The organism is Ruegeria sp. ANG10 (genome assembly GCF_040705255.1).
Classification (GTDB): Bacteria; Pseudomonadota; Alphaproteobacteria; order Rhodobacterales; family Rhodobacteraceae; genus Ruegeria.
In genome coordinates this window covers 281,396-335,612 of the sequence record NZ_JBFCVU010000002.1, presented here as the reverse complement: position 1 = coordinate 335,612, position 54,217 = coordinate 281,396, and the positions used below count along the sequence as shown (strand labels likewise).

The window sequence follows — 54,217 nt, the reverse complement described above, 5'->3', positions numbered from 1 at the left end:
ATGTGGAAACCGCCGCCGGGATGATCATTCTGGCCATGGGTAAAATGGGCGCGCACGAGTTGAACTATAGCTCGGATATCGACCTGATCGTGCTGTTCGATGAAACCCGCTTTGACCCAGATGATTTCTTTGACGCCCGTCAGGGGATGGTGCGGGCCACGCGCAATTTCTGTGCCACGCTCAGCGACAAGACCGCTGATGGGTATGTGTTCCGCACTGACCTGCGATTGCGTCCCGATCCGGCGGTGACCCCGGTCTGTTTGGCGACCGAGGCGGCCGAGCGGTATTATGAAAGCCTGGGTCGCACCTGGGAAAGGGCGGCTTATATCAAGGCGCGTCCCTGTGCCGGTGACATTGCCGTAGGGCAACGCTTTCTGGACGCGCTGCGACCCTTTGTCTGGCGCAGGCATCTGGATTTCGCCGCCATTCAGGACGCGCATGACATGCGTCTGCGCATTCGCGAGAACAAAGGCACTGGCGGTACGCTGACTATTCCCGGCCATGATATGAAGCTGGGGCAGGGCGGCATACGTGAGATCGAGTTCTTCACTCAGACCCGCCAGCTGATCGCCGGCGGACGTGACACTGACCTGCGCGTACGCGGCACAGTGCCTGGTTTGGCGGCGCTGGCCGGAAAGGACTGGATACCGCAAGACGTGGCCGAAAAACTGACTGGCCATTACCGCGCCCACCGCGAGGTCGAGCACCGCATTCAGATGGTCCACGATGCGCAGACCCACAAGGTGCCGCAATCACCGGACGGTGTCGAACGCGTCGCCTGCCTGATAGGGATCGACAGCGCAGAGCTGACGGCTGATCTAACCCGTCGCCTGACCGAAGTGCACGAGCTGACCGAGGGGTTCTTTGCGCCCGGTTCCTCGACCCCTGCACCTGTCAGCGAGGCCGACTTTGACCAGAGTGTTCTGGCCCGGTGGACGACCTATCCAGCGCTGCGCTCGCAACGGGGCGCGCGGATCTTTGAACGTCTCAAGCCCGAGCTGCTCTCGCGCCTGTCGAAAACCGCAAAACCGGACGAAGCGCTGCGGGCGCTGGACGGTTTCCTTGCAGGGTTGCCCGCCGGGGTGCAGCTGTTTTCCCTGTTCGAGGCCAATCCCCACCTGATCGACTTGCTGGTCGATATCGTGGGCACCTCGCACGCATTGGCGGCGCATCTGTCCCATAACGCCGCCGTGTTTGACGCGGTGATTGGGGGCAGTTTCTTCAGCAACTGGCCAGGGCAAACGACGCTTCAGTCAGATCTTGAGCGGGCGCTGCAGCAAGAAACGGACTATGAAACGCAGTTGGATTTCGCGCGTCGCTGGTGCAAGGAATGGCATTTCCGTATCGGTGTGCATCACCTGCGCGGTTTGATCGACGGTGTACAGGCCGGACAGCAATATGCCGAACTGGCCAGCGCTGTTATAGCCGCGATCCTACCTTGCGTGACCGAGCAATTCGCCAAAAAACACGGGCCTGCACCGGGGCGCGGGGCGACAGTGCTGGGTATGGGATCGCTGGGGGCAGGGCGGATCAACTCGCAATCCGATCTGGACATGATCGTGATCTATGACCCGCTGGATCAGGATATGTCGGACGGTCCGCGCCCGCTGGCCACGCGCACTTATTATGCTCGGTTTACCCAAGCGCTGATCACGGCACTGTCCGCACCGATGTCGCAGGGGCGGCTTTATGAGGTCGATATGCGCCTGCGCCCGTCTGGCAATCAGGGGCCGGTGGCGACCAGCTGGGCCAGCTTCACCAATTACCAGCGCAACGAGGCCTGGGTGTGGGAGCATCTGGCCCTGACTCGCGCCCGCGTGGTCGCAGGTGATGCAGGGCTGGCCCAGGATATCGAAACCTTCCGCACTGAATTTCTGTCTCAGCCACAGGACAGTCAGAAAGTGCTACGCGAAGTGGCCGAGATGCGCGTGCGTTTGGCAGCGGCCAAGGCCCCAGCGGGGATATGGGATGCCAAGAACGGTGCCGGGCGGATGATGGATATCGAGTTAATGGCTCAAGCTGGAACACTGTTATCCAGTGTCACACAGCGCGACGTGCATTCCGGGTTGGACGGTACTGTCGCTGCCGGTTTGTTGGACGTCGCTCAGGCGCAAACGCTCAAAGAGTGCTACGATCTATGCTGGTCCGTGCAATGCGCCACCAGGCTGCTGTCGGGCAAGGGGATCGAGGCTGACAAGATCGGCGAGGGCGGCGCGGCTTTCCTGTGTCGGGCCACCGGTTTCGAACAGGTTGAACACCTGCAAGGCGCACTGCAAGACAGCTACACCGCCGCCGCCGGAATTATCGGTCGCGTGCTTGAGGAGGGGCAGGATGCCGCGCAATGACGATCCAAACGATCACAAGGGCCTGATCCGTGAGGCGTACCGCATCGACGGTATCACGCTGCCCGAATGCCGCAGCATTTTTTTGGACTGGGCGTTGAGCCTGCCAGCGGATCGCGATCAGACACAGGCCCTGACCGCACTACACGCTATCTATGCCGAGCAAGAGGCCGATCACCCCATGACACAGGTGCTGGCCGAAGGGCTACAATCGGCTCAGACACCCAAGAGGCGCGGCGGCTGGCGCTCTCGTCCCCGCTAGGGCTTTTCCCCCGGCGTGTTCACCACTATGAGGGCGTCATGACCCAAGCCACCGACCGCCCCCGTATCCGTCTGAAACCCAAAGCCAACGCGCGCGGCCTGCGCCATGGCTTCCCGTGGGTCTATGCCAACGACATTGTCACCGACCGGCGTACACGCAAGATACCGGCTGGCGCCTTGGCCGTGCTTGAGGATGACAAACGCGCGCCTATTGCGTTGGTCGCCGTGAACCCCGAGTCGAAAATCATGTGCCGCGTGTTGGATCGTGACCTTGACGCCGACCTGAATGCTGAATGGTTCGAATCCCGCCTTCGCCGCGCTTTGGACATGCGCGAACGCCTGTTTGACGCCCCCTATTATCGCCTGATCCACGCCGAAGCGGATGGCTTTCCCGGCGTGATCATCGACCGTTTTGGCGATGCCTGCGTGATTCAGCCCAACGCTGCTTGGGCCGAAGCGCATCTGGAAGCACTGACCGACGCGTTGGTTGCTGTGACGGGTGTGACAACCGTGCTGAAAAATGCCTCGGGCCGCACCCGGGGACTGGAAGGGCTGGATGATGAAAACCAGACCTTGCGTGGAACTGCTCCTGACGCTCCGCTGCCGGTGCCGATGAATGACGCGACCTATATGGCTGACCTTGCCGGAGGTCAGAAAACCGGCCTGTTTTACGACCAACGCCCCAACCATGCATTCGCCGCACGGCTGGTGCAGCCGGGTGCGCAAGTGCTGGACGTGTTCAGCCATGTGGGCGGTTTTGGTCTGGCGATGCTGGCTGGCGGCGCGGCGCAGGCCCTGTCCGTCGATGGTTCGGCTGCGGCGCTGGACTTGGCGGCGAAGGGTGCCAAAACTTCGGGATGCGCGGATCGATTTGAAACCCGGCAGGGCGATGCGTTCGAGGTGCTGACCAAATTGGGCGAAGAAGGCGCGCAATTTGACGTGGTCATCTGTGATCCACCGGCTTTTGCGCCGTCGAAACAAGCCCTGGACGCGGGCCTGCGCGCGTATGAGCGTATCGCACGGTTGGCCGCGCCTTTGGTGAAACCGGGCGGCTATCTGGGGCTTTGTTCTTGTTCACACGCGGCCGATCTGGGTCGGTTCCGCGACGCGTCCTCGCGCGGGATTGGCCGGGCAGGGCGGCAGGCACAGCTGATCCACACGGGGTTTGCCGGCCCCGACCACCCGCAACTGCCGCAACTGGCCGAAAGCGGCTACCTCAAAGCCGTGTTCTACCGGCTGTGAAGGCGGTTCTGGATACCTGCGTCATCTACCCCACGGTGATGCGAGAGATGCTTTTGGGCGCTGCTAGATTGGGTCACTTCACCCCGATCTGGTCTCCTCGTATCCTCGAGGAATGGGCGCGTGCCGCCCGCAAACTGGGCCCGGAAGGCGAGGCGCAGGCCCGCGCTGAAATCGCCGTGACACAGGCGCAGTGGCCCAAGGCTGAACGCGCGGCCAATCCGGGGCTTGAGCAACGCCTCTGGCTGCCGGACAGTGCCGATATCCACGTTCTTGCCACCGCCGTTGCGGCCTCGGCCGATGTTATCGTCACCGTGAACGCCAAGGATTTCCCAAGAAATATCCTGTCGGAAGAAGGGCTTGAGCGCCGCGACCCTGATGGCCTGCTATTTGGGTTCTGGCTGGATAATTCCGGCGACATGGCGGAACTCGCCGACCGTGTCTTGGCCGAAGCCAACCGGCTGTCCGGTGATCAATGGACCTTACGCGCGCTGATGAAAAAGGCCCGTTTGCCGAGGTTGGGCAAGGCGCTCAGCCATTAGACCGTATCCAACTTCATCTGGCTAATAATATCCCGGTGGGGCTGGCCCCTCGCTTTCGAACCTAACCGCCCGCGCCCCAACGCTGCTCAAGTGCTTCCAGCGCCGCGATCCGTTCATCTGTTTTGGGATGGCTCATCAGCCAGGCCGGAGTAACACCCGCGCGCTGTTGTGTCAGGTCTTCCAACTTGTGAAACAGCGACTTTTGCGGCCCAATCCCGATCCCGGCCTTGGTCAGCAGGGCGGCGGCATACTCATCCGCCTCATATTCATCGCTGCGCGACAGACGCGAGGCCAGCAGGTGGGTCAGCATATTGGCAATCCACGCGCCGATGAAGGGAATGAACCGGTTCAACAGCATCATCAAAGCCGCCCGTAATGCGTTCTGGCCGGAAAAATCGATCATCCGCCGCCGGGCATGCCCCAGCGCAACATGCCCCAGCTCATGCGCGATAACGCTGGCCATTTCCTCGGCCGAAACCTCTCCGTTACGGAACTTGCGATAAAAGCCGCGAGTAATAAATATCCGCCCGTCAGCAGCCGCCAGACCGTTCACCGGGTCGATCTCGTAGATGTAAACCGGGACCCGGTCGATCTCGAGCGCGGCGGCCAGCCTGTCAGTCATGCGTTTCAGCACCGGATCGGCCAGTTCTGTCGATTTCGCATCCAGCTCTCGGTGTGTTCGCCAGACGGAAATCCGGTACATCACAAAGGCATAAGCAATCGCCAATAGGATCGGGGTCAATCGAAGCATGCACTAGATATGGCTCTGAGTGGTGGAATAGGCAACCAGCCTTGAACTTTTGTGCAGTAAACAGAGCGGACGTCCAATTTTAGTCAAAATTCCCGGATAGCGAGAATGCGACATAAGAAATTCACTAGGATTCAATAGATTATGAAGAAATTCTGTTTTCGAGCGTACAGAGCTTGCCTGCGATCAATGGGATTATACGGGCTACTTTTGTGTTTCATGGCTGTATGGACATTGGCTTTTGGTTGGTCTCAGGGAATGAGCATTGGACCGATGGCTTTGGCCACGCTTATTGCGCTGGGTTGCAGTATGGCGATGACCGTTTCAAAACTGACACCAAATTGGCTGGCTGATCCGGATGGCATTGGGAAGGCACTGATCGTTTTTGTGGGGTCGGGCCCACTTATGCTTGTTTTTGGCGTGGCGGCCATCGCTGTCATTGGACCATTGGGGTTAGAAACACAGTTGGGCAAATCGCTGTCCATTCTGGTCGCGTTTCCCGCATTGGTGTTGGGAACTGTGATGGGTTGGGCGGCCCTGTTCTACGGGATATTGCCAAATAAAGACCAATCCATCCCGCCAGCGCGGCCCAGTTTTCCTCTGCCGGAGTAACTCACCGAAAACGCCGACCTGCGCGGCCTGCGTCAATCGTGCATGAGCAGGTGAACCTGACTTACCGCGTCAATTCCTTCATTCCCTGTTCCAGTCCGGCCAGGGTCATCGGCACCATGCGATCCTCAAATATCTCCTGGATCATGCCGATGGAGTGAGTGTATTCCCAATACTTCTCGGGCAACGGGTTGATCCACAGGTTTGACGGCCATTGTTCGCGGGCGCGTTGCAGCCAGACCTGTCCGGCCTCTTGGTTCCAATGCTCGTTGGCGCCGCCTGGATAAGCGATCTCGTAGGGGCTCATCGAGGCATCGCCGACAAAGATGCAATTGTAGTCCGAGCCATAGGTGCGCAGCACCTCATGCGTGGGGGTTTTCTGATCCCAACGGCGGCGGTTGTCGCGCCAGACGCCTTCGTACAGGCAATTGTGAAAGTAGTAGTACTCCAGATGCTTGAACTCGGTCCGCGCGGCCGAGAACAGTTCTTCGACCACTTTGATATGCGGGTCCATTGAGCCGCCGACGTCCAAAAACAGCAGCACTTTGACGGCGTTGTGGCGCTCGGGGCGGGTTTGCACATCCAGATAACCATGTTCGGCGGTGGCACGGATGGTGCCGTCCAGATCCAGCTCTTCCGCCGCGCCTTCACGCGCCCACCGACGCAGGCGTTTCAAGGCGACCTTGATATTGCGCGTGCCCAGTTCAACCGTGTCGTCCAGGTTCTTGAATTCGCGCTTGTCCCAAACCTTGACCGCACGCTGATGGCGGCTTTCGTCCTGACCGATGCGCACGCCTTCGGGGTTATATCCATAGGCCCCGAACGGAGACGTCCCAGCGGTGCCGATCCACTTGTTACCGCCCTGATGGCGGCCTTTCTGATCCTTGAGGCGCTCGCGCAGCGTCTCCATCAGCTTGTCGAACCCACCCATGGCTTCGATTTCGGCCTTTTCCTCATCCGAGAGATGTTTTTCGGCCATCTTCGCCAGCCAATCGGCGGGAATGTCGACTGCTTCAAGAACCTGTTCAAAGCTTATCTCGTCCAGCCCTTCAAAACTTGCGGCAAAGGCGCGGTCGAATTTGTCGATGTTGCGTTCATCTTTCACCATCGACACACGGGCGAGGTAATAGAACGCCTCGACATCATATGTGGCCAGGCCCTTTTTCATGCCCTCAAGAAAGGTCAGGTATTCGCGTAAGGATACGGGAATGCCCGCTTTTCTGAGATTTTCGAAAAAGGGCAGGAACATGGGTCAGACCACAAAACGTATGAGAATAAGGGACAGAACAAGACCGACCAATGCAAAGGCAATGCCATACCCGGCAGCATATTGCGCCATGTCAGCGCCGGTGCCGTTGCGTTTGCGCGCCGTCATCGCCCCAAGGATTGCCCCCAATATCGCCATTCCCAGAATTACGACCATGCGTTATCCGCCTCTGTTGTTGGGGGATCCTTCCGCAACTTCCTGGTTCAGCGACCGGACCACCGTTTCCGAGCCGAACCCGTAACGTGCCCACCCCAGACTGTCCAGCCTGACGGAACGTGCCTCAGCCGTCCGGCCTGCCTGATTGAGGGCTTCGGATTTCAGCAACAGCAAAGTCGCCAGTTGCGAGGCATTTTCGGCCCGCATCATCACGTCGATGGCTTTATCCAACTCGGGCAGGGCTTCGGGGCCTTTGCCCAGTGCCAGCGCGAATGCGGCAGTCTGGGTGGTGATATGGGCCTGATGGACATCGGTGCCGGGGGTTGTGCGCAGGTATCGCAAGGCGGTCTGATAATTGCGGAGCGCATCCTGCGGTTTGTCGAACTGACCCATCCGCCCCATCAGGTAATAGGGATAGGCCCGGCGATGATCGGTCCAGCCCTGTTCCTGACCGATCCGTGCGGCCTTTTGCGCGGCCCGCAGGCGCCGTTGCGTATTCAGTTGCGGGCGCAGGGATTTTTGAACCGCATTGATCCATTCACGCGGCGTTTCAGACAGCGGCTGCATTGGTATGTTTTCGCCACGTGGGTTCAGGCGTCTGAGAATGCCGGGCAGGGCGGCTTCAACCTGTTCGCTTGTCATTCCGCTGCGCAGTTCGGGCGCGTAGGCCGTGCGCAGGATCAGCATGTCGAACCCGGTCAGGACAGTATGGATATTGTCATCGTTGAAGACTGAATCCGGCAAATGATACAGATCGTTCAATGGCCCCAGCGACTGTGCAATCTCTTCATGCAGACAATCGCGCTTTTCCTGCGGGCTGACGTCGTATGGGATAAAGATGCCCAGACGTTCGCGGCTGCGCAGTCGGCTCCAGCTGCTTATCTGTTTGCGTCGGTTACGGCGGTACTCTTCGAAACTCGAAGAGTTGGGCACCACGAAACAGGCCGCTTGTGGCAGAATTTCGTGGATCTCTGCCTGGCTGACGGCCTCGATTGTGATGTTGGCCGTGCCGTCCGAAATCTGTTGAATGTCGATCCTGGCCTCGCGGCGCAGGCGATTCAGCAATTGGGTCAGGTCGCGCTGCATTGAGGGCGTAGGTGAGCCGGTCATACGCACGGTGATCGGCGTTTCGAACCGCGTGAATACCGGCAGTTTCGCGCCCCCTTCCAACGCGAAATGCAACGATACGAAATCCGCCGCGATATTTGCATTCGACCGGCCCGGTGGCATGGGGAACGCGCGGGTGAATGTCTTGGCCGGCGGCAACGTCTCTTCAATCGCCTGCACGCGGGTTGGTACTTCGGTCGTCTCAACCGCTGCGCAGCCTGCCAGCGCCACACCTGCAACAAGGGCCACCCATCGCATCATGGGCGCTGATACCGGATAAAGGGCGTCTGTTTGCCGATGCGATCATATAGCTTGCGGGCGGTGTGGTTGAAATCCTGCGTCAACCAATAGACTGACGGCGCGCCCTGTCGGTCGGCCTCATCATACACCGCCTGAATCAGAGCGCGGCCGACACCGGTGCCGCGCGCCTGGGGGCGGGCGAACAGGTCTTGCAGGTAACACACGGATTCAACCTTCCACGCGTGGCGGTGGAAAAGGTAATGCGTGAGACCAACAAGCCGCCCGTTTTGTTCCGCAACAAAACATGAGAAATCATTAGGGTCATCGCCCAGCAATCGTGCGAAGGTGCTGTCATAGATCTCATCTGCGACCGTCGTTTCATAAAACGCCAGATAGTCGCGCCACATGTCGGACCATTCAGCGCGGTCTTCGGGCCGCAAGGCGCGGATGGTCAAAGTGTCAGTCAATCACAGGGTCCCGTCTGATCCGGTCATAGGTAGTCCGGATAAACCGGACCGCCACCTGCAATGCTGACAGCCAGACCTGTCCAAGGCAAGCAGCGATCAACAGATGTTCAACAGGTTCAGCGCTTGCTGCGCGCCATAAAGGCCAAACGTTCGAACAGATGCACGTCCTGTTCGTTCTTCAGCAGCGCACCGTGCAGCTTTGGCAAAGCGTTCGCACCGTCGCGTTTGAGGTCCTCGGACGTCAGGTCCTCGGCCAACAGCAGCTTTAACCAATCCAGCACTTCGGAGGTCGAGGGCTTTTTCTTCAGCCCCTGCGTTTCGCGGATTTCATAGAATTGCGTCAGGGCGGTGGTCAGCAGCGCGTCCTTGATGCCGGGGTGGTGGACCTCGACGATCCGGCGCATGATTGCTTCGTCAGGGAAGCGGATATAGTGGAAGAAACAGCGGCGCAGAAACGCGTCGGGCAGCTCCTTTTCATTGTTCGAGGTGATGATGACGATGGGGCGGTGTTTGGCCCGGATGGTCTCACCTGTCTCGTAAACATGGAACTCCATCTTATCGAGTTCTTGCAGCAGATCGTTGGGAAACTCGATATCCGCCTTGTCGATCTCGTCGATCAGCAAAACCACCTTTTCGTCGGCCTCAAACGCCTGCCACAGTTTGCCCTTGCGGATGTAGTTGGACACGTCATGCACGCGTTCCTCGCCCAGCTGACTGTCACGCAGTCGGCTGACGGCATCATATTCGTACAGACCTTGCTGCGCGCGGGTGGTGGATTTCACGTTCCACTCGATCATGCGCAGCCCCAGTGCGCCTGCCACCTGTTTTGCCAGTTCGGTCTTGCCCGTGCCAGGTTCCCCTTTGACCAGCAGGGGGCGTTCCAGCGTCACGGCAGCATTCACCGCAATGGTCAGGTCGTCGGTGGCAACATATTCGGCGGTGCCTTGGAAACGTGCGGTCATGTGCCCCTCATGTGGTTTTGCGCAATCTGTGTTGTTCGGGTTACAGAGAGGCGATGATTTTGACAAGCGGGCCACGGCGTCGCGGGATCAGATTTTCGTAACGACTCCAATCCCTTTTGCGTGATTCGACGTCCGGCGGGTGCCGTATCTGTCGGGGTTTGCCTAATTTTCGCCTGACAATTTCCACAGTATAACAAGGTTTTGTTGTTATTTGTCTCATATTTAGACATGCCAGAGACGTGACGTATCAAGACGACGTTTGTGTAGTGACATTCGTGCGTGCGTCGGATACATGCACCGCAGAAGGGAGCGCCAAATGTCAGGTCAAACAACAGCAACCGACGTTACTGGCCATACCGAGGGAGCAAAAATGAAGCAGGAAGTTTTTCTGCCGGAGGATTATCGCCCGGCCGAAGATGAACCTTTCATGAATGACCGTCAGCTTGAGTATTTTCGCCGCAAGCTGCTGGATTGGAAGAATGAACTATTGGCGGGCAGCCGCGACACGATCGAAGGGCTGCAGGACAACACCCGTAACATCCCGGACGTTGCAGACCGCGCAAGCGAGGAAACAGATCGTGCGCTGGAGCTGCGGACCCGCGACCGTCAGCGCAAGCTGGTCGCCAAGATCGACTCGGCCCTGCGTCGCATCGAAGAGGGCGAGTACGGCTATTGCGAAAAGACGGGCGATCCGATTTCGCTGAAACGTCTGGATGCGCGTCCGATCGCGACCATGACGCTTGAGGCGCAGGAACGTCACGAGCGCCGCGAAAAGGTCCACCGCGACGATTGATCGCTGGAACTTTGGTAACAATTCAAACGCCGGGGCCTGTTGCTCCGGCGTTTTTGCGTTAAGCCGGTGTCATGAATATCGACGGTCTGAAATTCAGTGTCATAGGCGGCGGAATAGGGGGGCTGGCAGCCTCTCTGGCGCTACGGCAACGCGGAGCGCAGGTCACGGTTCTTGAACAGGCTCCGGCCCTGACCGAGGTTGGCGCAGGGCTGCAGATCAGCGCCAACGGCATGGCGGTGTTGCGGGCGCTGAATGTGTTAGGGGATAAGCCCGAGGGCGGGCAGTTGTCGCACGGCACAATTCTGCGAGATTATCGCAAAGGTCGAGTAATAAGCCGTATTCCCGCACCGGCGGCCGGACCGACCTACTATTACCATCGCGCGGATTTGCTGGACCTGTTGCGCCGGGCGGCTTTAGAGGCGGGCGTTACTATCCAGCTGGGCGCGCAGGTGGCGCAGGTTCTCCAACATCCGGCAGAGGCGGAAATCGTTCTCAATGACGGCGAACGCTTGCGGTGCGACTGTGTTATCGCGGCGGACGGGGGCCGCAGCACCATACGTCCGACCCTGAACGGGCCAGAGGCCCCTCAGTTCACGCACCAGATTGCCTGGCGTGCGACTATCCCCTTGTCAGAACGAGAGGAGATGCCTTGCGCCTCACTGACAATGGGGCCTGGACGCCATGTCGTCACCTATCCGTTGCGCGATCAGCAACTGATGAATGTGGTGGCAATTGAGGAGCGCTCGGATTGGCAAGAGGAAGGCTGGCGACTGCAAGGCGATCCGAATGATCTGCGCGCGCGTTTTGCTGATTTTGGGGGGCCAGTGGGTGATATTCTGTCTGACGTGACCGAGACCCATCTTTGGGCCCTGTTCCTGCGGCCTGTGGCGCAAAGCTGGCAGGTGGGGCAGTTGGCGTTGCTGGGTGACGCGGCGCATCCCACCTTGCCGTTCATGGCGCAAGGCGCCTGTCTGGCGCTAGAGGATGCGTGGATCATGGCCCGCTGTTTCGAAGAGCAATCCGATGTGACACAAGCTCTTGCTGCCTATGAAACCCGTCGTCACCCAAGGGCTAAACGGGTTGTGGCCGCCGCCGGAGCCAACGCGCGCAATTTTCACCTGCGCGGTCCCATGCGGCTGGCAGCACAGTGGGCGCTGATGGCCGTAGGCCCGCGGCTTTCGCGAAAATACGATTGGATATACGACTACGACGCGACCACGTGAACTTTTAAAGGTCGAGCTGAATCCAGACTGGCACGTGGTCCGACGGTTTCTCGTGCCCACGCACGGCAGCATCAATCTGGCAATCTTGCATCAGATCGGCGGCCTGTGGTGTCAGTAGGAAATGGTCGATGCGAATGCCATCGTTTTTGTTCCACGCACCTGCCTGATAGTCCCAGAATGAGTAGTGACCAGGCCCTTGGGTGCGGGCCCGAAACGCTTCGGTAAAGCCCAAATTGAGGATTTTGCGAAACGCCGCGCGGCTTTCGGGCCGGAACAAAGCATCCTCGCGCCAGGCATCCGGTCGGGCGGCGTCTTCGGCCTGTGGGATGATGTTGTAGTCTCCCGCCATAAGTGCCGGTTCTTCGCTGGCCATCAGGTCGCGCGCCCGATCATACAACCGCTCCATCCAGGCCAGTTTATAATCATATTTCGGCCCGGGTACCGGGTTGCCGTTGGGCAGGTACAGCCCGCAAATCCGCAGCGCTTGCTTACCGATCACCGTTGCTTCGATCCAGCGCGCCTGTTCGTCCTCATCATCTCCGGGCAGGCCACGGGACACATCCTCAAGTGGAAGTTTTGATAAGATGGCGACGCCGTTAAAACTTTTCTGGCCGTGGGTTTCGACGTTATAGCCACGTTCCTCGAATATCTCGCGTGGGAAGTTTTCATCGACTGATTTGATTTCCTGCAATAGGACGACGTCAGGCTGTGCTTCGTCAAGCCACCGGGGCAGGGCTTCGGCCCGCGCTTTGATGCCGTTGATGTTAAACGTGGCGATTTTCATGCGCGATCCTCCAGTGGCTTGGGAGAACCTATCGCCCAGAACAGGCCCAACGGCAAGGAGGATGGCAGGTTTGCGAGGCTCTGCCTCGCGCTCCGAGGTATTTGGGGCCAGATGAAGAAACGGATTCTTAACGAAACTGATAAAAAAGAGTTTTGCGGTACAGGCGGAGGAGCCGATGACTGCGCCAGGTGAAGCTCTCTGATGGTTGTGTCAGAGAGCGGATCCCTGCTTCATCTGGCTAAAAATACCTTGGGGTGTGGGGGCAAAGCCCCCACCGCGATTACATGGAAAACGACGTGCCGCAGCCGCAGGACGAAGTCGCGTTGGGGTTTTCGATTACAAACCGCGCGCCGATCAGTTCCTGCGTAAAGTCGATCACCGCGTTTTCCAGAAACGGAAGGGAAATCGAGTCAACAATGACCTTTTGGCCCTTGCCTTCCAGCACAAGATCGTCGTCTTTCGGCTTGTCCAGCGCGATTTCGTATTGAAAACCGGAACATCCGCCGCCTTCCACTGCGACACGCAGGGCCTGACCCTGATCTGCCGCGCCGATCTCGGCGAGACGTTCAAAGGCGCGTTCTGTGACTGTGGGGGGCAGATTCATGCCAGTCTCCAAAGGTTTATTTCCTTTACGCCTTACAATATAGAAATTGCAAGGACAGGCGACAAGGATAAGGCCTTTGGACAGAGCAGGTTTTGCCTCGGACCCAGGCCGCGCAAAGGGGCGGCTTGTACCTGAGGAGGAAAGCAGTTTCCGGTCATGCTTCCAGCGCGACCGGGATCGGATCATTCATGCCAGCGCGTTTCGGCGGCTCAAACACAAGACACAGGTGTTTGTCGAGCATGAGGGCGACAGTTATCGCACGCGCCTGACGCATTCGATCGAAGTGGCGCAGGTGGCGCGAACGATTGCCGGGGCTTTGGGGTTGAACCCCGAACTGACCGAAGCTGTGGCACTGGCGCATGATCTAGGGCACACTCCCTTTGGTCATACCGGAGAGGACGCCTTGCACGCTTTGATGGAGCCATACGGCGGCTTCGATCATAACGCGCAGGCCATTCGGATCGTCACCAAGTTGGAACGCCACTATGCCGAATTCGACGGCTGCAACCTGACATGGGAATGTCTCGAGGGCATTGCCAAGCATAATGGCCCTGTGACAGGCGAATTGCCGTGGGCATTGGCCGAGTGCAATGGCGGTTTTGACCTGGAACTGCACACCCATGCCAGCGCTGAGGCACAGGTGGCGGCGCTGTCTGACGATATAGCCTATAACAATCACGATCTGTTGGATGGGCTCAGGGCCGATCTGTTCACGGACGAGGAAATTCAGCAATTGCCCATCGTCGGTGATTGCTATGCGGAGGTGGACCGCATATACCCCGGTCTGGACCCGTATCGGCGTAGGCACGAAGCGTTGCGTCGCGTGTTCGGGGTGATGGTTTCGGATGTGATCGACACCTCACGCGATCTGATCGCTGAGTCTGGCGCGCAAACGGTCGAAGATATTCGGCATCTGGGCTATCCGGTGATCCAATTCTCGGCGGGGCTTTGGGCGCAGCTCAAAGAAATCCGCGCCTTCCTGTTTTCAAGGATGTATCGCGCGCCCAGCGTGATGAAGGTCAGGGCCGAAGTGTCTGCGGTCGTTGAAGAATTATTCCCGATCTACTTGAACGATCCCAAACAAATGCCAGCCCGTTGGCACAGCGAAATCGAGGCCGCCCGAGGTGAAACGGCGCTGGCGCGGATTGTGTCGGACTACATTGCCGGGATGACCGATCGCTTTGCGTTGCAGGATCACAAAAGGCTGACGGGCCGCTCGTCACTCGATCCCGATATAGGCTAGCGCCCAGACCTGCTGCCCGGATTGCTCGGCGGCTAGATCGGCGTCGTCCGTTGCCGGAAAAACGATCATCGTCGGACCATAGCCGCCGATACCCATTGGGCTGCCATCCGCGTGGGTCGCCATGATGGGTTGGTGCGCCTGAATGCTGTCCCACGGGATTTCTGCTTGATAGCCATCCATCGCCATCGGCTTGGCTGTCTTCCCTTCGGCCCCGGCCATGACCATCACATCCGACAAGCGCGGCCCCGAAAAGGCAATGTCGCGCTGATTGCCTTCTGGACCGTAGGCAATCGTGATCTCCACCTGCTCCAGACTGTCCAGTATCGCGGCATCAAACCCGGCAGCACCGTCGTGCTGTACTTCGAGATACCCCAGCAGGCCGCCATCATTCTCGCCCCGCGGCGGCAGATTGGTTTCGGTGATCGCTCCGCCCAGTGAGACAATGACATGGCCTTGCGGCGCAGGCATCTCGGCCCTTACGGCAGTCGAGGTGGTAAGGGCGATTGCAAGGGACAGGGCTAGGCGCATGAAACGGTCTCCGGGTTGAGATTTTCCTGTGACCTTAGCCCGGTTTACCGCTAATCCAAGCGGAAACTGATCGCTTCCATTGACCTTGCCGCTTTGCGTGGTAAACCGCCGGACAAGCAAAAGGACATCCGAAATGAACCTGTTTTCCGAGATCCGCAGCCTTGTACTGGACGCGCTGGCACAGATGCAGTCCGAAGGTGCTCTGCCCGACGGGCTGAGCTTTGACAATGTGGCGGTCGAACCACCGCGCGATGCCGCGCATGGCGACATGGCGACCAACGCCGCGATGGTCTTGGCCAAGCCGGCCAAGATGAAGCCGCGCGACATTGCCGATGTGCTTGCCGGAAAACTGGCGGCGGATGACCGGATCACCAGCGCCGAAGTGGCCGGGCCGGGCTTTTTGAACCTGCGGTTGGTGCCTGCGGTTTGGCAGGGTGTTCTGGCAGCTGTGCTGGAGAAAGGGACCGACTATGGCCGCTCGACCATGGGGCAGGGGCAGAAGGTCAACGTGGAATACGTCTCGGCAAACCCAACCGGTCCGCTGCATGTGGGTCATACACGAGGTGCGGTGTTCGGCGATGCGCTGGCGAGCCTGCTGGCCTATTCCGGCCATGATGTCACCCGCGAGTACTATATCAACGACGGCGGCGCGCAGGTCGATGTGTTGGCACGCTCAGCCTACGAGCGCTATCGCGAAGCCAACGGGTTGAGCCCCGAGATTGCCGAAGGCCTGTATCCCGGTGATTATCTGATCCCAATCGGCGAAGCGCTGAAAGAAAAATACGGTGACAGCCTGATCGACAAGCCGGAAAGCGAGTGGCTGGAAGAGCTGCGTGAGTTTTCGACCGACGCGATGATGGATCTGATCCGCGCTGACCTGAAGGCGCTGGGCGTAGAGATGGATGTATTCTTCTCGGAGAAATCGCTCTATGGCACAGGCCGGATCGAGGCTGCGCTGAAGTCGCTGACCGAAAAGGGACTGATCTATGAGGGTGTGCTAGAGCCGCCAAAAGGCAAGAAGCCCGAGGATTGGGAGCCGCGCGAGCAGACCCTGTTCAAGTCGACCGAACATGGCGATGACGTCGACCGCCCGGTCAAGAAATCGGACGGTAGCTGGACCTATTTCGCCCCGGATATCGCCTATCACTATGACAAGGTGAGCCGTGGCTTTGACGCACTGATCGACGTGTTTGGCGCGGACCACGGTGGCTATGTCAAACGGATGAAGGCAGCAGTATCGGCGCTGTCCGACGGCAAGGTGCCGCTGGATATCAAGCTGACACAGCTGGTGAAGCTGTGGAAGAATGGCGAGCCGTTCAAGATGTCGAAACGGGCAGGGAACTTTGTAACCCTGCGCGATGTGGTCGATCAGGTTGGCCCCGACGTGACCCGCTTCGTGATGCTGACCCGTAAGAACGACGCGCCGCTGGATTTCGATTTTGACAAGGTGCTTGAGCAGAGCCGCGAGAACCCCGTGTTCTACGTGCAATACGCCCATGCACGTGTCATGAGCGTGTTGCGCCGCGCCGCCGAGGCAGGGATTGCCGCTGATGACGAGACCCTTGCGGGTGCGGACCTCAGCAAGACCGATCACTTCTCGGAACTGACCGTGGCCAAGAAGCTGGCCGAATGGCCTCGTTTGGTTGAGATCGCCGCGCGGACGAATGAACCGCACCGGGTTGCCTTCTACTTGTATGAGCTTGCTGGCGATTTCCACGCGCTGTGGAACAAGGGCAACGATGAGACGCAACTGCGTTTTATCCAGGATGGCGATGTTGCCACAAGCCAGTCAAAAATCGCATTGGCCCGCGCCGTTTCTGTTGTGATTTCAGCGGGCTTGGGTATTCTTGGCGTTACCCCGGCGCAGGAGATGCGGTAACAAACACCGCCCGAAGCACCGGTACGAGGTAGGCAAGAAATGACCCGCGCGCCTTGTTTTATGGCGTGAATCGGGCGGTGAGGCGGACATGGCACGTTACGATTACTCGGGGCAGATGCGCCCCGAGCAGATGCATTACACGAATCAACCGCATCCTCAGGATGGGTATGACTATTCCGACGACATACACGGGTATGAAGAAGCACCACGCGCAGCGGGCCTGGGCCGTATGGTAAACGCGCTGGGCGCGGTTGCGTCCCTGGCTTTGGTCGCAGGGATCGGTGTTTGGGGTTACAAGCTGGTGATGCGCGATGTCAGCGGCGTTCCGGTGGTGCGTGCCATCGAAGGGCCCATGCGCATTCAGCCGGAAAGCCCCGGTGGAACACCTGCCGATCACCAGGGATTGGCCGTTAACACAGTGGCCGCGGTGGGAACAGCCGCACCGCCGGCGGATCGTCTGATCCTTGCACCGCGCCCGGTGTCCCTGTCGGATGAGGACACGCCGGTTGAGCCTTTGAAACCCACCCCGGCCGTGCATGTGGTGCAGGAAGAGATTTCTGATCAGGAGGCTGCGCAACTGCGTCAGGGTTCGGTTGACGCGTTGGTCGCTGAACTGGCTGGTGACGCGGCACAAATCGACGAACCGACCGAGCAGGGCGTGCAACTGGCCTCTTTGGTTGTGCCCGAAGAAGAGCCTGCGATAGACCCCGCTGATCTGGCCGCACAATTGCCTGATCCGGAACTGGCCGCACTGCCGGGTGTTCGCCGGTCTTTGCGCCCCAACACGCGCCCGGCCCGTTCTACACCCACAAGGATCACCACCAGCAGCAGTACCGAGGACGCGATCAACGCTGCGGTCAAAGCTGCTGTGGGGTTGGATATTGACCCGGATACATTGTCCAAAGGCACGCGCATGGCCCAGCTTGGGGCCTATGAAAGCACGGATGTGGCGCGGGCTGAATGGGATCGCCTGAATGGACGTTTCGGTGAGTATATGGATGGAAAACAACGCGTTATCCAGAAAACCTCACGTGGTGGACGGACCTTTTATCGCTTGCGGGTTCTGGGATTTGACGACCTAAGCGACTCGCGTCAGTTTTGCGCCGCGCTCGAGGCGCAAGGCGCTGATTGTATCCCGGTGGCCGCTCGGTGAGTTTCGGCGCGGCTATCACTGACGCAGAAGGCTTGCGCCTGACGCCCGAAGAAAAAAGTCTGTTCCAAGAAATGAACCCGTTTGGGTTCATTTTGTTTGCCCGCAACATCGATACCGCCGATCAGGTCCGTGCCCTGTGTGATGATTTCCGCGAGGCGGTGGGACGCAATTGCCCGATCACCATTGATCAGGAAGGCGGCCGGGTGCAACGCCTGCGCACGCCTTTAGCACGGGAATGGATGCCACCCCTGGATCACGCTGCGCGCGCCGGGGATCAGGCCGAACGCGCCATGTACCTACGCTATCGCTTAATCGCGAATGAACTGTTTGAACTGGGGATAGACAGCAATTGTGCCCCGATGGTGGATCTGGCGCGTGAGGATACCCATGCTTTTCTGAAGAACCGCTGCTATGGCTCTGATTCAAAAACAGTTTCCGGGATCGGAAAGGCGGTTGCCAAGGGGCATCTGGATGGTGGTGTTCTGCCAGTGATCAAGCACATGCCGGGCCATGGCCTGTCCACGCTGGACAGCCACCACGACCTGCCGCATGTCGATCTGACGCAAGACGCATTGGAACAGGCCGATTTCGCGCCGTTCCGTGCCTTGAACGACCTGCCGATGGGGATGACGGCGCATTTAGTTTATGACCGGATCGATCCGCAACCGGCGACGATTTCACCCACCATGATCGGTCTGATACGCGACAAGATTGGGTTTGATGGCCTGATCATGACCGATGATATCTCGATGAAGGCCCTCAGCGGCGCGCCCGAGGAGATTGCCCGTCAGGCGCTGACCGCCGGGTGCGACGTGGTTTTACATTGTAACGGGTCGTTTGAAGCCCGCTCCAATGTGCTGAAAGCGGCCGGAGAAATGACCGAGCAGGCCGAGATACGCGCAGAAAAGGCGCTGGCGATGCGGCAAAAGCCTGCGGAACTTGACATCCCCGCGACTGAGGCGGAACTATCTGCCCTAATGGGCGGGCAGGTATATGAACGATAACCTTTTCAGCGAAGACCCGGTCTCGGTCGCGGATCGCCTTGCGGCCGAAGCCCTGATCGTTGACGTCGACGGGTTCGAAGGCCCGTTGGACGTGTTGTTGACCCTGTCGCGGACGCAAAAGGTCGACTTGCGGAAAATCTCGGTTCTGGCGCTGGCGCAGCAATACCTGACTTTTGTTGAAAAAGCTCGCGCGCTGCGGATTGAATTGGCGGCTGACTATCTGGTTATGGCGGCGTGGCTGGCCTTCCTGAAATCTCGCTTGCTGCTGCCCCCTGATCCGGATGATGAGGGGCCGTCGGGCGAGGAGCTGGCCGCGCATCTGGCGTTTCAGCTGGAACGTCTGCAGGCCATGCGTGATGCTGCGGCCCGCCTGATGGCGCGGGACCAGCTAGGCCGCGATTTCTTCAAACGCGGGCAGGGCGAGGATGTCACTCGCATCCGCACCGTGACCTATTCGGCAACCTTGCTGGATTTGATGCAGGGGTATGCCCGTATCCGCACACGCGACGAATTCCGCCCCTTCGTGATGGACCGTGACGCCGTGTTCACGATGGAACAAGCGCTGGAACGAATGCGCCCCCTGATCGGCTTCGCGGGCACCTGGACGGATATGGAGACCTATTTGCCTGAAGGTTGGGACGCGGACCCAGTCCGCAAGCGCTCGGCCACGGCGGCGACCTTTGCGGCCTCGCTGGAATTGGTGAAAGAAGGACATATGGAGATCAAGCAGAGCGAGACCTTTGCCCCGATCCATCTGCGCAAGAGGACTGACACACGTGACTGACGCCCCTGAAGACGAAGGCACCGGCACTCTGTTCGAAGCGCCGCCGCTGGCGGAGCAAGAACGCATGGTCGAGGCCGTGCTGTTCGCCAGCGCCGAACCGGTGACTACCTCCGATCTTGAGGCCCGGATGCCCCATGGCAGCGACGCGGCGCAAGCTGTTGAAATGCTTCAGAAACGATATGAAGGGCGCGGTGTTCGTGTGGTCAAGATTGGCGAGGCCTGGGCCATTCGAACCGCCCCCGATCTGGGCTTTTTGATGCAGAAAGAAACGGTGGAAACCCGGAAACTGAGCCGCGCGGCCATCGAGACGTTGGCCATCGTGGCCTATCATCAGCCCTGCACGCGAGCTGAGATTGAAGAGATACGTGGTGTCTCGGTCTCACGCGGGACGATCGACCAGTTGCTGGAAATGGAGTGGATCAGGCTTGGTCGACGCCGAATGACACCGGGCCGTCCGGTGACTTTCGTAGTGACGCCGCATTTCCTGGACCATTTCGGGCTTGAGAACGCTCGCGACCTGCCGGGGCTCAAGGAGCTACGCGCCGCTGGATTGCTGGAAAACAGGCCACCGCCGGGCACTATCCCACTGGGCGAGGGGCGCGAAGACGAGCAGGATGAAGATCAGACCGAACTGTTCGAGGAAGAGTGATCAAACGACCCTTTTGTTGTCACACAATTCGCCTATGTTGGGGGTCAGAAAACGGAGTTGAGCAATGAATGCCAATCGGATCATCGACATGATCGTACGTCAGGTCATGCGCCGTCTTGTCAGCAAAGGCGTGGACAAGGGCTTTGATATGGCAAACCGTATGGGTGGTAAAAACGAACTGCCTGGCGATGCCAACCGTGCCAACAACAAAGGCCCACGCCCGTCGCAGAACCTCAAACAAGCGCAACGAATAACCCGTCAGGCGCGTCGGTTCATGAAGTTCTGATCAGCTAACTGCCTTGAAATGCTTGGATAATTTCAGGCCTTGCCCCTGATAGTTTGAGGCGATGCCAGCACCGTACAGCTGTGTGGGCATTTCGGCCATTCTCTCATAGACCAACCGACCGACGACTTGACCGTGTTCCAGCACAAAAGGTGCCTCGTGACAGCGCACTTCAAGCACTCCACGTGATCCAGCACCTCCGGCGGCGGCGTGTCCGAATCCGGGGTCGAAGAAACCGGCGTAATGCACCCGGAATTCACCCACCATGGCCAGATACGGCGCCATCTCGGCGGCATAGAGGGGCGGGATGTGGACGGCCTCGCGGCTGACCAGAATGTAGAAGGCGCCCGGGTCCAAGATGATGCGGCCATCGGTGGTGCGGACCTCTTCCCAGTATTCCTGAGGGTCGTATTCTCCGATCCGGTCCAGATCGATCACTCCGGTATGCGGCTTGGCGCGATAACCCACCAGATCGGTGTCAGGCAATTGCAGATCGACCGAAAAACCCAACCCGTCCTGAATCACTGCAGGGCCGTCAACCAAGGGCGAGTCACTGTGCAGCGCGGTCAGTTCCGCGTCACTAAGCACGGCCTGACCCTGACGAAAGCGAATCTGATTGAGCCGCATCCCGGGACGTACCAGCACCGAGAAGGAACGCGGGCAGATCTCGGCATAAAGTGGACCGGTGTAGCCCGCGGGCACGCGGTCGAACTCGGTGCCGCCATCGGTGATGGTGCGGGTCAGCAAATCCAGCCGCCCGGTCGAGCTTTTGGCATTAGCCACAGCCGTCACGTTTTCGGGCAGGGCCAGCGATTCCATCAGCGGCACCAGATAGACGCAACCTTTTTCCAGGACCGCCCCGTCCGAGATATCGATGCGGTGCATCTCGAACTCAGACAACCGATCCGCGACGGATCGGGTTTCGCCGGCCAGAAACGAGGCGCGAACACGGTAAGCCACTGTTCCTAAGCGTAAATCAAGGCTGGCAGGTTGAACCTGCGCAGGGATAACCTCGGGGGTGGCGGTGATTTCGCCGCGCGCGATCATCGCTTCGATCTGCTGATTTGGGCATACACCTGTCATTCCAATCCCCCCTGATGCCAGAGCGGGATCTGGCCTGTCTGCCATAAACGTCGGTGTGATTTGGTCGGGCTAGCAGGACTCGAACCTGCGACCTTCCGTCCCCCAGACGGACGCGCTACCAGGCTGCGCCATAGCCCGACGTTGAGGTGTTCATAAAGACTTTCCCGGCAGGGGCAAGAGGAAATCATCGCCTTTTTTTCTTATCCCGCCGTTCGGTTTTCAATGCGGTTAAGAACGGCGCGCAAGTCCTTTGCCACCGGAGCAATCTGTTTCAGCAGATCGTCATCGAAATCGGTGCGGTTCCATGCCTGCGTTGCGATTCCACCCAGCAGGGGGGCCTCATCCAGAAACTCCGGCGTAGGTTTCGCAGCGACCGGTTGCGGTTTGGGCGCAGCAGGCTCCACCTTAGGGGCCTCGACAACGGGTGCAGCACCGTCCAGATTCAGTTTGATCTGTTCGCTTGTCTCGACTGGCTTAGAAGAGAAGGGCACAACCACACTGTCGTTAGCGGTGGCGTCCGGTTTGGCCATCTCGTCTAACCCTTGCGAAAGCGCGGAAACATGCGCCACGCCCTGTTCGCGCAGGATACGCTGAACGCCTTTGATGGTTATCCCGTCCTCATGCAGCAGTTTTTTGATGCCACCCAGCAAACGCATGTCGTTGGGCCGGTAATAACGCCGCCCACCAGCGCGCTTTACTGGTTTAACCTGATTGAAACGGCTTTCCCAGAATCGCAGGACATGAGCCTGAACGCCCAGCCAGTCCGCGACTTCACTGATCGTGCGAAAGGCGTCGGGGGACTTGCTCATGACCGTGTCGTCCTGATCTTACTTGCGGTTCCCTGCGGCGACGCGATCCTTCATCAGGTGCGACGGGCGGAACGTCAGAACCCGGCGGGGCTGAATCGGGACCTCTTCGCCGGTTTTAGGGTTGCGGCCGATGCGGGCAGTTTTATCCCGAACGCTGAACGTGCCGAATGACGAAATCTTCACCTGCTCGCCGCGCACCAAAGCGTCGGACATGTGGTTCAGAACGCTTTCGACCAGCTGCGCACTTTCGTTGCGTGACAGGCCTACCTCACGAAAGACGGCCTCGCTCAGATCCATTCGGGTCAGTGTTTTATCGCCCATACCATTTCCCCTGTTGATACAGCAGAATATGGCGAGGGGAAATTCGCTGTCAATATCAATGAATTGCAAGTCTGCGTGTAAGCCGATTTGCGCCGGTTACCAGCGTAGCACAACCGCGCCCCAGGCCAGACCGCCTCCGATGGCTTCGGTCACGACCAGATCGCCTTGTTTGATTTGCCCGCGCTGTTTGCCGACGGACAAGGCAAGGGGAATCGACGCGGCTGATGTGTTGCCATGGTCCTGAACTGTGACGACGACGTTTTCCATCGGCAGGCCCATTTTCTTGGCGGTGCCCTGAATAATGCGGATATTTGCCTGATGTGGCACAATCCAATCGACGTCAGTGTTGCTGAGGCCAACGCTTTGCAACGCGGTTTCCGCCGTTTTGGCCAGTTTTTCGACCGCATGGCGGAACACCTGATTACCTTGCATCCGCAGATGCCCGGTCGATTGGGTCGACACACCGCCATCGACGTAAAGCAGGTCCTTGTAGCGCCCGTCTGAATTGAGGTCGGTCGCCAGAATGCCACGATCCTGCGCGCTGCCTTCGCCCTCTTGCAGCTCCAACACCAGCGCACCAGCGCCATCGCCGAACAGCACGCAGGTGGACCGGTCCGTCCAGTCCATGATTCGCGAGAATGTCTCGGCCCCAATGACCAGAACGCGCTTGGCCTGACCGGATACGATCAGGGCGTTGGCATTGGTCAGCGCAAAGACGAACCCGGCGCAGACGGCCTGAACGTCAAAGGCAAAGCCCTTGGTCATGCCCAGCTGTGCCTGCACCATGGTCGCGGCAGATGGGAAAGTCAGATCGGCGGTCGAAGTTGCCACAATGATCGCGTCGATATCGTCAGCCACCAGCCCCGCATCGGCCAGCGCGGCCTCGGCTGCTTTGGTGGCCAGATCGGACGTTGTTTCGTTTTCGGCGGCGAAATGGCGGCGCTCGATACCCGAGCGGGTCTTAATCCACTCATCCGTTGTATCGAGCGTCTTTTCAAACTCGGAATTCGGAACGATGCGCTCTGGCAAATAGTGTCCGACACCAACGACAACTGAACGGCCTGCCATGCTTGGGTACTGCCTTTTTTGTTATTCGCCAGCCTTTGGCGGCGTGTGGGCGGCATCTTGTGCAAGCTCGGCTGTCGATGCAACCCGTGCCGCCAATTTTTCGGCGAAACCAGACTGGGCCAGGGTAAAGGCCAGTTTGACTGCTGCCGAGACTCCGATGGCATCCGCGCCACCATGTGATTTGACCACAGTTCCGTTGAGGCCAAGAAAAACGCCGCCATTCACTTGGCGCGGGTCGATACGCTTTTTCAAACGATTCAGCGACGTGATCGCCAGTACCGAAGCAAGGCGAGACAGCGGTGAATACTTGAACGCTTTGCGCAACAAGTCGCCAATCAGGCTGGCGGTGCCTTCGCCGGTCTTAATGGCAACGTTGCCGGTAAACCCATCAGTGACAATGACATCCGCCTTGTCGCCGGGAATGTCGCTGCCTTCAACGAAACCTGTAAACTCGAAATTCGCCTGCTCTGCGAATTCCGTTATCATAGTGTGTGCTTCTTTTAATTCGGCGCGGCCCTTGTGTTCCTCTGTGCCCACGTTCAGCAGACCGATCCTAGGACGTTCCAGCGCCATACCGTTGCGGGCATAGGATGCACCCATAAGCGCATATTGCAGCAGATCCTTGGCGTCGGCGCGCACATCCGCGCCCACATCCAGCATCACGTTGAACCCCTGCGGGTTGCGCGATGGCCACAGAATCGCAATCGCCGGACGGTTCACACCCGGCAATTTGCGCAGTCGCATCATTGACAGTGCCATCAGCGCACCGGTGTTGCCGCAGGAAACGGCGCCATGCGCCTCTCCTTGCCGCACTGATTCCAGCGTCGACCACATCGAGGTCTGCTTACCACTGCGGACAACCTGACTGGGCTTGTCCTCCATCGTGACTACATCGGGGCAATCACGAAAAACGACGCGCCCCTGAAGGACACGCCGTTTGGCAACAAGTTTGCGCAGCGTAGGCTCAGGCCCGTGCAGAATAAACGCGATATCGGGGTTTTTGATTGCCGATTTGGCAATGCCCGCAACCACAGTCGCGGGCCCCGAGTCTCCGCCCATAGCGTCAACCGAGATGGTAATCCGTCCGGCGTGCGAGGGCTGTTCAGTCATTCCTTGCCTGCGCTTTTAAAGGCTTAGGCCGCGTCTTCGTCCAGGTCGATTTCGTCGGCCTGTGCGACGACTTCGCGGTCATCGTAGTGGCCGCAGGACGCGCAGACGTGGTGCGGGCGCTTCAGCTCGCCGCAGTTGGGGCATTCGTTCGGGTTTGCAGCAACCAGAGCGTCGTGTGCGCGGCGGTTGTTGCGACGCGACTTGGAAACTTTGTTCTGTTGGACGGCCATGGTCTCAACCTTTGTCTAACTAAGGGCCAACAGATTCGCTGTGGGCCGGGTTTCATTCTTCGTTTATCTCGTGGTTTGACGCGCGTTTAGGGGACGATCCCCGCAATGTCCAACCCAAATTCCGATGAGCGCGCGAAAATACTGCGATTCTCGACATGTTCAAGCGATTTTTCTGAGGGCCTGATATGACAGGAAAACAGACCTATGTCACTCGTCTTTTTTCAGCGCGTCGCGCAAACCGGCCAGACCGGCAAAGGGTTTGACGTCTTCGTCTGTCATGGCCTGTTTGCCCGGCTCGGTATAGCCAGCCTGTCCCAGTTCGGCGCCCTCTTTACGTGGGTATTGGGGCAGGGCCAGCGACAGGGCCTCGACCATGACAAGCGCTGGGTCGATCTCGGCACCAAGCTGTTCGGTTTCATCACCTTCGGGAATTTCAAACTCGGGCTCTTCTGGATCAACCCAGTCGGCCAAATAGATTCGCGCAACTGGAATGTCGATGCGGGTGGTCACCGGTTCCAATGTCACCACGCAGGGCTGAATCACCGTGGCCCCTAGTTTTCCGTTCAATACCCAGTCACGTTTGCCCTGTGCCCTTACGTCACCCACAAAGCTGAGCTTGCGCAGGCCAAGCAGGCCCAACTTGTCCCGGATCACCTCCAAAGCCTTGGCGTCTGGGCGCAAGTCAAAGGGGGTAGGTGCGTTTTGGGGCAGATCGGCCACCCGCAGAGATGTCTGGTTGCTCATTCGTGACCCTTTCCTGTGTTGAACCGGGGCTGCGGTTTGATGTAAGCGGATAGGGTCCGTAACGGGCCAAGGCAAGAGGGTGTGAATGTTGAAGGTTGTGAACAGGTTGAAACCGGCGTCGAAAACGCTTGTCTTTGCGGCCTGTCTGGCAGCGCTCGGTGCATGTACGCCGGTCTTCAAGAATCACGGATATATCCCAACGCCCGAGGATCTGGCCGAGGTCAAAGTGGGTGTGGACACCCGCGACAGTGTGATCGAGGCGGTCGGTGCCCCCAGTTCGTCCGGCGTGATCCGCGATTCCGGGTTCTATTACGTCCGGTCACGCATTCGTCATTACGGCCCGAAAAAGCCCGAAGTGGTCTCACGCGAACTGGTAGCCATCAGCTTTGATGACCGGGGTGTGGTGCGCAACATCGAACGTTTCGGGCTTGAGGACGGTATTGTCGTCACGTTGGATCGCCGGATCACCGAGTCCACGATTCAGGGTCAGGGCTTTATCCGTCAGCTGTTGGGTAACATCGGCAACTTCAACCCGGCCAATATTCCCGGGGCGTCACAGTAAGTTACAGCCACATCTTGCGATGGTCATGCGGCAGTCACACATTGTGTGATAGGGGCATGGCAAGCGGAAACAGGTCAGCAACCGCGGAGGATGCGACCATGGCACTATTGCTTGGTAAGGGGCGGTATCGCGCCCAGCTGGCGCAGTCGCCGCAGGACGTGGCGGCGGCACAGCAGCTGCGGATGTTGGCCTTTGGGACAGAAAAAATCGATCAGGACGATTTCGATTCGGTCTGTGCCCATATTCTGGTCGAAGATGCGCGCGCGGGCGGGCAGGTGGTCTGTTGTTTTCGCATGCTGACCATGGCGGATGGCACTGAAATCGGCCGCAGCTATTCGGCGCAGTTCTATGATCTTTCTGCGCTTGCGGGGTTTAGCGGTCGGATGGTTGAGATGGGGCGGTTTTGCGTTCATCCGGACTGGACCGACCCAGACATTCTGCGTGTCGCTTGGGGTGCAATGACGGCCTATGTGGATCAAAATAATGTCGAGATGCTGTTTGGCTGTTCGTCCTTCGCCGGGACCGAAACCGAAGAGTATCTGGATGCTTTCGCGATGTTAAAGCATCGGCATCTGGCCCCAAAACGCTGGTTGCCGCGGGTCAAAGCACCTGATGTATTCCGTTTTGCCGCGCGTCTGCGCCGTAGACCGGATGTGAAAAAGGCGATGTTGCGGATGCCACCTTTGTTACGCACCTATCTGATGATGGGCGGCTGGGTCAGTGATCATGCGGTGGTCGATCGGCACATGAACACGCTGCACGTGTTCACAGGGCTTGAGATCGGCGCGATTCCCCCGGCACGGAAACGATTGTTGCGGGCGGGGGTTCGGTAATCGCCGTTGACCCCTTGGCCTTGCCGGTTTAGCTGGCGGATATGGCGAGAATTCCTTTGTTGCAGATGTCCGGCATTTCCCTGACCTTCGGGGGCGATCCGGTGTTTTCGGGGCTGGACCTGGTGGTGCAGCCAGGTGATCGTGTTGCGCTGGTGGGGCGCAACGGGTCAGGCAAATCAACCTTGATGAAAGTGATGGCCGGTCTGGTCGAGCCCGACCAAGGTGACATCGTGGTGCCTCCGGGGAAATCCGTCGGGTATATGGAGCAGGACCCAGGGATGGAAGGGTTCGCGACGCTGGGCGACTATGCCTCAAGCGGATTGGAACCGGGTGAGCTGTACAAGGTAGAGCGCGCCGGGGAGGGGTTGAAGTTCGATCCTTCGCGCCCGGTCGAGACCGCCTCGGGCGGGGAACGACGTCGCGCGGCCTTGGCAAAGCTGATGGCCGAAGCACCCGACCTGATGCTGCTGGACGAGCCGACCAACCATCTGGATATCGAAGCCATCGCGTGGCTGGAACGTGAATTGGGCGCGACGCGGGCGGCGTTTGTGCTGATCTCGCACGACCGCGCGTTTCTGCGCGCTTTGACCCGCGCAACGCTGTGGATCGACCGCGGCATGGTGCGGCGGCAGGAGCAGGGGTTTGACGCGTTCGAAACCTGGCGTGACAAGATCTGGGAGGAAGAGGACCAGCAGCGGCATAAACTGAACCGCCTGATCAAATCCGAGGCAAAATGGGCTGTTGAAGGCATCAGCGCACGACGCAAGCGTAATCAGGGCCGCGTGCGCGCCCTGCAAGCATTGCGGGCAGAAAAGGCGGCGCAGATCAAACGTCAGGGCTCGGCGGCGATGACGCTTGAGGCGGGGCCGAAATCCGGACGAAAAGTGATCGAGGCCAGAGGCTTGGCCAAGTCCTTTGATGCGCAACAGATCGTTCGAAACTTTGACCTGTTGGTGCAGCGCGGTGATCGGGTGGCTTTTGTCGGACCAAATGGTGTAGGCAAAACGACCCTGCTAAAAATGCTGCTTGGACAAGAGCAACCGGATGAGGGGTCGGTGACCCTGGGTACCAATCTTGAGGTTGCGGTGTTCGATCAGACCCGCGCGCAACTGGACCCGGAAATGAGCCTTTGGGACAGCCTGACCGGCGATCCCGAGATGCGAGTTTCCGGCAAGGCCGATCAGGTGATGGTCGGCGGCCAACCCAAGCATGTGGTCGGCTACCTCAAGGAATTCCTGTTTGACGAACGGCAGGCCAGAGCGGCGGTTAAATCCCTGTCAGGGGGTGAAAAAGCACGGTTGCTGCTGGCCAAACTGATGGCGAAGTCCACGAACCTGCTGGTGCTGGACGAACCGACCAACGATCTGGATGTCGAAACGCTGGATCTGTTGCAGGAACTGCTGGACGATTATGACGGAACTGTTCTGCTGGTCAGTCACGACCGGGATTTCCTAGACCGCGTCGCCACCACGACCATCGCGATGGAGGGCAATGGCCGCGCGACCGTCTATGCAGGCGGGTGGTCGGATTATGTTGCGCAGCGAGGGGAAGTAGCTGAGAAGAAGGTTGAAAAGTCAAAACTCTCCAAGCCGAAGATAAAGCAGGACAGCCAAACGAAATCGGGCCTGTCATTCTCGGAAAAACACCGGCTTGAGAAACTGCCCGCCGAAATCGCCCGGCTTGAGGCCGAGATCGGCAAGCTGGAAGACCTCATGTCCGATCCCGAGTTGTTCACCCGCGAACCGGTCAAATTCCAGAAGGCGACCGAAGCCTTAGTCGAACGGCAGGAAAAACTGGCCGCAGCCGAGGATGAGTGGCTGATGCTTGAAGAAAAGGCCGACGGCGCCTAGGGGCGGCTGAGCGGCCGGGCAGGGTTTCCAACAACCGTTTCTTCGGCCGCGACGTCTTTGGTCACGACGCTGCCCGCACCGATGGTGGCATTGTCGCCGATGGCGATGCCGGGCATCAGGATGGCTCCTCCGCCCACCCAGACATTCCGTCCAATCGTCACCGGCAGGCCAATTTCCAGACCCTGCGCACGTTCAACCGGGTCTTTGGCGTGTTGGGCGCAATAAATCTGAACGTGCGGGCCGAACATCGTGCCGTCTCCGACCTGTACCGGCGCGGTATCCAGAACCACGCAACCCGCGTTGAAATAGACGCGCTGTCCAAGGAGGATGTTCACCCCATAGGCGCAGTGAAAAGGAGCCTCGATAAAGCAATCCGACCCGATGCCGGCAAACAGCACTTGCAATTCCGGTGCTATCGCACCGCGGGTATCAGGGGGGCAGATGTTATGCGCGTGAACCGCGCGCCGGGCTTGTATGCGCAGGGCATCCAGTTCCGGATCCAGGCAGCAATACCACTCTCCGGCCTGCATCTTTTCACGTTCGGTCATGAAACTGACCTAGCGCATTCGCAGGGCACCGTCGATGCGGATAACCTCTCCGTTCAAATATCCCATCTCGACGATGAACCCGGCCAGTCGCCCATATTCGCGTGGATCACCCAGACGGGCTGGGTTGGGTACGTCAGCGGCCAGTTGCTGCTGTACCTCTTCGGGCAGACCGGCCAGCATCGGGGTCATAAAGATGCCGGGCGCGATTGCCATCACCCGAATTCCGGTCGAGGCCAGATCGCGTGCCATCGGCAGGGTCATCCCGACCACTCCGCCTTTTGAGGCCGCATAGGCCGCTTGTCCCTTTTGCCCATCAAAGGCCGCGATTGATGCGGTATTGATGATCACACCGCGTGCGCCGTCGGGCTCAGGGTCATTCTTTGCCATTTCAGCCGCGGCCAGACGCGAGACGTTGAATGTGCCCACCAGATTGATGTCGATGGTGCGTTGAAAGGCGTCCAGAGGGTGGGGGCCGTCCTTGCCCACGGTCTTGATGCCATAAGCGATCCCGGCGCAGTTCACGGCGGCCGTGATCCGGCCCATATTGTTCTTCGCCTGTTCGACCGCTGCCGCGACGGATGCCTCGTTCGTCACGTCCGTTTCCGCGAAATACCCTCCGATCTCCTCCGCGACCAGAGTGCCGCGAACGCCGTCGCGGTCCAGAATTGTGACCTGCGCGCCGCGCTCGGCAAAGTGGCGTGCGGTTGCTTCGCCCAGCCCCGAAGCACCGCCAGTGATGATCGCGGATGTGGTGGAAAATTGCATGGCGGCGGTCTCCTCTCAGGATATGAACGTTTGTTCAGTTAATCTGAGGATTTAGGTGATGTCCACAATTCGGACGAGATTTTTCAAAGTTTTATGCCGTTTCTCAAGCGATTCTCAGAGGACCTTTAACTACGCTTAATGCGCAAGTCTCACATCGGTACCTATCAATTTGACGCGTCGAGGGGGCGCCGAACAAGGAGACAAGTGTTATGCGTAAGAGTTTGAAAGTCGGAATTCCTGTGCTGGTAATAGCACCTTTTCTGACTGTGATGGCGGCAAGCAGCGCCGCAGCTGCGCCAGAGGTGTGCAACTGGAAGACCGCCCGGGATGCTGCAAATCGGGGGGATTATCAGGCGCTGTGTGATTGTCAGCAGGTGACACCCAGCTTTCTGGAACGCCTGCAACAACGGTCGGATTTCGCGACCACATTGCGCAACACAACGGCGCAATGCCCAGGATTGGCATCGTTGTTGACCGACCAACCAACGGGTTCGATTGGTGCATCGGGAAACCCGGGCGAGGCGCGGGGAAATGATCAGTTTGCCGGTCTTGATTCAGATAACGGAGGCGGTTCCGGGTCTAGCGGTGGAGGCGGAGGTGACAACCCCGGCAACGGCGGCGGTGGCCCCGGTGACGGTGGCGGTGATCCCGGTGACGGTGGCGATGACCCAGGCAACGGCGGTGGCGGTGGCAATGGCGGCAACGGCGGTGGCGGCAACGGTGGCAACAACGGCGGCGGCAATGGCGGCAACGGCGGTGGCGGCAACGGTGGCAACAACGGCGGCGGCAATGGCGGCAACAACGGCGGCGGCAATGGCGGCAACGGCGGCGGCGGCAACGGTGGCAACAACGGCGGCCCCGGTAATGGTAACGGAAATAACGGGAATTCCGGCAACGGCGGTGGCAATAACGGCGGCTCTGGCCCCGGCACCGGAAACGGTGGCGGCAATAGCGGCAATGGCAATGGTGGCGGTGGTCACGGCAATGGGGGCAGCAATGGCGGCGGTCACGGCGGAGGCAAAGGCGGCGACGGCGGCGGCAAAGGCGGCCACGGCGACGGTAAAGGCGGCGGCAAAGGAGGCCACGGCGGTGGAAAGGGCGGCCACGGCGACGGCAAGGGCGGCAAGCGTTAACCGCGCCAACATGAACCTACACCTTTGAAAATGAAAACGGCCACCCGATGGGGTGGCCGTTATTTGTAATGGGCAGGTCTGTGATCAGCCTAGCTGCACCAGCGCGTGTCGCTTTTTACCGGCACTCAGCTTGATTGGCGACGACAGCGCGCCTGCGTCGATCATCAACCCCGCATCGGTCAGCGGGGCGTCATCCAGTTTGGCGCCGTTCTCGGCGATCAGGCGTTTGGCCTCTTTGCCCGATTTGGCCAGACCCGATTTCACGATGACTTGCACGATGGACATGCCATCGCCCAACTCATCTGCGCTGAGGGTCAGGGTAGGAAGATCGCCACCCACGCCGCCCTTTTCGAACACTTCGCGTGCGGTTGCTTCGGCCTTGGATGCGGCCTCGGCCCCGTGCAGCAGGGTAGTGATTTCGTTCGCCAAGCGGATTTTGGCTTCGTTGATCTCGGACCCTTGCAGCTCGCCCAGGCGCTCGCACTCATCCACCGGCATTTCGGTGTAGAGCTTCAGGAACCGCCCGACATCCGCATCGGTGGTGTTGCGCCAGAACTGCCAGAACTCGTAGGGCGAGCGCATCTCGGCGTTCAGCCACACGGCGCCGTCCTGAGATTTACCCATCTTCTTGCCGTCGCTGGTGGTCAGCAGCGGCGAGGTCAGGCCGTAGATCTCATGATCCAGCACACGGCGGGTCAGGTCGATCCCGTTGACGATATTGCCCCACTGGTCGCTGCCGCCCATCTGCAGAACGCAGCCATAACGGCGGTTCAGCTCAAGGAAATCATAAGCCTGCAGGATCATGTAGTTGAATTCGAGGAAGCTGAGCGATTGTTCTCGATCCAGCCGTGATTTCACGGACTCAAACGAAAGCATGCGGTTGACCGAGAAGTGCCGCCCGATGTCGCGCAGGAAATCGAGGTAGTTCAGGTCGTCCAGCCATTCGGCATTGTTCAGCATCAGCGCCTTGTTTTCGGCGTCGCTGTCATAGTCGATATAGGCCGAGAACACCTTTTTGATGCCGGCGATGTTCTCGTCGATCTGTTCGGGGCCCAGCAAGGGGCGTTCGTCCGCGCGGAACGACGGGTCGCCCACCTTGGTGGTGCCGCCGCCCATCAGGGTAATTGGCTGGTGACCGGTTTTCTGGAACCACCGAAGCATCATGATCTGGATCAGGCTACCCACATGCAACGACTTGGCCGTCGCATCAAAGCCGATATAGGCCGGTTTGCACCCACTGATCAGCGCTTCGTCAAGGCCCTGATAATCGGTGCAGTCGGCCAGAAAGCCGCGCTCGATCATCGTGGCGATGAAATCCGATTTGGGGTGGTAGGTCATATCGTGCCCTTTGGGTTGATGTTGCGGGGCACTGTATAGGCGTCGCTTTGGGCAAGGAAAAGCCACCATTTCCAAGAAAAACGTGGGCAGTGTCAGCTTTTGGTTGGCGGCAGCCGCAGCGCATAGAGCATTGCGATCAGGTTCAGCACGGCCAGCGCAAAGATCGGCGTGACCGGATCGTGCCAATGCGCCACCGCGCCCAGGATTGCAGCAAAAACCATACCGATCAGACCAGCGCTGACATCGCCCAGGGCGACCAGATAGGGACGCTCCTGTTCTGAGGTCTTTTCGATGATATAGAGATAGCGGCCATAGATAACGCCATTTCCACCCAGCGACAGCAGCAGGATGACCAGCGCATAGGCCCAGACGTATTGCGCGTACCCCAGATAGGTGAAGGCCAGAGCCAGAACTGCGGAAAGTGTCGAAATAAGACATCCCAGCCACATCACCGGCTTTACCGAAATCCGCCCGCTGAGCCAGCCCCACAGGATCGAGCCGAGAACCATGCCCAGACTGGCTGCCATCACGAAATAGCTGAGCGAGTGTTTTGTGCTTGTGTGAAAGGTCGCCGCGTGGATCGTATAAAATGGCATGGCCAATTCCACCGAAACAAAGATCAGGCGTGCAGTCAGAAACTTGCGATACCAGGAATATGTCATACCGGTTTTGAACGCGGTTATCAGCTCGGCCAGCGGTTTGGGTTTGCTTTTTGGCACCGGCGCGCGGGCCTGCTCTGCTTCCAGTAGCCGAACACCGGCAAAACTGACACCAGAAGCGAACATGGCGACGACGCCGCACCACAGGACGACAATATGGCGCTGCATCGGTTGGTCCGAGGCCAGCAGGTCGCGCGTCATCCAGACCACCAGGATCGCCAGAACGCCCGAGATCGTGGCCTGCGCAAACACCATCCGATTGCGCTTCGCCTCGGGCACCGAGATGCCGTAGATTTGGCTAGTGCCCAGGCTGGTGATCCCTTGGCACAGTCCCATAACAACCGAAGTCGTCAGAAACAGAAGAACGATCAGGAGGTTGGGCAGGTTTGTTGCAAACAATGCGACGACGGCCAGAATAGAGGCAGTTAGTATGTTCGGCACATAAACCGCCAGCTTCGCGCGGGTTACCCGGTTGATGAACGGAGACATGAAAATCTCGGCTATCAGGCGCGATCCGGTCACAAATGGCAGCAACAGGCCAGCGAAAAACGTCGGGGCCCCCAAGGCCAGATACAGGAAGGGCAGCACCAGATTGGGATTCACCAACTGCCCACCGATTGTGGCCAGCGACCCTGACCAGAAAATCAGCTGGTAGTTACGCCCTTCAGTGGGTTGGTTGGGGGTCTGTGTGTCTGTCATGGCCGTCCGTTTAGGGTGCAGATGTCCGCAATGGTTACTCAGGCTGCGCGCGCGTGCAACTGTCGCGTTCAGCGGATTGTGGTTGCAGGCGCGCAGGTTGAACCAAAAATACGCGCGCGCCGTGCTATGTGACTTGCCTAGTGGGGTCTCAAACAGGCAGGTTAAGAGCCATAAAACAAGATAAATGAGGTGAGCGTGAACCGGGCCATCAGGAAAGGCGGGCCGATCAAAGCCCTGGGTGCAATGTCTGGCACGTCGCTGGACGGTGTAGATGCTGCGGTGGTGGAAACCGACGGGCATCACATCATCGGTTTTGGACCCAGCGGCTATCGCGCCTATACCAAGGCCGAGCGCAGCGATTTGCGCGCAGCGCTGGGTCAATGGCACGGCTCGGACGTGGACAAGGCGGCTGAGCTGGTCACTATTGCGCATGCCGAGGCGCTCTCGGAATTTGAAGAGATCGACCTGATCGGCTTTCACGGTCAGACTCTGGCGCATGAACCGCATGGTCGGGGTACGCTGCAAGTGGGCGATGGCAAGGGGTTGGCGCAGGCCTTGGGCGTGCCGGTCGTCTGGGATTTCCGTAGTGACGACGTGGCGATGGGGGGTGAGGGCGCGCCCCTGGCGCCATTCTTCCACTTTGCCTGCGCAAAATGGATCGGGGCGACCCAGCCGCTGTGTTTCCTGAACCTCGGCGGTGTGGGGAACCTAACCTATGTGGACCCCGGATTTGACGGCCCGGAAGCGCCCGGAGCTTTGCTGGCTTTTGACACCGGCCCCGCCAATGCGCCCGTTGATGACCTGATGCAGGCGCGCCTGGGCCTGCCGATGGACCGCGACGGAGCGGTCGCGCGTGGCGGCACTGTCGAGATGGGCGCGCTCGAGCTGTTTCTGGCCGAGCCTTACTTTACGCGGATGCCCCCTAAGTCTCTTGACCGGAACGACTTTGCCGAGATGATCCAGTTGGTTCAGGAGCTAAACGATGCCGACGCCGTGGCCACCCTGACCGGCATGTGTGCGGCGGGCGTGCTGCAGGGGATGGAACACTGCCCCAAACCGCCCGCGCGCCTTCTGGTCACTGGTGGCGGACGGCACAACCCGGTGCTGATGGAAATGCTGCGCGTCGCGCTTGATTGCCCGGTCGAACCGGTCGAAGCAGTGGGGCTGGACGGCGACATGCTCGAGGCACAGGCCTTCGCCTATCTCGCAGTACGTGTGGCGCGGGGGTTGCCGACATCCTGCCCCGGAACAACCGGGGTCAAAGCTCTTGTTGGGGGTGGGGTTGTTAGTACGGTTTCGATGGGTGCCGCTGGCTGAAGGGAATTTGGCGGGAACTTTCGAGATTAGGTCTTCGGGTCGCTCGGCAGCAAAATTTGCATTCGATGTCGCATGCAGACAAACCCAAGTCTGAATACTGGCTATCCTCGCTCTTTATGAGCAAGGAAGGCGTTTACCAGAATCTACTGCAACAAGCTCGGGATGCATATGTCAGCCATCCCCAGATGACGTCTTTCGCACCGTTTCCTGATGACATTCAAAGGCAGGAGATTGCGCCATTTCATCTCCCGTGTGGCGACGTGTTACGGCAGAAGGCGGGGCTGGTATCACAAACCTATGCTCACCTGCAGGATGCGATCGTAAACGCAGCACCTTACGCGGTTTGGCGAGAAACCTACAAACACACAGATATCGGCGATCGTTTCCTGAATAATTTTGGATGTTATTCCATCGTCGGAGCAGGAGGGCCGTTCTCATCGAACAAACTCTGGCTTTGGATTGTTCACATGCCGCCTCAGCTTTACTATCCGTGGCATCATCATCCGGCAGAAGAAATGTACATGGTGATTTCGGGAACTGGCGTGTTCAAACGCGAGGGCTGTCCGAGTGAAACCCTCGGCGAAGGCGGCACTGTGTTTCACGAAAGCAATCAGCCGCATGCAATGGAAACGCAGGACGATCCGGTATTGTGCCTTGTGGCCTGGCGCAACCGTTTCGATACGCCTCCTGTCCTGACCCCTTCCGATTGAACGGTTGGATCGGGGTGACGTTGACCAGCTTTTTTGTCGGAGGTCAAAGGGCCACTAGAAGATGGATCTTCACTTCAGAGACTTGATGTAATCCTGTGTAAAATCGGAATACCCGTCTGAAGTTGATTTCAGATATGCTTGGGTCCGATCGTGCAGAGTCGGCAACTGATGAAACGGCACGTTGGGAAAAGCGTGGTGTTCGGCGTGGTAGGGCATGTTCCAGGCCAGAAACCGGACGATGCGATTGGTGAAGGTGGTGCGTGAGTTCTCAAGCATATTGGCGACCTGGGGGCACAGGCCATGCTCGGCCAGAAGATACAGGCGCAGAACGGGTTGTGCGATCAGAACCGGCAGGAGCCACAACCAGAACAGCGCTGATGAATAGAGCAGGCTGAGACCGACAAAGACGTAGAGAACCAGCAATAGCCGCGCCTCAACACGCATGGCGCGGTGTTGGCGGGCAGGCAGGTAGGGGGCGTCGATCCGACCAAAGGCGTTTTGCATCAGAACCTTTGCCATCGCGCTCCAATACGGCCAGCCGCTGAGGTAAATCAGCAGGTCCCGCCAATTTCCGGGTCGTGGTTTGCCACCCAGTTCGGGGTCCTTTTTCGGGTGATTAGTCCATTTGTGATGCGCCAGATGGAAATACCGAAACCACGTAAAGGGCAGGGCGATTGGGATAGACACCAGATGCCCGATGACATCGTTCAGCCAGCCGCTGCGAAACGGTGTCTTGTGTGTACACTCGTGGCTGAGCGTGAACAGGAAAACCAGAAGGATGCCTTGGGGAAGGACAAACAGGGGCCACAGAGGGACCCTCAGAGCGATACAGGCAGAGGTAACTGCCAGTAGAGCGCCATACATCGCCAGATGCCGCAGCCCGGCCGCGTCAGATCGTTGCTGAAGCCTGTCTTTCGCCTCGGGCGGGATCGACGCTATGAGGGCGCGGTGGTCCATGGCTTACTCGCGCGCGATATCGAATCCCGGCGCGGCCAACACAAAGCCGTCGAATTCGAACCCGGGTGAGACAGTGCAGCTGACCAGTGTGTACGCTCCGGTCGATTGCGCCGATTGCCAGTGGTTCTTGGGTACGATCAATTGCGGCGCACCTTTGGTCAGGTCGGGGGTCAGCAGGTGATCGGTGGCGGGGCCGTCGTCGGTGGCGCTGACGGACAGGGTCAGTGGCGCCCCCGCATGATACAGCCAGATCTCGGTCGCATCGACGCGGTGCCAGTGGCTGCGTTCGCCCGCCTGCAGCAGGAAATAGATGCAAGTACCGGTGGCGCGGCCTTCGTTTTCGGCCCGCCATGTTTCACGAAACCAGCCGCCTTCGGGATGGCGCTGCAACTGTAAATGGTCGATGATTTCCTGCGCGGTCATTGGGGCCTCTTGCTTGGTTGTGGTGATTATGCACGCAGGCGTGCAATCCGCTATGGTATTTACGTGTATCGACCATATGTTTGCCGCATGACCCTAAATATCCCGTTTGACAACAGTTACGCCCGCCTTCCCAACACGTTTTTCGCCCGGCAGGCGCCGGTGCCTGTGCGCGCACCGCGTTTGATTGCGTTCAATGAAGGTCTGGCTCGCGTTCTGGGGTTCACTCCGGGAAATGTGCAGGAGATGGCCGAGGTTTTCGCCGGGAATGCCCTGCCTGACGGGGCCGAGCCCATTGCTCAGCTTTATTCCGGCCATCAGTTCGGCACCTACAACCCGCAGCTTGGCGATGGGCGCGCGGTATTGCTGGGTGAGACGATCGGAACCGACGGCGTGCGGCGGGATATACAACTGAAGGGTTCGGGGCAGACGCCGTTCAGCCGCCAGGGTGATGGACGCGCGTGGCTTGGACCGGTTCTGCGCGAATATGTGGTGTCCGAGGCGATGCACGCGCTGGGCATACCGACCACCCGAGCGTTGGCTGCAGTTGAGACCGGAGAGATCGTATTGCGCGAAGGCCCGATGCCGGGCGCGGTGCTGACCCGCGTGGCGCGAAGCCATCTGCGTGTGGGGACGTTTCAGGTGTTTGCCGCACGACGGCAGGTCGACAGCTTGAACCGGCTGACCGAATACGCCATCGCCCGACACTATCCGCAGGCCCAAGGGCCCATGGGCCTGCTGCGGGCGGTAAGGGACGTGCAGGCGCGGCTGATTGCGCAATGGATGAGCGTTGGGTTTATCCATGGGGTGATGAACACCGATAACTTCTCGATCGCCGGAGAAACCATCGACTATGGGCCTTGTGCCTTCATGGACATCTATCACCCGAATACGGTCTACAGTTCAATCGACCGGATGGGACGATATGCCTATTCCAATCAACCGGACATTGCCGTGTGGAACCTGGCGCAATTGGCGACCTCTTTGATCCAGCAGGTCGAGGACCCCGAGGCCGCCGTTCACGAGGCCACCGAGATCGTGCATGCAATGCCGGGACTGATCCAACAGGAATGGCTGACCCGCTTCCGGGCCAAGATTGGTTTGACGACCGAGGATAAGGGCGACGAGGCACTGATCACCGATCTGCTGACCCGGATGGCCCATAACAGTGCCGATTTCACCAATACGTTCCGGGCGCTGGGCAGTGACACAGCCCGCGATCAGTTCCTGAACCCCGAAGCCTATGATGAATGGGCTGATGGCTGGCAGGCGCGACTGGCCCGTGAAAAAGACCCGCAAGCGGTGATGAATGCCGCCAACCCGGCCTTTATCCCACGCAACCACCGGGTCGAGCAGATGATACAGGCTGCTGTCCAAGGCGATTTTGCCCCGTTCCATCGGTTGAACGCGGTGCTTGCCCGCGCGTACGAGGATCAACCCGACGCAACCGACCTGACGCGCCCACCGACCGAAAGCGAAGTGGTCCACGCGACGTTCTGTGGGACATAGCGAATATCAAAACTTGAACGTCGATTTTTTAAGCATTCGATTGGGCGTTCTTCAGAACATAATGCCAAGCGACTTACCATCGGTACATAATGCTGCATAATGGACGCAACCGGGGGAACTGCAGATAAAATCAGTTTTGTTTTAGGGAGCATAAAATGCGCTACGCCATTTTGTTGGAAGACGCGGACGGTGTGTCTTATTTTGAAGATCGCGAGATTGATTTCGAACTCAAGACCTTTGCCCCTCCGGCCGCACCGTTTCTGGTCTCAAAAGAGGTCGATGCCGCGCGTATTGCCTTCTTGTCACTGCCTGCTGGGTGGATAGGGGTGCAGCACCGTTCCCCGAAACCCCAACTTGCGACGGTTCTGTCCGGTACGTTTCGAGTTCAGGCGGGGTCGGGCGAAATACGTGATTTCAAAACGGGTGACTTGTTTTGGGCCGAAGATGTCACGGGAACAGGCCATAGCTCGTCCGCCGAAGGGGGTGAGCCTGCCAACCTTATGATTACGCAGTTTCAATAGGGGCCGGGTGCCGAGGAACCTTTGATGTCAGACACAGGATGCCAATGACCAAACCATCAACCCTGCGTATCGCCAGCTATAACATTCAGAAATGTGTGGGTCTGGATTTTCGGCGGCAGCCTCAGCGTATCATGCAGGTCATCGACAGCATGCAGGCCGATATCGTCGTCCTGCAAGAGGCCGACAAACGCTTGCCACCCCGACCTGCCGCCTTGCCGCATTTCATGCTGGATGAGGCCGGCTGGCAGATCGTCGACCTGGGCGGGGCAGGCAGTCTGGGCTGGCATGGAAACGCAGTCATCTGGCGTGGAGAGTCGATCCGGGTGCGGCAGACCGGGCACCACGACCTGCCAGGGTTAGAGCCGCGCGGCGCCGTGCGTGTAGAATTCGACACCCAAATCGGCCCGCTGCGGGTGATGGGAATGCATCTTGGGCTGCTGCCAGCGTCGCGGCGACAGCAGATCACGCATATCCGCCGCTTTGATGGGGATCTGGACAACATGCCCACCGTGTGGGCCGGGGATTTCAACGAATGGTCGCGACAGCCTGTGTTGGACCATCTGGCCCCGGACATGCGCTTCCTGGCGCCGGTTCCAAGCTTTCCAGCCGCGCAACCCCTTGGGGCGCTGGACCGTATCGCGCTGGGCGCTGGGCTTGAGGCGGTCGTCCACGGCGTGCATGACGCACGCCCTGCGCATATTGCATCCGACCACCTGCCGATCTGGGCCGACTTGCGACGGGTGGCCTAGGATGCAATTCCCCTGTGGCGCGATCCGCGCAGACGTATTAAGACAGAATCCCGAACTACTCTGAGGGTCACTTATGTCCGATACGATCATCGCCCGCTGCGAAGCAAAAGGTCTGCGCATGACGGGACAGCGCCGCACAATCGCGCAGGTGCTGCAACAAAGTGAGGATCACCCGGATGTAGAGGAACTGTATGCCCGCGCCTCGAAGGTGGATTCGGGCATCTCAATCGCTACGGTCTATCGCACTGTCAAACTGTTCGAAGAAGCCGGGATTCTTGACCGGCTGGAATTCGGTGATGGCCGCGCGCGGTATGAGGATGCCGAGCGGGATCACCATGACCACCTGATCGATATGCAATCCGGCAAGGTGATCGAATTTGTCGACCCCGAGATCGAAGTGTTGCAGGAAAAGATCGCGGCAAAGCTGGGGTATAAGCTGAAAGGCCACCGGCTGGAACTGTACGGCGTGCCGCTGGAACAGGACTGATCCATCACAAAACGCGAACGTCGGGCGCACGGGAATTCATGCTTTCCGGGCGGATAATGCTTGCCTGAACGGCTTACTTGCGATTTTGCTGAGAAAAGCGGCATTGGGGCCGCAGGATTCAACGGACACGGTCATGAACAACGTACACGGCATTTTGCTGGTCGTCGGCGCGATGGCGGCATTTGCGCTTGAGGATATGTTCATCAAGCATCTGTCGGTGACAGTATCGACCGGCCAGATCATGATTGTGTTGGGTGTGATCTGCAGCCTGGCCTTTGTCGTGATGTCGTTGGCCACGCGCAAACGTATCCTTGATCCGGTGGCATGGCAGCCTCTGCCTCTGATGCGCGCCGGGACCGAAGCGGTTGGGGCGCTGAGTTTTGTGACCGCGCTGTCTCTGGTCGATCTGTCCACCGTGGCTGCCGTGTTTCAGGCGATGCCGCTGGCCGTCACCATGGGGGCCGCGCTGTTTCTGGGCGAGCATGTCGGCTGGCGACGGTGGAGCGCGATTGGCATCGGCTTCATCGGCGTGCTGATGATTATCCGCCCAGGGCTTGCGGGGTTCCAGCCCGAGTCGCTGTTTGTCGTGGCCAGTGTGCTTGCCATTGCCGCGCGGGACCTGATCACCCGTAAGCTGGATGTTCGTGTGGCCTCGTCCGTGGTCGCCCTGCAGGCCTATGTCGCCGTGGCATTTGCTGGCGTGGCGTTGATGGTGTTTTCCGCACAACCCGTTGTGCCGCTGCACACGTGGCAGATCGGTCCTTATCTGGGTGCTGTTGGCTTTGGTTTTCTGGGCTACTATGGCATCGTCATTGCCATGCGGATTGGTGAGGCCTCGGCCCTGACGCCATTCCGGTACACAAGGCTGATCTTTTCGATCATGGCAGGCATGCTGATGTTCGGTGAACGCCCCGACCTGATGACGCTGGCTGGGGCTACGTTGATTATGGGGTCGGGCATGTACACCTTTATTCGCGAACGCCGTCTGGCCCGAGAACTGGCAGTCGCAGCCTGACGGATCGTCGCAGGTTGGCGCAAACAGGGTATTGTTAGCCCTAAAGGGCCGGGAATATGTATGTTAGCGATAACATAACCGGTTTACTTTTCACCTAGTGATGGTATGAGGCGTGCAACTGATTGCAGCCACAGGAACGGGCCTCATGAGTACCATCATCGACATCCACGCACGCGAAATTCTGGACAGCCGGGGCAATCCGACCGTTGAGGTCGATGTGATTCTGGAAGACGGCACTATGGGCCGCGCCGCAGTGCCCTCGGGCGCGTCGACCGGCGCTTATGAGGCGGTGGAAAAGCGTGACGGTGACAAATCGCGCTATTTGGGCAAGGGCGTGTTGGAGGCCGTCGCCGCCGTGAACGGTGAGATTGCCGAAGAACTGGTGGGTTTTGACGCGACCGAGCAGGTTGCTATCGACGGCGCGATGATCGAACTGGACGGAACCGAGAATAAGGGCCGTCTGGGCGCCAACGCCATTCTGGGTGTCTCGCTGGCCACTGCCAAAGCCGCAGCCGATTTCACCACGCAGCCCTTGTATCGTTATGTCGGCGGCACCTCGGCCCGCGTTCTGCCCGTGCCGATGATGAACATCATCAACGGTGGTGAGCACGCGGACAACCCGATCGACATTCAGGAATTCATGATCATGCCAACTGCGGCCGCGAATATCCGCGAAGCCGTGCGTATGGGGTCTGAGGTGTTCCATACCCTTAAACGCGAACTATCGGCCGCTGGTCTGGCCACCGGAGTGGGCGACGAGGGTGGCTTTGCTCCCAACATCGCTTCCACCCGCGAAGCGTTGGATTTCATCCTGCAAGCCGTCGAAAAGGCGGGCTACAAACCCGGTGAGGAAATACACTTGGCGCTGGACTGTGCCGCCACCGAATATTTCCGCGACGGTAAATACGTGCTGTCGGGCGAGAATATCTCGCTGACGTCGGAACAAAACGCCGAATATCTGGCGACACTGGTTAACGATTACCCGATCATCTCGATCGAAGACGGCATGTCAGAAGATGACTGGGATGGCTGGAAGGCGCTGACCGATGCCATCGGTGACAAAGTTCAGCTGGTAGGTGACGATCTGTTCGTAACCAACCCCGAACGTCTGGCCGAAGGGATCGACCGTGGCTGCGCCAACTCGATGCTGGTCAAGGTGAACCAGATCGGCTCACTGACCGAAACCCTGCGCGCCGTCGATATGGCCCATCGCGCGGGTTATACCAACGTGATGTCGCACCGTTCGGGCGAGACCGAGGACGCCACCATTGCCGACCTGGCCGTGGCGACCAATTGCGGTCAGATCAAAACCGGATCACTGGCACGCTCGGACCGGTTGGCCAAGTATAACCAGCTGATCCGTATCGAAGAATCGCTGGGCGAGGTTGCCGAATATGCTGGGGCTTCGATCCTTAAGCGCTGAGTGTTATTCTGATCCTCAAACCTATTTGAGGATCAGCGATTGCTTAGCATCATAGAACCCAGAACGCCGGACCACTTTGATGCGGTCCGGCGTTTGTGTTGGGAATATCGCGATTTCCTGCTGACGCTGGATGAGAAATCGCAGCGAATTGTTCAGACCATCTATTCGCAGGATAAATATGCCCGCGTGATGGAGGCCATCGAGGCAGAACACAGCCCGCCGAAGGGTGGCGCGTGTCTGGCGCTGAAGGGCGATCAATCCGTCGGGTGCGGCATGTTCCACACGATCGAGCCGGGCGTGGCCGAGATCAAGCGCGTATTCGTCCGGGACAGCGCCCGCGGTACGGGGGCAGGTCGTGCCATCATGCTGTCTTTGATCCAGCAATGCCGCGAACAGGGGTTTGACCTGATCCGCATGGACACTGGCAAACCCTTGCAAACTGCGACCCGATTATACCTCTCGATGGGGTTCATTCTGCGGGACGCATATGCCGAGATCCCGGAAATCGCCGACGGTCATCTGCTGTTTTTCGAGATGAAATTGTAGCGGAACGGATAAGTAAGACCTTTTAGCCAAATTATTTTGCGCCGCTTTCCTGTTGTTAACGCATGGAAAAAGCATAAACTTAAATTTTTTTCAGCATAATTCACGTTATGTGTGAACTTTTTCCTATTTGTCTCAATTTGAGCTGACTTATTGTGCCTGCATTACAGAAAAGGGGGTACACCATGACTGGTTCGAAATTCCTTCTCGTAGCTTCAGTGATCAGCACTGTATTTTTAGCGGCCTGCTCGGGGCCGGGGACTTATCCGGTATCGGGGATGCAGGCGTCGTCCACTGACCCGGTGATGGATATGGACATTCCTGGATTCGATATGGGGGTTGAGGCGCGCTAAAGCGGCTTGCTCATCAGCACATAGCGGTCTCGTGGTTTGAAACCGGTACGCAGATACAGCCTTTGCGTGGCTTCATGCGCCCGGTCGACCTCAAGGTGCAATGCGGTCAATCCTGCCCCGGCAAGGGCTTTGGGCAGGTCCAGCAATACTTCGGTTGCGATGCCACGGCCTCGGACCGCAGGGCGAATGTAAATCTCGTCAACAAAGCCGTCCATACCGCCAAATTCGACCGACCAGCCGAAGGTCAGCACGATATAACCCAGCGGCGCACGGCCGGGGCCGATCAGATAGACACAGCCGTGGGGAATACCCTCAAGCAGCGGGGCCAGCGCTTCGCGGCGTTGATCGGCGTCCTGATCAATTCCGGCCTCGGCGTGAAAGGCCGTGACCAGCGCCATCAGGCGATCCAGATCTTCGGGACGGGCGAGTTTCAGCGCGGCGCTCATAGGCGGGCCAGCCTTTCTGTTAGCAGGTCAAAGAATCCATCGGCATCGATTTCCCCCATGAACATGGCATTGGGCGGATGATCCGTCACGCGCCACCAATCAGCGACGGTCATGCCAAGGGTCAGGTCGGATTGCGTTTCGATCTGCACATTGATGTGACGGCCCGAGAACAGTTCGGGCCGGATCAGATATGCGGTCACGCAGGGGTCATGCAGGGGGGCACCTTCTGAGCCGTATTTTTCGGTATCGTAACGCTCGAAGAATTCCGTCATCTCGGCCACTGCATGGCCGACTTTGCTGTCCAGCGCGCGGAAGGCTTCGTTGCGGTGTTTTGTGACCAGTGCGTCATGGGTGACGTCCAACGGCATCACTACGATATGAATGCCGGATTTAAATACGATTTCAGCAGCTTCTGGGTCGACGTAAATATTAAACTCAGCGGCTGGAGTGTAGTTCCCAACCTCAAAATATGCGCCACCCATCAGCACGATTTCCTGCACGCGGTCGACGATATCGGGCGCTTTCTGAAAGGCCGTGGCGATATTGGTCAACGGTCCCAGCGGGCAAAGTGTCACCGTCCCCGGTTCCTGCGCACGCAGAGTGTCGATGATGAAATCAACTGCGTGCCCATCGGCCAGAGGCATTTCCGGGTCTGGCAGAACGGGCCCGTCCAGCCCGGTCTTGCCGTGTACATGTTCCGCAGTGACCAAGGCGCGTTTGAGCGGGCGGTCGCATCCGGCATAGACGGGGATATGCGTGTGACCAGCCAGCTCACAAACGATCCGTGCGTTCTTGGCGGTCAGCTCCAGCGGCACGTTCCCAGCGACAGCAGTGATGCCCAGCACTTCGATCTCTTCGGGGCTGGCCAGCGCCAGCAGTATGGCGACGGCGTCGTCCTGACCAGGGTCAGTGTCGATGATGATTTTGCGCGGTGCCATTCTGTGCCTCCGGGGTCTTGAAGCGCGGACACTCGCAAGTGTCACCACACTTGTCCAGCGGTTTCAGGCGTCGGTCGCAGCGTCCACAGGCGGGAGTTTGCCATTGGCGCGGTGTTCCTCGATCTTCACTTCGTCCCAGAGGGCATCCATCTCGGCCAGATCACTTTGCGACGGAGTTTTGCCACGCGCGGCCAGACGTGCCTCGACCTGTTCGAAACGACGCGTGAATTTAGCATTGGTGCGCCGCAAGGCGGCCTCGGGTTCGATGCCGAGGTGTCGGCCCAGATTGACCATCACGAACAGCAAATCGCCAAATTCGTCCTCCAGCGCATCAGCATCCTTGCTGTTGCGTGCCTCTTCCAACTCAGCCGCTTCTTCGGTGATTTTGGCAAGCACATGGCTGGCGTCGGGCCAGTCGAAACCCACACGGGCCGCGCGTTTTTGTAGCTTATGGGCGCGCAGCAGGGCGGGCAGATTCGCGGCCACGCCGTCCAAAGCCCCTTTTTGTTCCTTGCCCGCACGCTCGGCTGCCTTGATGGTTTCCCAGTCCACGGTTTGCTGTTCCGCTGACTTGTCGCGGGATTCGTCGCCGAACACATGCGGGTGGCGGTCGACCATCTTTTCCGACATGGTGCGGACCACATCCTGAAAGGTGAAATGCCCTGCCTCTTCAGCCATTTGCGCGTGGAAGACGGACTGGAACAGCAGGTCGCCCAGCTCACCCTTCAATTCGTCATAGGCGTTGCGTTCGATGGCATCGGCGACCTCATAGGCCTCTTCGATCGTGTAAGGGGCTATGGTGGCGAAATCCTGTTCGATATCCCACGGGCAGCCTGATTCCGGGTCGCGCAGGCGGCGCATGATTTCCAGCAAACGCTCGATACCCGCATCGCTGTCGTGGATCAGAGGATTTTCGGCCATTGCGAACCCTTTCGTTCCGGTGTCAGATGCATCCATTCCGCAGTCAGGATCAGGAGTCCACCCCAGATGCCCGTCGTCAACCGAATTGCCGATTTCTCTGCCGATATGGCCGCATGGCGCCAGCACCTGCATTCGATCCCTGAATTAGAGTTCGAATGTCACGAAACATCTGCTTTCGTCGCCGACCGACTGCGCGAGTTCGGCGTGGATGAGCTGCATGAGGGCATTGCCAAGACGGGCATAGTGGCAATCATCAATGGACAGGGCGAGGGGCCGACCATCGGCTTGCGCGCTGATATGGATGCATTGCCGATCCCCGAGGAGACGGGCGTGCCTTACGCGTCCAAGAATCCCGGCAAAATGCATGCTTGCGGTCATGACGGGCACACCACGATGCTGCTGGGTGCGGCACGTTATCTGGCCGAAACACGGAATTTTCGCGGTCGCGTGGCCTTGATCTTTCAACCCGCCGAAGAGGAAGGCGGCGGAGCCGGTGTAATGGTCGAAGAGGGGATCATGGATCGGTTCAACATCTCTCAGGTCTACGCGCTGCACAACGCGCCCGGATTTGTCGAAGGGTCGTTCTATACCACGCCGGGGCCGATTATGGCGGCAGTGGACACGTTCGAGGTACACATTCAGGGCGTAGGTGGCCACGGTGCCATGCCGCACGAAACGCGCGATCCAGTGATGGCAGCCTGTGGCATCGCGCAGGCGATCCAGACCATTGTCAGCCGTAATCACTACGCCTTGGACGATTTGGTGGTTTCGGTCACGCAGATACACACCGGTACGGTAAACAATGTCATTCCCGACACAGCCTTCATTAACGGTACAGTGCGGACGTTTGATCCTGCTGTGCAGAATATGGTGATTGAAAGGATGGAGCAGATCGTGCAGGGGCAGGCGACCTCGTATGGGGTCACGGCGCAGCTGGACTATGAAAAGAACTATCCCGCCACGATCAACGACGCCGAAAAGGCCGGCTTCGCTGCGGATGTCGCGCGCGATATTTCTGGAGAAGACCGGGTAACCGCCAACGCAGGGCGTGAGATGGGGGCCGAGGATTTTTCCTATATGTTACAGGCACGTCCCGGCGCATATCTGTTCCTGGGGCAGGGTGAGGGCGCGGGCCTGCATCACCCCAAATATAACTTCAACGACGAGATCGCGCCGGTTGGCGCCTCGTTCTTTGCACGGATCGTCGAAAAGGCGCAGCCTTTGGGCTGATGGGGGGAAGACATGTCACTGGAAGATGCAAAAAATCAGGTGGATGAGGCATTCACCAACCCGGACCTCAAAGGGTTGTCATTCGAAAACACGTTCGGTGGTGCGACGTCATTCCTGCGGCGGCTCTATACCAAAGAGCTGAAGGGCGTAGATATCGCCGTGACCGGCGTGCCGTTCGATCAGGCCGTGACCAACCGCCCCGGCACCCGCCTTGGCCCCCGCGCAATCCGTGAGGCCAGCGCGCTGCAATCGCCGGATGCACCCTATGGCTGGCCCTTCGACGCGCTCAGCGAATTGGCGATCGTGGATTACGGAGATATGGCCTATGACTACGCCAATATCCCGGCCTTTCCCGATACTTTGACGGATCATATCCGTACTATTCTGGCGGCTGACGTTGCCTCGGTTTCGTTGGGGGGAGATCACTATATCAGCTTTCCGATTCTAAAAGCCTATGCCGAGAAATACGGGCCGATGTCGCTGCTGCAATTCGATGCGCATACGGACACATGGGCCGATGACGACATGTCCCGCGTCGATCACGGGACGATGTTTTACAAGGCGGTGAAATCGGGGATTGTGGACCCCAAACGCTCGGTCCAGGTGGGTATTCGCACCACGAACGAGGATACGCTGGGCGTCAACATCATCGACGCGCGTGAGGTCTATGAATCCGGACCCGCCGCCGTGGCGAAAAAGATCAAAGGTATTCTGGGCGACACCCCCGTCTATCTGAGTTTCGACATCGACGGTCTGGATCCGGCCTTTGCCCCCGGCACCGGCACGCCCGTCTGGGGTGGGCTGACTTCGATACAAACGCAGATCATCTTGCGCGACATTGCCGGGATCAACATCAAAGGGGGGGACGTGGTCGAGGTCTCTCCACCTTTTGATACGTCCGGTGCCACGGCGATTGCGGGCGCGCATGTGGCCACGCAGATCATCTGCCTGTTGGGGTGGAACAAGCTGGTCTCGGATTAATTTATGAGGCTTAACCATTGGTTAGCCATCTTTCCGGTAACTGATTAACCAAAGGGCCGGACGGGAGAATGACGGGCATGACAGAGTTTAACCAACCTATCAGCGGCAATGATCTGGCGCGGTTTTCGGGGCCGAATACGTTTATGCGCCTGCCGCAGGTGGATTCGCTTGCCGGGCTGGATGTGGCGGTGCTGGGGATCCCTATGGATATTGGCACTTCGTGGCGGTCGGGGACGCGGTTCGGGCCTAAACAGATTCGCAGCGAAAGCGCGATGATCCGGCCCTATAACATGGCCACGTTTGCGGCCCCGTTCGACAGCCTTCAAATCGCGGATATCGGCGATCTGGCGATCAATACATTTTCGTTGTCTGACAGCCTGAAAATCATCAAGGAAAGCTATGATGCGATCCTGGCGCAGGGCGTGACGCCAGTGGCGATGGGGGGCGATCATTCGATCACCTTGCCGATCCTTCGGGCAATCGCTGCCAAGCACGGGCCGGTGGCACTGGTCCATGTCGATGCCCATGCAGACGTGAACGATGAGATGTTTGGTGAAAGAGAAACGCATGGCACCGTATTCCGCCGCGCCTACGAAGAGGGGCTGATCGTCCCCGACAAAACCTTTCAGATTGGCATTCGCGGCTCGGGCTACGCGGCATCGGATTTCACCGAGGCTAAGGGCTGGGGCTTTCGCCAATTCCCCGCGTGGGAGCTGTGGCAGCAAAACCTGACCGTGACTGGTGCCCAGATTCGCAAAGAGATTGGCGAGCATCCGGTTTACATCTCGTACGATATCGACAGCCTGGACCCCTCTATCGCCCCAGGCACCGGCACGCCTGAGATTGCTGGGCTGACCACGCCACAGGCGTTGCAACTGATCCACGCGCTGGCGGGTATGAACGTGGTGGGGTGTGATCTGGTCGAGGTTTCCCCACCGTATGACGCCACCGGCAACACCGCGTTGACTGCCGCGAACCTGCTGTTCGAGATGTTGTGCATTCTACCTGGCGTGACGTCGCGGTAGGGGGTAGGGCGTCTTGCCACGACCAGCGGTCCGAATATTGTTTTGCAAAGCGACGGGATCGGGATGAAACGAATGATTTTATGGGGACTTGTTGCCTGCTTGATCGCCATGGCTGCCATTCGCTTAGCCCCATCAGACCCCAATCGTTGGCACGTCGCCCCTGTCGGAGACACGGATCGGGATATGCCGGGCGGCGTGTTTCGGGTGATCGAAAGTGACCCGGACGGTTTCGAGCGTCTGCATGAAATCGCGACAGGTACCCCCCGAACCTACGTACTGGCGGGTTCCATGTCAGAGGGGATGGTCACCTACATAACGCGCAGCAAGGCTTTTGGTTTCCCAGATTACACAACGATTCAGCTGGACGGAGATATGCTGCGCATCAATGGACGTTTAAGATTTGGCCGGCGAGATTTCGGGGTAAATAGAAAACGAGTTGATGGGTGGTTGACCAGGTTGCAGTTCTGACGACAAACACCCCTCTTGCACTTCGCGCCACATGGGGACGTTCAGGGACATTTGGCACTGGGCGGTGAACATCCGACCGTCGACCTGCAGGCAGATCATCTCACCCAACTCGATGCGCGTGCCGGATTTGTCGGTGCAATAGCAGTCCTGTACCTTGCCTCCGGGACCGACCACATCGGCCATGGCTGGGGCTGCGCACAACAAAATTACAAGTGCCAAACGTGTCATAGCGTCAGCTTAGCACAGGGACGGCTCTTGACCAAAGCGCCGGATTAAGAGACACCGCGCGGATGATCCCCGAAGAACGCCTCGAACAGATAACTCAGAGATTCCAGTATCTCGAAGCGGCCATGGCAGATGGCGCCTCGGGCGGGGATATTGCGGCCTTGGCCAAGGAGTATTCTGATCTGAAGCCAGTGGTCGATCAGATCATGGCGTGGCGTCAGCTGGTCGCCGATCTGGCCGAGGCTGAAACGATGCTGGCCGATCCCGACATGAAAGAGCTGGCCGAGGAAGAAATCCCCGAGCTTCAGGCCCGCATCCCACAGGCTGAACAAGCCCTGCAACTGGCGCTGTTGCCACGGGACAAGGCTGATGCGCGTCCAGCGATGTTGGAAATCCGCCCCGGAACGGGCGGGGATGAGGCTGCGTTGTTCGCGGGCGATCTGTTGCGCATGTATCAACGCTATGCCGAAGCGCGCGGCTGGCAGTTTGAGATCATTGAAGAGCAAGCCTCGGATCTTGGCGGCATCAAAGAGGTGGTGGCCCATATCAAGGGCGACAATGTCTTTGCCCGTATGAAATACGAATCCGGAGTACACCGCGTTCAGCGCGTGCCCGAAACCGAAAGCGGCGGGCGGATTCACACCTCGGCAGCCACCGTGGCGGTTCTGCCCGAGGCCGAGGATGTGGATATCCAGATCGATGCCAATGACATTCGCATCGACACGATGCGCAGTTCGGGCGCGGGCGGGCAGCACGTGAACACCACGGACTCGGCAGTGCGGATCACACACCTGCCCAGTGGGCTGGTGGTAACAAGTTCCGAGAAATCACAACACCGCAACCGTGAAATTGCGATGCAGGTCCTGAAAACGCGCCTGTATGATCTTGAACGCCAACGGATCGATAGCGAACGATCCGCTGATCGCGCCAGTCAGGTGGGCTCGGGCGACCGGTCCGAGCGGATCAGAACCTATAACTTTCCGCAGGGCCGGATGACGGATCACCGCATCAACCTGACGCTCTATAAGCTGGATCAGGTGATGCAGGGCGATCTGGATGAAGTGATCGACGCGCTGACCGCTGACGATCAGGCCCGTCTTCTGGCCGAGATGGCACAATGATCGGGGCGTTGACAGCCGCTCAGGCCATGGTGGCCGCCACCGCCCGCTTGCGCGCCGCAGGGGTCGACGACCCGGCGCGCGATGCGCGGGTTTTGCTGGCCCATGCCGCACGAATCGAAGCCAGCCGGGTCACGTTGATCGCGCCCGAGGAACTGTCACCCGAGATTGCCGAACGGTACGATCACCTGATCTCGCTGCGGGCTATCCGCGTGCCGGTGTCGCACTTGCTGGGAGAGCGCGAGTTTTATGGTCGTAGGTTCCGTGTCAGCCGCGATGTGCTGGACCCGCGCCCTGAAACCGAGACACTGGTCGAGGCGGCGCTAAGCGAACCGTTCGATCATGTTCTGGACTTGGGCACAGGCTCTGGCTGTATCTTGATCACCCTGCTGGCCGAGCGCACAAGCGCATCGGGTATCGGTGCGGATCTAAGCGAATCCGCCTGTCTGCAAGCCAGCGCCAATGCGGTGCAGCATCAGGTGCAGGGCAGGGTCGAGATTTTGCGCTCGGATTGGTTTGAAAATATCGAAGGGTTGTTTGACCTGATTGTTGCAAACCCGCCCTATATTTCGCTGGAGGAGATGCAGGACCTGTCCCCCGAGGTGCGAGAGCATGAACCGCGCATGGCACTGACGGACGAAGGGGACGGGCTGGGCGCATACCGCCATATTGCCGCCTCGGCCCCGGATTTTCTGATGCCCGGCGGGCGTATCCTGGTTGAAATCGGGTCGACACAGGGCAAGGCTGTTGCAGCCCTTTTCCAAGCGGCTGGATTGATTGACGCAGGGATTATCCCCGATCTGGACGGTCGAGATCGTGTTGTTGTCGCCAGAATGCCGTAATTTTGGCGCATGATGAGGCTGAAATGCGCCGATCAATGTAAAAAAGCTGCGAATTTTTGGACAAACCTCTTGTCTGTAGGCGCTGGACATGCTTACTCAGAGTTAGTCGGAGAGGTTGACGCTGTTTCAGCGGGCCCCTGACGCCAAGCCCAAAAAAGTCGACATCGCGTGACGGCTAATGCCATTGAGCAGTGCAGGACGCGACTTGATCGGCACCGAATGACAAGGCTGACGTAAAGTACGATGAGATCTTCTAAATCCCGCTCGCGGGCCAAGAATAACCGCAATCGCCCCTCTGGCGGCAACGTTGTTAACCGGGTTTTCGATAGTTCAGGCCCCGAAGGCAAGGTGCGCGGTACGCCCCAGCAAATCATTGACAAATACAACCAGCTGGCGCGTGACGCCCAGCTTGGGAATGACCGTGTGGCGGCTGAGAACTTTCAGCAGCACGCCGAGCATTATCTGCGTCTGCTCAGCGAGGCGCAGCGCGAAATCGAAGCGCGCCGCGAAGAGCAAGAGCGCCAGAATCGCGAACGTCAGGCTGAGCGTGACCGTGAACGTGCCGAACGTCAGGAACGCGAAGCGGCCCGTCAGGCCGACCCGGCCGAGGCACCGCAGCCCGACGTGATGGATTTCGGAGCTGAAGCAGCCGCCCCCGAATCCGGTCTGGTTGAAACCCCGGAAAGCAAAGATGCCGCCCCTGTGGTCGATGCACCCGAAAAGCCCGAAAAGAAAGAAAAACCCCCACGTCGTCCGCGTGCGCGCAAGCCCAAGGCTGCACCGGCCGAGGATGCACCCAAAACGGATGGGGATGCTCCGGAAGCAGCCGAGTAGTTATCGAAACATTGACAAATGAAAACTCCGGCGGTTTCGCCGGAGTTTTTCGTTGCTTAGATTCGATTTTGTGCCGTTTCGAAAAAGGACGTTTTGAACCCTAATTCTTGGACCGGCACTCACCGCTACTTTGAGTTCTGAAGCCACCTTTTTTCAAGCGTGCGTTCATTTTTGCTTTGCCAAAATTGGCAGCAATTCTGGCCTCATAAATTATTCTATACTTTGCGCTCCATTTGCCTTGCTGACCAATGCCTTCCATGGACACAGGCAAGTCTAATTGCCACTGCGCTTGATACTCTCCGTTGCGCCGAATTGAGACCTTGACTTTTATAGGTCTTTTTCGAGCGTACCGTATAATTTCGTTTGAAATAACAACGTGCTCAAGATCATTATCGAATATGAAAGTGGTGCTCTCGGCAATTAAACCAGAACTTTCCTTATGAAAGTCGCAGATATAATCAAGCTCCAGTGCAAGTGCTGGTGCTGACATGCCAAGAAAGACTGCGGTGAGGGCTGAAGTGAGTTTTTTCAATTGTATCCTACAGGCAGAGTATTGTTCGTAATTT

62 protein-coding genes and 1 tRNA gene (1 of these 63 only partly in view) are annotated in these 54,217 nt (G+C 58.8%); 35 read left to right on the top strand and 28 right to left on the bottom strand.

Going from position 1 to position 54,217, the window contains the following annotated elements:
* The 4 genes in view from AB1A64_RS05720 to AB1A64_RS05705 are tightly spaced (at most 38 nt apart) and all read left to right on the top strand, a layout consistent with a single transcriptional unit that may run on beyond the window.
* Positions 1-2,345: the 3' portion of a glutamine-synthetase adenylyltransferase gene (locus AB1A64_RS05720; RefSeq protein ID WP_366550535.1), read on the top strand. Its footprint begins 445 nt before the window's first position; 2,345 of the gene's 2,790 nt are visible here — the last part of the coding sequence; the start codon falls outside the window, past its left edge; it ends in the stop codon at positions 2,343-2,345.
* Positions 2,332-2,604 (top strand): hypothetical protein, encoded by a 273-nt coding sequence (locus AB1A64_RS05715; protein ID WP_170358897.1) that lies wholly within the window; start codon positions 2,332-2,334, stop codon positions 2,602-2,604. The genes AB1A64_RS05720 and AB1A64_RS05715 overlap by 14 nt, the downstream gene beginning before the upstream one ends.
* Positions 2,605-2,642: 38 nt before the next feature.
* The gene (locus AB1A64_RS05710; RefSeq protein ID WP_366550534.1) at positions 2,643-3,845 is read left to right on the top strand and encodes an RSP_2647 family RNA methyltransferase; all 1,203 of its coding nucleotides are present in this window, start codon (positions 2,643-2,645) and stop codon (positions 3,843-3,845) included.
* Positions 3,842-4,384 (top strand): RSP_2648 family PIN domain-containing protein, encoded by a 543-nt coding sequence (locus AB1A64_RS05705; RefSeq protein ID WP_366550533.1) that lies wholly within the window; start codon positions 3,842-3,844, stop codon positions 4,382-4,384. Before AB1A64_RS05710 ends, AB1A64_RS05705 begins: the two co-directional genes overlap by 4 nt.
* Positions 4,385-4,445: 61 nt before the next feature.
* On the opposite strand, the gene AB1A64_RS05700 is transcribed toward AB1A64_RS05705, so the two are convergent.
* Complete coding sequence (locus AB1A64_RS05700; protein WP_170358891.1) at positions 4,446-5,135, bottom strand: M48 family metallopeptidase; 690 nt, start codon at positions 5,133-5,135, stop codon at positions 4,446-4,448.
* Positions 5,136-5,390: 255 nt separating this feature from the next.
* Here AB1A64_RS05700 and AB1A64_RS05695 point away from each other — a divergent pair, with 255 nt between their 5' ends.
* Positions 5,391-5,744: a hypothetical protein gene (locus AB1A64_RS05695; protein WP_366550532.1), complete on the top strand. Its 354-nt coding sequence runs from the start codon at positions 5,391-5,393 to the stop codon at positions 5,742-5,744.
* Between the two features lie 61 nt (positions 5,745-5,805).
* Here AB1A64_RS05695 and AB1A64_RS05690 read toward each other — a convergent pair whose 3' ends face one another.
* The 5 genes from AB1A64_RS05690 to AB1A64_RS05670 all read right to left on the bottom strand — a co-directional run bounded on the left by AB1A64_RS05690 (position 5,806) and on the right by AB1A64_RS05670 (position 9,940).
* The gene (locus AB1A64_RS05690) at positions 5,806-6,990 is read right to left on the bottom strand and encodes a VWA domain-containing protein (protein ID WP_366550531.1); all 1,185 of its coding nucleotides are present in this window, start codon (positions 6,988-6,990) and stop codon (positions 5,806-5,808) included.
* 3 nt (positions 6,991-6,993) lie between these two features.
* The gene (locus AB1A64_RS05685; RefSeq protein WP_170348993.1) at positions 6,994-7,164 is read right to left on the bottom strand and encodes a hypothetical protein; all 171 of its coding nucleotides are present in this window, start codon (positions 7,162-7,164) and stop codon (positions 6,994-6,996) included.
* Positions 7,165-7,167: 3 nt separating this feature from the next.
* On the bottom strand, positions 7,168-8,529 hold the full coding sequence (locus tag AB1A64_RS05680) for a DUF2927 domain-containing protein (RefSeq protein WP_366550765.1): 1,362 nt from the start codon (positions 8,527-8,529) through the stop codon (positions 7,168-7,170).
* The gene (locus AB1A64_RS05675; RefSeq protein ID WP_366550530.1) at positions 8,529-8,978 is read right to left on the bottom strand and encodes a GNAT family N-acetyltransferase; all 450 of its coding nucleotides are present in this window, start codon (positions 8,976-8,978) and stop codon (positions 8,529-8,531) included. The genes AB1A64_RS05680 and AB1A64_RS05675 overlap by 1 nt, the downstream gene beginning before the upstream one ends.
* A 116-nt stretch (positions 8,979-9,094) precedes the next feature.
* Positions 9,095-9,940: a MoxR family ATPase gene (locus AB1A64_RS05670; RefSeq protein ID WP_366550529.1), complete on the bottom strand. Its 846-nt coding sequence runs from the start codon at positions 9,938-9,940 to the stop codon at positions 9,095-9,097.
* Between the two features lie 370 nt (positions 9,941-10,310).
* Between AB1A64_RS05670 and dksA the strand changes: the two genes are divergently transcribed.
* Together dksA and AB1A64_RS05660 are read left to right on the top strand one after the other, a co-directional pair.
* On the top strand, positions 10,311-10,733 hold the full coding sequence (gene dksA, locus AB1A64_RS05665) for an RNA polymerase-binding protein DksA (protein ID WP_170348990.1): 423 nt from the start codon (positions 10,311-10,313) through the stop codon (positions 10,731-10,733).
* A 71-nt stretch (positions 10,734-10,804) separates the two neighbouring features.
* Positions 10,805-11,956, top strand: a complete 1,152-nt coding sequence (locus tag AB1A64_RS05660; RefSeq protein WP_366550528.1) for an FAD-dependent monooxygenase — start codon at positions 10,805-10,807, stop codon at positions 11,954-11,956.
* Between the two features lie 4 nt (positions 11,957-11,960).
* On the opposite strand, the gene xth is transcribed toward AB1A64_RS05660, so the two are convergent.
* Positions 11,961-12,740, bottom strand: a complete 780-nt coding sequence (xth, locus tag AB1A64_RS05655) for an exodeoxyribonuclease III (protein WP_366550527.1) — start codon at positions 12,738-12,740, stop codon at positions 11,961-11,963.
* Positions 12,741-13,020: 280 nt separating this feature from the next.
* Positions 13,021-13,344 (bottom strand): iron-sulfur cluster assembly accessory protein, encoded by a 324-nt coding sequence (locus AB1A64_RS05650; protein WP_366550526.1) that lies wholly within the window; start codon positions 13,342-13,344, stop codon positions 13,021-13,023.
* Positions 13,345-13,420: 76 nt separating this feature from the next.
* On the opposite strand from AB1A64_RS05650, the gene AB1A64_RS05645 reads away from it, so the two are divergent.
* Positions 13,421-14,587 (top strand): deoxyguanosinetriphosphate triphosphohydrolase, encoded by a 1,167-nt coding sequence (locus AB1A64_RS05645; protein WP_366550525.1) that lies wholly within the window; start codon positions 13,421-13,423, stop codon positions 14,585-14,587.
* On the opposite strand, the gene AB1A64_RS05640 is transcribed toward AB1A64_RS05645, so the two are convergent.
* On the bottom strand, positions 14,564-15,115 hold the full coding sequence (locus tag AB1A64_RS05640) for a hypothetical protein (RefSeq protein ID WP_366550524.1): 552 nt from the start codon (positions 15,113-15,115) through the stop codon (positions 14,564-14,566). The two genes, AB1A64_RS05645 and AB1A64_RS05640, sit on opposite strands and share 24 nt — an antisense overlap.
* Before the next feature lie 133 nt (positions 15,116-15,248).
* Here AB1A64_RS05640 and argS point away from each other — a divergent pair, with 133 nt between their 5' ends.
* From argS to AB1A64_RS05610, 6 genes are all read left to right on the top strand, one after another.
* Positions 15,249-16,994 (top strand): arginine--tRNA ligase, encoded by a 1,746-nt coding sequence (gene argS, locus AB1A64_RS05635; RefSeq protein WP_366550523.1) that lies wholly within the window; start codon positions 15,249-15,251, stop codon positions 16,992-16,994.
* Between the two features lie 88 nt (positions 16,995-17,082).
* Complete coding sequence (locus AB1A64_RS05630) at positions 17,083-18,147, top strand: SPOR domain-containing protein (RefSeq protein ID WP_366550522.1); 1,065 nt, start codon at positions 17,083-17,085, stop codon at positions 18,145-18,147.
* Positions 18,144-19,151 (top strand): beta-N-acetylhexosaminidase, encoded by a 1,008-nt coding sequence (gene nagZ / locus AB1A64_RS05625; RefSeq protein WP_366550521.1) that lies wholly within the window; start codon positions 18,144-18,146, stop codon positions 19,149-19,151. The genes AB1A64_RS05630 and nagZ overlap by 4 nt, the downstream gene beginning before the upstream one ends.
* The gene (locus AB1A64_RS05620; protein WP_366550520.1) at positions 19,141-19,935 is read left to right on the top strand and encodes a ScpA family protein; all 795 of its coding nucleotides are present in this window, start codon (positions 19,141-19,143) and stop codon (positions 19,933-19,935) included. The genes nagZ and AB1A64_RS05620 overlap by 11 nt, the downstream gene beginning before the upstream one ends.
* A complete protein-coding gene (gene scpB / locus AB1A64_RS05615) occupies positions 19,928-20,584 on the top strand; it encodes an SMC-Scp complex subunit ScpB (RefSeq protein ID WP_366550519.1) in 657 nt (218 codons plus the stop codon). Before AB1A64_RS05620 ends, scpB begins: the two co-directional genes overlap by 8 nt.
* A 64-nt stretch (positions 20,585-20,648) precedes the next feature.
* Positions 20,649-20,870, top strand: a complete 222-nt coding sequence (locus AB1A64_RS05610; RefSeq protein WP_366550518.1) for a hypothetical protein — start codon at positions 20,649-20,651, stop codon at positions 20,868-20,870.
* Here the strand turns inward: AB1A64_RS05610 and AB1A64_RS05605 are convergent, their stop codons facing one another.
* The 8 genes from AB1A64_RS05605 to AB1A64_RS05570 form a co-directional block, all read right to left on the bottom strand.
* A complete protein-coding gene (locus tag AB1A64_RS05605; RefSeq protein ID WP_366550517.1) occupies positions 20,871-21,950 on the bottom strand; it encodes a 2'-deoxycytidine 5'-triphosphate deaminase in 1,080 nt (359 codons plus the stop codon). It abuts the gene before it with no gap.
* 61 nt (positions 21,951-22,011) lie between these two features.
* Positions 22,012-22,088: transfer RNA gene (locus AB1A64_RS05600), tRNA-Pro, on the bottom strand.
* A 62-nt stretch (positions 22,089-22,150) separates the two neighbouring features.
* A complete protein-coding gene (locus tag AB1A64_RS05595) occupies positions 22,151-22,759 on the bottom strand; it encodes a MerR family transcriptional regulator (protein ID WP_366550516.1) in 609 nt (202 codons plus the stop codon).
* Between the two features lie 18 nt (positions 22,760-22,777).
* Positions 22,778-23,080, bottom strand: coding sequence for an integration host factor subunit alpha (ihfA, locus tag AB1A64_RS05590; RefSeq protein ID WP_008755922.1), 303 nt, complete (start codon positions 23,078-23,080; stop codon positions 22,778-22,780).
* A 96-nt stretch (positions 23,081-23,176) separates the two neighbouring features.
* The gene (locus AB1A64_RS05585; protein ID WP_366550515.1) at positions 23,177-24,148 is read right to left on the bottom strand and encodes a beta-ketoacyl-ACP synthase III; all 972 of its coding nucleotides are present in this window, start codon (positions 24,146-24,148) and stop codon (positions 23,177-23,179) included.
* A gap of 21 nt (positions 24,149-24,169) precedes the next feature.
* Positions 24,170-25,258, bottom strand: coding sequence for a phosphate acyltransferase PlsX (plsX, locus tag AB1A64_RS05580; RefSeq protein ID WP_366550514.1), 1,089 nt, complete (start codon positions 25,256-25,258; stop codon positions 24,170-24,172).
* 23 nt (positions 25,259-25,281) lie between these two features.
* Complete coding sequence (rpmF, locus tag AB1A64_RS05575; RefSeq protein ID WP_008756996.1) at positions 25,282-25,488, bottom strand: 50S ribosomal protein L32; 207 nt, start codon at positions 25,486-25,488, stop codon at positions 25,282-25,284.
* Between the two features lie 207 nt (positions 25,489-25,695).
* Complete coding sequence (locus tag AB1A64_RS05570) at positions 25,696-26,232, bottom strand: DUF177 domain-containing protein (RefSeq protein WP_366550513.1); 537 nt, start codon at positions 26,230-26,232, stop codon at positions 25,696-25,698.
* 85 nt (positions 26,233-26,317) lie between these two features.
* On the opposite strand from AB1A64_RS05570, the gene AB1A64_RS05565 reads away from it, so the two are divergent.
* The 3 genes from AB1A64_RS05565 to AB1A64_RS05555 all read left to right on the top strand — a co-directional run bounded on the left by AB1A64_RS05565 (position 26,318) and on the right by AB1A64_RS05555 (position 29,477).
* Positions 26,318-26,794 (top strand): outer membrane protein assembly factor BamE, encoded by a 477-nt coding sequence (locus tag AB1A64_RS05565; protein ID WP_366550512.1) that lies wholly within the window; start codon positions 26,318-26,320, stop codon positions 26,792-26,794.
* Positions 26,795-26,892: 98 nt separating this feature from the next.
* Positions 26,893-27,627 (top strand): GNAT family N-acyltransferase, encoded by a 735-nt coding sequence (locus AB1A64_RS05560; RefSeq protein ID WP_366550511.1) that lies wholly within the window; start codon positions 26,893-26,895, stop codon positions 27,625-27,627.
* Positions 27,628-27,668: 41 nt separating this feature from the next.
* A complete protein-coding gene (locus tag AB1A64_RS05555) occupies positions 27,669-29,477 on the top strand; it encodes an ATP-binding cassette domain-containing protein (protein WP_366550510.1) in 1,809 nt (602 codons plus the stop codon).
* Here the strand turns inward: AB1A64_RS05555 and AB1A64_RS05550 are convergent.
* Positions 29,474-30,025: a sugar O-acetyltransferase gene (locus AB1A64_RS05550; protein ID WP_366550509.1), complete on the bottom strand. Its 552-nt coding sequence runs from the start codon at positions 30,023-30,025 to the stop codon at positions 29,474-29,476. The two genes, AB1A64_RS05555 and AB1A64_RS05550, sit on opposite strands and share 4 nt — an antisense overlap.
* 9 nt (positions 30,026-30,034) lie before the next feature.
* Positions 30,035-30,790 (bottom strand): SDR family NAD(P)-dependent oxidoreductase, encoded by a 756-nt coding sequence (locus AB1A64_RS05545; RefSeq protein ID WP_366550508.1) that lies wholly within the window; start codon positions 30,788-30,790, stop codon positions 30,035-30,037.
* Positions 30,791-30,999: 209 nt separating this feature from the next.
* On the opposite strand from AB1A64_RS05545, the gene AB1A64_RS05540 reads away from it, so the two are divergent.
* Positions 31,000-31,923 (top strand): hypothetical protein, encoded by a 924-nt coding sequence (locus AB1A64_RS05540; RefSeq protein ID WP_366550507.1) that lies wholly within the window; start codon positions 31,000-31,002, stop codon positions 31,921-31,923.
* An 84-nt stretch (positions 31,924-32,007) separates the two neighbouring features.
* Here the strand turns inward: AB1A64_RS05540 and tyrS are convergent, their stop codons facing one another.
* Both tyrS and AB1A64_RS05530 read right to left on the bottom strand, forming a co-directional pair.
* A complete protein-coding gene (gene tyrS, locus AB1A64_RS05535) occupies positions 32,008-33,261 on the bottom strand; it encodes a tyrosine--tRNA ligase (RefSeq protein ID WP_366550506.1) in 1,254 nt (417 codons plus the stop codon).
* A gap of 92 nt (positions 33,262-33,353) precedes the next feature.
* Positions 33,354-34,619 (bottom strand): MFS transporter, encoded by a 1,266-nt coding sequence (locus tag AB1A64_RS05530; protein ID WP_366550505.1) that lies wholly within the window; start codon positions 34,617-34,619, stop codon positions 33,354-33,356.
* A 195-nt stretch (positions 34,620-34,814) separates the two neighbouring features.
* Between AB1A64_RS05530 and AB1A64_RS05525 the strand changes: the two genes are divergently transcribed.
* Complete coding sequence (locus AB1A64_RS05525; protein WP_366550504.1) at positions 34,815-35,936, top strand: anhydro-N-acetylmuramic acid kinase; 1,122 nt, start codon at positions 34,815-34,817, stop codon at positions 35,934-35,936.
* Positions 35,937-36,001: 65 nt separating this feature from the next.
* Positions 36,002-36,646 carry a dimethylsulfonioproprionate lyase family protein gene (locus AB1A64_RS05520; protein WP_366550503.1) on the top strand — a complete coding sequence of 215 codons (645 nt, stop codon included), beginning with the start codon at positions 36,002-36,004 and terminating at the stop codon, positions 36,644-36,646.
* Positions 36,647-36,715: 69 nt separating this feature from the next.
* Here AB1A64_RS05520 and AB1A64_RS05515 read toward each other — a convergent pair whose 3' ends face one another.
* Positions 36,716-37,603: a fatty acid desaturase gene (locus tag AB1A64_RS05515; RefSeq protein WP_366550502.1), complete on the bottom strand. Its 888-nt coding sequence runs from the start codon at positions 37,601-37,603 to the stop codon at positions 36,716-36,718.
* Between the two features lie 3 nt (positions 37,604-37,606).
* Entirely contained in the window at positions 37,607-38,026 is a 420-nt protein-coding gene (locus AB1A64_RS05510) for a cupin domain-containing protein (protein WP_366550501.1), read from the bottom strand.
* Between the two features lie 87 nt (positions 38,027-38,113).
* On the opposite strand from AB1A64_RS05510, the gene AB1A64_RS05505 reads away from it, so the two are divergent.
* The 8 genes from AB1A64_RS05505 to AB1A64_RS05470 all read left to right on the top strand — a co-directional run bounded on the left by AB1A64_RS05505 (position 38,114) and on the right by AB1A64_RS05470 (position 44,623).
* On the top strand, positions 38,114-39,532 hold the full coding sequence (locus tag AB1A64_RS05505; RefSeq protein WP_366550500.1) for a protein adenylyltransferase SelO: 1,419 nt from the start codon (positions 38,114-38,116) through the stop codon (positions 39,530-39,532).
* 155 nt (positions 39,533-39,687) lie between these two features.
* The gene (locus tag AB1A64_RS05500; RefSeq protein ID WP_366550499.1) at positions 39,688-40,053 is read left to right on the top strand and encodes a hypothetical protein; all 366 of its coding nucleotides are present in this window, start codon (positions 39,688-39,690) and stop codon (positions 40,051-40,053) included.
* 38 nt (positions 40,054-40,091) lie between these two features.
* Positions 40,092-40,802 (top strand): endonuclease/exonuclease/phosphatase family protein, encoded by a 711-nt coding sequence (locus AB1A64_RS05495; RefSeq protein WP_366550498.1) that lies wholly within the window; start codon positions 40,092-40,094, stop codon positions 40,800-40,802.
* A gap of 73 nt (positions 40,803-40,875) precedes the next feature.
* Positions 40,876-41,289, top strand: a complete 414-nt coding sequence (locus AB1A64_RS05490; protein WP_170348959.1) for a Fur family transcriptional regulator — start codon at positions 40,876-40,878, stop codon at positions 41,287-41,289.
* 133 nt (positions 41,290-41,422) lie between these two features.
* The gene (locus AB1A64_RS05485; RefSeq protein WP_366550497.1) at positions 41,423-42,304 is read left to right on the top strand and encodes a DMT family transporter; all 882 of its coding nucleotides are present in this window, start codon (positions 41,423-41,425) and stop codon (positions 42,302-42,304) included.
* Between the two features lie 145 nt (positions 42,305-42,449).
* A complete protein-coding gene (gene eno, locus AB1A64_RS05480) occupies positions 42,450-43,727 on the top strand; it encodes a phosphopyruvate hydratase (protein ID WP_366550496.1) in 1,278 nt (425 codons plus the stop codon).
* Between the two features lie 39 nt (positions 43,728-43,766).
* Positions 43,767-44,273 (top strand): GNAT family N-acetyltransferase, encoded by a 507-nt coding sequence (locus tag AB1A64_RS05475; protein WP_366550495.1) that lies wholly within the window; start codon positions 43,767-43,769, stop codon positions 44,271-44,273.
* 182 nt (positions 44,274-44,455) lie between these two features.
* Positions 44,456-44,623: a hypothetical protein gene (locus tag AB1A64_RS05470; RefSeq protein ID WP_366550494.1), complete on the top strand. Its 168-nt coding sequence runs from the start codon at positions 44,456-44,458 to the stop codon at positions 44,621-44,623.
* Here the strand turns inward: AB1A64_RS05470 and AB1A64_RS05465 are convergent.
* The 3 genes from AB1A64_RS05465 to mazG all read right to left on the bottom strand — a co-directional run bounded on the left by AB1A64_RS05465 (position 44,620) and on the right by mazG (position 46,928).
* Complete coding sequence (locus tag AB1A64_RS05465; protein WP_366550493.1) at positions 44,620-45,069, bottom strand: GNAT family N-acetyltransferase; 450 nt, start codon at positions 45,067-45,069, stop codon at positions 44,620-44,622. The genes AB1A64_RS05470 and AB1A64_RS05465 overlap by 4 nt on opposite strands.
* Positions 45,066-46,007: a nucleoside hydrolase gene (locus AB1A64_RS05460; RefSeq protein ID WP_366550492.1), complete on the bottom strand. Its 942-nt coding sequence runs from the start codon at positions 46,005-46,007 to the stop codon at positions 45,066-45,068. Before AB1A64_RS05460 ends, AB1A64_RS05465 begins: the two co-directional genes overlap by 4 nt.
* 63 nt (positions 46,008-46,070) lie before the next feature.
* Positions 46,071-46,928, bottom strand: a complete 858-nt coding sequence (gene mazG / locus AB1A64_RS05455) for a nucleoside triphosphate pyrophosphohydrolase (RefSeq protein WP_366550764.1) — start codon at positions 46,926-46,928, stop codon at positions 46,071-46,073.
* A gap of 66 nt (positions 46,929-46,994) precedes the next feature.
* Here mazG and AB1A64_RS05450 point away from each other — a divergent pair, with 66 nt between their 5' ends.
* The 4 genes from AB1A64_RS05450 (at position 46,995) to AB1A64_RS05435 (ending at position 50,632) form a co-directional block, all read left to right on the top strand.
* A complete protein-coding gene (locus AB1A64_RS05450; protein ID WP_366550491.1) occupies positions 46,995-48,158 on the top strand; it encodes a M20 aminoacylase family protein in 1,164 nt (387 codons plus the stop codon).
* Between the two features lie 12 nt (positions 48,159-48,170).
* The gene (gene speB, locus AB1A64_RS05445) at positions 48,171-49,139 is read left to right on the top strand and encodes an agmatinase (protein WP_366550490.1); all 969 of its coding nucleotides are present in this window, start codon (positions 48,171-48,173) and stop codon (positions 49,137-49,139) included.
* Positions 49,140-49,216: 77 nt separating this feature from the next.
* Positions 49,217-50,164, top strand: a complete 948-nt coding sequence (gene speB, locus AB1A64_RS05440; protein ID WP_366550763.1) for an agmatinase — start codon at positions 49,217-49,219, stop codon at positions 50,162-50,164.
* Positions 50,165-50,227: 63 nt separating this feature from the next.
* On the top strand, positions 50,228-50,632 hold the full coding sequence (locus tag AB1A64_RS05435) for a DUF1499 domain-containing protein (RefSeq protein ID WP_366550489.1): 405 nt from the start codon (positions 50,228-50,230) through the stop codon (positions 50,630-50,632).
* Here AB1A64_RS05435 and AB1A64_RS05430 read toward each other — a convergent pair.
* A complete protein-coding gene (locus tag AB1A64_RS05430; protein WP_366550488.1) occupies positions 50,558-50,860 on the bottom strand; it encodes a hypothetical protein in 303 nt (100 codons plus the stop codon). The two genes, AB1A64_RS05435 and AB1A64_RS05430, sit on opposite strands and share 75 nt — an antisense overlap.
* 62 nt (positions 50,861-50,922) lie before the next feature.
* On the opposite strand from AB1A64_RS05430, the gene prfA reads away from it, so the two are divergent.
* The 3 genes from prfA (at position 50,923) to AB1A64_RS05415 (ending at position 53,651) form a co-directional block, all read left to right on the top strand.
* Positions 50,923-51,978, top strand: coding sequence for a peptide chain release factor 1 (prfA, locus tag AB1A64_RS05425; protein WP_170358823.1), 1,056 nt, complete (start codon positions 50,923-50,925; stop codon positions 51,976-51,978).
* The gene (gene prmC, locus AB1A64_RS05420; RefSeq protein ID WP_366550487.1) at positions 51,975-52,817 is read left to right on the top strand and encodes a peptide chain release factor N(5)-glutamine methyltransferase; all 843 of its coding nucleotides are present in this window, start codon (positions 51,975-51,977) and stop codon (positions 52,815-52,817) included. Before prfA ends, prmC begins: the two co-directional genes overlap by 4 nt.
* Positions 52,818-53,060: 243 nt before the next feature.
* Positions 53,061-53,651, top strand: coding sequence for a DUF4167 domain-containing protein (locus AB1A64_RS05415; RefSeq protein WP_366550486.1), 591 nt, complete (start codon positions 53,061-53,063; stop codon positions 53,649-53,651).
* A 100-nt stretch (positions 53,652-53,751) separates the two neighbouring features.
* Here the strand turns inward: AB1A64_RS05415 and AB1A64_RS05410 are convergent, their stop codons facing one another.
* The gene (locus AB1A64_RS05410; RefSeq protein ID WP_366550485.1) at positions 53,752-54,183 is read right to left on the bottom strand and encodes a hypothetical protein; all 432 of its coding nucleotides are present in this window, start codon (positions 54,181-54,183) and stop codon (positions 53,752-53,754) included.
* Between the last annotated feature and the right edge of the window lie 34 nt (positions 54,184-54,217).

Bases quoted from the DNA above. Each gene is read 5' to 3' on its own strand.
- AB1A64_RS05715 (WP_170358897.1), top strand. From the start codon at position 2,332: ATGCCGCGCAATGACGATCCAAACGATCACAAGGGCCTGATCCGTGAG.
- AB1A64_RS05710 (WP_366550534.1), top strand. From the start codon at position 2,643: ATGACCCAAGCCACCGACCGCCCCCGTATCCGTCTGAAACCCAAAGCC.
- AB1A64_RS05700 (WP_170358891.1), bottom strand. From the start codon at position 5,135: ATGCTTCGATTGACCCCGATCCTATTGGCGATTGCTTATGCCTTTGTG.
- AB1A64_RS05695 (WP_366550532.1), top strand. From the start codon at position 5,391: ATGAGCATTGGACCGATGGCTTTGGCCACGCTTATTGCGCTGGGTTGC.
- AB1A64_RS05690 (WP_366550531.1), bottom strand. From the start codon at position 6,990: ATGTTCCTGCCCTTTTTCGAAAATCTCAGAAAAGCGGGCATTCCCGTA.
- AB1A64_RS05685 (WP_170348993.1), bottom strand. From the start codon at position 7,164: ATGGTCGTAATTCTGGGAATGGCGATATTGGGGGCAATCCTTGGGGCG.
- AB1A64_RS05680 (WP_366550765.1), bottom strand. From the start codon at position 8,529: ATGCGATGGGTGGCCCTTGTTGCAGGTGTGGCGCTGGCAGGCTGCGCA.
- AB1A64_RS05670 (WP_366550529.1), bottom strand. From the start codon at position 9,940: ATGACCGCACGTTTCCAAGGCACCGCCGAATATGTTGCCACCGACGAC.
- dksA (WP_170348990.1), top strand. From the start codon at position 10,311: ATGAAGCAGGAAGTTTTTCTGCCGGAGGATTATCGCCCGGCCGAAGAT.
- AB1A64_RS05660 (WP_366550528.1), top strand. From the start codon at position 10,805: ATGAATATCGACGGTCTGAAATTCAGTGTCATAGGCGGCGGAATAGGG.
- xth (WP_366550527.1), bottom strand. From the start codon at position 12,740: ATGAAAATCGCCACGTTTAACATCAACGGCATCAAAGCGCGGGCCGAA.
- AB1A64_RS05650 (WP_366550526.1), bottom strand. From the start codon at position 13,344: ATGAATCTGCCCCCCACAGTCACAGAACGCGCCTTTGAACGTCTCGCC.
- AB1A64_RS05640 (WP_366550524.1), bottom strand. From the start codon at position 15,115: ATGCGCCTAGCCCTGTCCCTTGCAATCGCCCTTACCACCTCGACTGCC.
- argS (WP_366550523.1), top strand. From the start codon at position 15,249: ATGAACCTGTTTTCCGAGATCCGCAGCCTTGTACTGGACGCGCTGGCA.
- AB1A64_RS05630 (WP_366550522.1), top strand. From the start codon at position 17,083: ATGGCACGTTACGATTACTCGGGGCAGATGCGCCCCGAGCAGATGCAT.
- AB1A64_RS05620 (WP_366550520.1), top strand. From the start codon at position 19,141: ATGAACGATAACCTTTTCAGCGAAGACCCGGTCTCGGTCGCGGATCGC.
- AB1A64_RS05610 (WP_366550518.1), top strand. From the start codon at position 20,649: ATGAATGCCAATCGGATCATCGACATGATCGTACGTCAGGTCATGCGC.
- AB1A64_RS05605 (WP_366550517.1), bottom strand. From the start codon at position 21,950: ATGACAGGTGTATGCCCAAATCAGCAGATCGAAGCGATGATCGCGCGC.
- AB1A64_RS05595 (WP_366550516.1), bottom strand. From the start codon at position 22,759: ATGAGCAAGTCCCCCGACGCCTTTCGCACGATCAGTGAAGTCGCGGAC.
- ihfA (WP_008755922.1), bottom strand. From the start codon at position 23,080: ATGGGCGATAAAACACTGACCCGAATGGATCTGAGCGAGGCCGTCTTT.
- AB1A64_RS05585 (WP_366550515.1), bottom strand. From the start codon at position 24,148: ATGGCAGGCCGTTCAGTTGTCGTTGGTGTCGGACACTATTTGCCAGAG.
- plsX (WP_366550514.1), bottom strand. From the start codon at position 25,258: ATGACTGAACAGCCCTCGCACGCCGGACGGATTACCATCTCGGTTGAC.
- rpmF (WP_008756996.1), bottom strand. From the start codon at position 25,488: ATGGCCGTCCAACAGAACAAAGTTTCCAAGTCGCGTCGCAACAACCGC.
- AB1A64_RS05570 (WP_366550513.1), bottom strand. From the start codon at position 26,232: ATGAGCAACCAGACATCTCTGCGGGTGGCCGATCTGCCCCAAAACGCA.
- AB1A64_RS05565 (WP_366550512.1), top strand. From the start codon at position 26,318: ATGTTGAAGGTTGTGAACAGGTTGAAACCGGCGTCGAAAACGCTTGTC.
- AB1A64_RS05560 (WP_366550511.1), top strand. From the start codon at position 26,893: ATGGCACTATTGCTTGGTAAGGGGCGGTATCGCGCCCAGCTGGCGCAG.
- AB1A64_RS05555 (WP_366550510.1), top strand. From the start codon at position 27,669: ATGGCGAGAATTCCTTTGTTGCAGATGTCCGGCATTTCCCTGACCTTC.
- AB1A64_RS05550 (WP_366550509.1), bottom strand. From the start codon at position 30,025: ATGACCGAACGTGAAAAGATGCAGGCCGGAGAGTGGTATTGCTGCCTG.
- AB1A64_RS05545 (WP_366550508.1), bottom strand. From the start codon at position 30,790: ATGCAATTTTCCACCACATCCGCGATCATCACTGGCGGTGCTTCGGGG.
- AB1A64_RS05540 (WP_366550507.1), top strand. From the start codon at position 31,000: ATGCGTAAGAGTTTGAAAGTCGGAATTCCTGTGCTGGTAATAGCACCT.
- tyrS (WP_366550506.1), bottom strand. From the start codon at position 33,261: ATGACCTACCACCCCAAATCGGATTTCATCGCCACGATGATCGAGCGC.
- AB1A64_RS05530 (WP_366550505.1), bottom strand. From the start codon at position 34,619: ATGACAGACACACAGACCCCCAACCAACCCACTGAAGGGCGTAACTAC.
- AB1A64_RS05520 (WP_366550503.1), top strand. From the start codon at position 36,002: ATGTCGCATGCAGACAAACCCAAGTCTGAATACTGGCTATCCTCGCTC.
- AB1A64_RS05515 (WP_366550502.1), bottom strand. From the start codon at position 37,603: ATGGACCACCGCGCCCTCATAGCGTCGATCCCGCCCGAGGCGAAAGAC.
- AB1A64_RS05510 (WP_366550501.1), bottom strand. From the start codon at position 38,026: ATGACCGCGCAGGAAATCATCGACCATTTACAGTTGCAGCGCCATCCC.
- AB1A64_RS05505 (WP_366550500.1), top strand. From the start codon at position 38,114: ATGACCCTAAATATCCCGTTTGACAACAGTTACGCCCGCCTTCCCAAC.
- AB1A64_RS05500 (WP_366550499.1), top strand. From the start codon at position 39,688: ATGCGCTACGCCATTTTGTTGGAAGACGCGGACGGTGTGTCTTATTTT.
- AB1A64_RS05495 (WP_366550498.1), top strand. From the start codon at position 40,092: ATGCCAATGACCAAACCATCAACCCTGCGTATCGCCAGCTATAACATT.
- AB1A64_RS05490 (WP_170348959.1), top strand. From the start codon at position 40,876: ATGTCCGATACGATCATCGCCCGCTGCGAAGCAAAAGGTCTGCGCATG.
- AB1A64_RS05485 (WP_366550497.1), top strand. From the start codon at position 41,423: ATGAACAACGTACACGGCATTTTGCTGGTCGTCGGCGCGATGGCGGCA.
- eno (WP_366550496.1), top strand. From the start codon at position 42,450: ATGAGTACCATCATCGACATCCACGCACGCGAAATTCTGGACAGCCGG.
- AB1A64_RS05470 (WP_366550494.1), top strand. From the start codon at position 44,456: ATGACTGGTTCGAAATTCCTTCTCGTAGCTTCAGTGATCAGCACTGTA.
- AB1A64_RS05465 (WP_366550493.1), bottom strand. From the start codon at position 45,069: ATGAGCGCCGCGCTGAAACTCGCCCGTCCCGAAGATCTGGATCGCCTG.
- AB1A64_RS05460 (WP_366550492.1), bottom strand. From the start codon at position 46,007: ATGGCACCGCGCAAAATCATCATCGACACTGACCCTGGTCAGGACGAC.
- mazG (WP_366550764.1), bottom strand. From the start codon at position 46,928: ATGGCCGAAAATCCTCTGATCCACGACAGCGATGCGGGTATCGAGCGT.
- AB1A64_RS05450 (WP_366550491.1), top strand. From the start codon at position 46,995: ATGCCCGTCGTCAACCGAATTGCCGATTTCTCTGCCGATATGGCCGCA.
- speB (WP_366550490.1), top strand. From the start codon at position 48,171: ATGTCACTGGAAGATGCAAAAAATCAGGTGGATGAGGCATTCACCAAC.
- speB (WP_366550763.1), top strand. From the start codon at position 49,217: ATGACAGAGTTTAACCAACCTATCAGCGGCAATGATCTGGCGCGGTTT.
- AB1A64_RS05435 (WP_366550489.1), top strand. From the start codon at position 50,228: ATGAAACGAATGATTTTATGGGGACTTGTTGCCTGCTTGATCGCCATG.
- AB1A64_RS05430 (WP_366550488.1), bottom strand. From the start codon at position 50,860: ATGACACGTTTGGCACTTGTAATTTTGTTGTGCGCAGCCCCAGCCATG.
- prfA (WP_170358823.1), top strand. From the start codon at position 50,923: ATGATCCCCGAAGAACGCCTCGAACAGATAACTCAGAGATTCCAGTAT.
- prmC (WP_366550487.1), top strand. From the start codon at position 51,975: ATGATCGGGGCGTTGACAGCCGCTCAGGCCATGGTGGCCGCCACCGCC.
- AB1A64_RS05415 (WP_366550486.1), top strand. From the start codon at position 53,061: ATGAGATCTTCTAAATCCCGCTCGCGGGCCAAGAATAACCGCAATCGC.